Here is a 43,569-nt window from a genome sequence, read left to right as displayed (position 1 = left end):
GCTGATCTGCCACGGCACCAGGATCCTGCCGACCGACCGGGACGTCCCGGTGGCTCCGGTGGCGTAGCTGTGGATAGCCGGTCAGTCCGACCGAACGGCAGAACCGGACGACGGTGGCCTCGGACGTCTCGGCGGCGGCGGCGAGATCGGTGATGGTGCGGCGGGCGGCCTCGGCCGGATCGCTGAGGATGAACCGCGCCACCCGCAGTTGTGCCGGGGACAGCGACGGAAGCAGACCACTGATCTGGACGATCAGGCCGCGAGGCGCATGACCTGCGGAAATCTTCGCAATCTTCCCCACCTGCGAAAGTTACTCACGCCCCTGGAGGAGCGTCAACCACGCGGCGGGAACAGCCGGGCGGATACGGCCGAACCGGTGGGCGCGCCTCGCCGTCAGGCGATCCGGGCCGACCATTCCCGCAACACCTTCGCCTCGTCGGCGGGTTCCAGCCCGCCCCGCCGTACGTCATCCGGGTGGGTCCGCAGCCACTCCAGGGTCCTGGCCGCGGTTTCCGCGATCGCCCGGGTACGCAGTCCGGCGGCGAGTGAGGCGGTCACGTCCCTACTCAGGAATCCCGCGTATTCGGGCAGCGGCAGCCAGAGCGGCAGGGCCCGCTCACCCGACCATTCCCGGACGTCCCGCTCGACCAGGAAATCCTGCTCGACCCAGGTCAGCTCCGGGTCGGGGCGGCCCACTCCGGCGGCCACCTCGGCCAGGAACCTGGCCCGGGGCAGCGGCGCACCCATGCCGTCGAAGATGCCGGTCAGCCCGGTCTCGGCGGCGTACAGGAGCCACTGGGCGAGGTCCTCGACGTCGACGAGCTGGACCACCTCGTCCGGCGCGCCGGGGGCCAGCACCTCGCCGCCCCGGTCCAGCCGGGCGACCCAGTACGGGAAGCGGTCGCTCGGGTCCTCCGGCCCGACGATCAGGCCGGCCCGGCAGACGAACGACCGCGCCGCTCCGATCGTGTCGAGCACCGCCTGCTCGCAGGAGACCTTGCACGGTCCGTAGTACTCGGCGTGCTCGCCCACCGGGTTGTCCACCTCGACCGGGGCGGGCGCCACGATCTCCGCCGTCGCGGCCCGCTGACCGGGGGTGCTGTTGTCGGCGTAGACCGAGCAGGTGGAGACGTACGACCAGTGGCCCACCCGGTCGGCGAGCGCGGCGACCGCGTGCCGGGCGTGGCTCGGACGCCGGGTCACGTCGACCACCGCGTCGAACCGCTCACCGTCCAGAGCGGACAGCCCGGCCGGGTCGTCGCGGTCGGCCCGGACGAACCGGACGCCGGGCACCGGCTCACCCGAGACACCTCGGGCGGCGCAGGTGACGTCGTGTCCGGCCGCCGCCGCGAGTCGGGCCACCGCGCGGCCGAGGAACATGGTGCCACCGAGTACGAGTAGACGCATGCGACCGATCCTGCTGCCCGGCGGGCGGGTACGGCCACCCCGTCTGCCGACAGCAGAAGGCTTACGCCGACAGCGCAGCCACCCGACGGCGGCCGACCAGGCCGGTCAGCCGCCGGGACGGGTGGCCACGGGCGTCAGGCGCCGGGACGGGCGGCCCGGCTCAGCACGGCGGGTGGTGGCAGCGGCGGTGACGGTGGCGGTTCGGGCAGCCGGACCGGCGGCGCCGGTGGCGGTTCCGGCGACAGCCACGGCCGCAGGTACACCGCGATCTGGGCGGTGACCTCGTCCGGCGACCGGTTCGCGTCGATCACCACGAAGGTGCCGTACTCGGGTAGGGACCGGTACGCGGCGTCGGCCGCGATCAGGTACTCCATGCTCTCGTGGTCGGTGCCCCGCAACTCGATCCGCCGGTACGCCTCGACCGGGTCGACCACGAGCAGGAAGGTGACCTCGGGCTCGGGGAAGATGCGGTAACCGAGCCGGGCCAGCCGTGCCGCGCGCGGGGTTCCGTGGTGCACCCGGATGCTGGCGTACTGGTCGAAGGAGTAGCGGTCCATGACCGCGAGCCGGCGGCGGACGGCGGACCGGACCAGCGCGCGGGCGATGGCCAGCCACCGGAGTATCGACTCGGCGAGCAGCAGTCCGCTGTCACCGAGCAGTCGGCGGGCGTCGCGGCGGCCGAGCCGGTGGGCGGCCCGGCCGAACCACCGCCGGCCACCGGCGTTGCGTGAGTAGGTGGTCCGTACTCCGGCGCGCTCGAGTGCGGCGGCGAGTCGGTGCGCCTGGGTCGTCTTGCCCGAACCATCGATGCCGACAAGTGCGACGACGCGGAGTCGCCCCCTGCCGACCGTTTCAACGTGCCGATCCTGCGCAGATGGGGCCACGCTCAGCAACGGTACCGGGCGCTCGCACCCCTCGATGATTTTCGTGATCGTTTGAGGTGAATTTCCGGAAAATCGCCGTCGGGTTTAGGCGACAATGAGGCAATTGGCAGCGGAGTGGATTCCCGGCCGAAATCCCACCCGAGGTGTGAACGCGCAGGGTGCCGGGTACCGACAAATCTGCACCCAACCGACCAGATGCCCGCCATCGACCACCACGGGAGACGATATGGATCACCGCGGGGACGAGGGTCTGCTGCACACCCTCAAGCGGGTCGCCGCCGTCCTCAAACAGTCCGAGATTCCCTTCGCGCTGGGCGGAAGCTTCGCCGTGTACGCACACGGCGGCCACTCCAGCGACCATGACGTCGACTTCCTGCTTCGTGAGCAGGACGCCGAACGCGCCCTCGAAGCCCTGGTGGCAGAGGGTTTCGTCGCCGAACGCCCGCCGGAGGACTGGCTGGTCAAGGTGTACGACGACGGCCGGCTCGTCGACCTGATCCACCGCCCGATCGAAACCCCGGTCACCGACGAGACGCTGCTCGACACCGTGGTCCGCCCGGTCGACGCGATCCACATGCCGGTGCTCACCGCCACCCGGCTGATGGTGCACAAGCTGCTCAGCTTCTCCCAGCACTACTGCGACTTCGCCCGCGGACTGCCGCTGGCCCGTTCCCTGCGTGAACAGATCGACTGGGACCGGGTCCGTGCGGAGACGGGGCACTCGCCGTACGCGGAGGCGTTCCTGATCCTGCTGCACCGGCTGGACGTCGTACCGGACGCGACCGCCGAGGCGGACGCCCGGACCGAGGCCGCTCGGGTGGAGTCCGGCCGGACCGAGGCCGCTCGGACGGAAGCCGAACGGACCGAGAAGGAGGTGCTGGCATGACCGAACCCGACCGGGTCGCCGTCGAGCGATCCGACGACTATCTGGAAGCGGCCGTACAGCGACTGTTGACCGAGAACACCGACATCGCCGAACAGGGCATCACCGTGGACCGCCGCGACGGTTCGCTGGTGCTGTACGGCGAGGTCGAGAGCCAGCAACGCCGGGCCGAGATCCTGCGCCGGGTGGCCGACGCGTACCCCGACCTGCCGTTGAAGGTCGACATCGGACTGATTCGCACCCAGGCCCCGACCGAGGTGGAGGAGCTGCCGTGAGGGAGACGACATGGTGATCCGGATCGCCGCCGTGGGCGACGTACACCTCGACGAGGACGTGGTCGGCCGGTTCCGCCCGGCCCTCGACCAGATCAGCGAATACGCCGACGTGCTGTTGCTCGCCGGGGACCTGACCCGGCACGGTTCGGAGTCCGAGGCGCGCTGCGTGGCCACCGAGTTCGGCGGCCTGGACGTGCCGGTGGTGTCCGTGCTGGGCAACCACGACCACCACTGTGACCAGGTCCCGGCCGTGGTCCGGGTGCTGGAGGACGCGGGCATCACCGTGCTGGAGGGGACCGGCGTGGTGCTGAGGTGCGGGGAGCATCGGCTCGGCATCGCCGGGGCCAAGGGCTTCGGCGGCGGGTTCGCCGGCCGGTGCGCCAGCGAGTTCGGCGAGCCCGAGATGAAGGCGTTCATCCGTACCACCACCACGGTCGCGGACCGGCTCGGCACCGCCCTGCGGGAGCTGGACGCCGACGTACGGGTGGCGCTGACCCACTACGCCCCGGTGCCGGACACCCTCGCCGGTGAGCCGCTGGAGATCTACCCGTTCCTCGGCTCGTACCTGCTCGGCGAGGCCATCGACTCGGCGCCGACGGCGCTGGCCATCCACGGCCACGCCCACCACGGCACCGAGCGCGGCACCACCCCCGGAGGGGTACGCGTACGCAACGTGGCACACCCGGTGATCAAGCAGGCCTACAGTGTGTTCCACCTCGCAGAGCAGTCGGAACGGGAGAAGGTTTCCGCGGAATTCGGGTCGGGTACTGACCGGTCATGGACCTGATTCTTTGGATTCTCGCAGTCGTACTGGTCGTCTCGGGCGTGCTCGCACTGTTCCGGCGGCAGCTCCTCTGGGGCATCGTCCTCATCATCATCGGGCTGCTGGTGGGCCCGGGCGGGGTCAGCATCTTCAATTAACCGCCTGATCCACCATCCCCTATCCCCTATCCCCCGTCCCTTCTCCCGTTCCACCCTCCCTCCTCGTTCCATCCCCTCGGAACCTCGGTTCCCTCCGACCCGCCGGGGTCGTCGTACCGGGTCTTCGTCCTCCCCGACGGAAGGCCCGGAGCGACGGCCCCGGCGTCTTGCGTGCTTCCCCCCGGCGGCGGTCGCCCGGGCCGTCCGCCCATTGAGCCCGAGCAATGGGTGAATGTTCATATTTGTCGATTCCCGGATGTTTCAAGATCCACTATGTGGGACGGGGCCGATCGCCCGGCCTCGTGTGGGAGCGAGCCCAGGTCAACGATCAGGTTTCCGAATCGTTACGGGCTCGTGCCGCTCCAGGGGTGGACGGCCCCTCCTGCAAGCGCTTACATGTGGGGACGCCCATCGGGGCCGGCGCGGATCCCCCGGGGGTCTCCCCATGCGCCGGCGAAGGAAGGAGGACGGCATGGCGGTCTTCACCAGACCACGCCAGGCCCTCGTGATCGCCAGCGCGCTGGCGCTGACCTTCAGCGCCACCGCCTGCTCTTCAAGCGACAGCGACAGCAACAGCAACGCGGACTCCCCGGAGTGCGCCGCCTACGAGGCATACCAGGGCAGCGACGGCGAGCAGGTCAGCATCTACGCGTCCATCCGGGACGCGGAGGCCGACATCCTGCAGGACTCGTGGAAGCAGTTCGAGGACTGCACCGGGATCGAGATCGACTACGAGGGCAGCGGCGAGTTCGAGGCCCAGTTGCAGGTACGGGTGGACGGCGGCAACGCCCCCGACATCACCTTCATCCCGCAGCCCGGCCTGCTCAACCGCTTCGCCGAGGCCGGCAAGCTCAAGCCCGCCTCGGCCGAGACCAAGGCGATGGCCGAGAAGAACTACCCGGCGGACTGGCTGAAGTACTCCACGGTCAAGGGCACCTTCTACGGGGCGCCGCTCGGCTCCAACGTGAAGTCCTTCGTCTGGTACTCGCCGAAGACGTTCAAGGAGAAGGGCTGGACGGTCCCGACCACCTGGGCCGAACTGCTCACCCTGAGCGACAAGATCGCCGCCACCGGTGAGAAGCCGTGGTGTGCCGGGATCGAGTCCGGTGACGCCACCGGGTGGCCGGCGACCGACTGGATCGAAGACCTGATGCTGCGTACGGTCACCCCCGAGGTCTACGACCAGTGGACGACCCACGGCATCCCGTTCAACGACCCGCAGGTCGTCTCCGCGCTCAACGAAGCCGGCAAGATCCTGAAGAACCCGAAGTACGTCAACGGCGGGTACGGCGACGTCAAGAGCATCGCGGCCACCTCCTTCCAGGAGGCCGGACTGCCGATCCTGCAGGGCAAGTGCGCCCTGCACCGGCAGGCGTCGTTCTACGCCAACAACTGGCCGCAGGGCACCCGGGTGGCCGAGGACGGCGACGTCTACGCCTTCTACTTCCCGGCCGTCGACCCGGCCAAGGGCAAGCCGGTGCTGGGTGGCGGCGAGTTCTCCGTCGCCTTCGCCGACCGTCCCGAGGTGCAGAAGGTGCAGACCTACCTCGCCTCGCCGGAGTACGCCAACGCCCGGGCCAAGCTCGGCAACAACGTCTCCGCCAACAAGGGCCTGGACATCAACAACGTCCCGAACCCGATCGACAAGCTCTCCGTACAGATCCTCCAGGACCCGAACACCGTCTTCCGGTTCGACGGCTCGGACCTGATGCCGGCCGCCGTCGGCGCGGGCACGTTCTGGAAGGGCATGATCGAGTGGATCAACGGTAAGGACACCGCCGCAACGCTCTCGCAGATCGAGAGCACCTGGCCGAAATGAGCTCCACCGGTGGTCCGGCCCGATGACGTCGGGCCGGGCCACCGGTCCGTAGACGGCCCCGGGGAGGGCGGATGAACTTCGACTTCGCGGACGAGACACCGAAGCTCGTCATGCTGTTGTACGGGCTGGTGGCCTTCGTCGTCGTGGTCGGCGGCCTGCTGCTCCTGCTCGATGTCGTACCCAACTGGTTCGCCCGCCGGCGCGAGGCCCGGCTGGTCGCGGTCTCCGCCGGTGGCGGTGCCGTGGCCGGCGGCGGTGGCCCGGCCCCCCGGGTACGCCGACCCAAACGCGCCGAAGGACTCTTCGGCCTCTTCTTCCTGCTACCGACCGTGCTGCTGCTCCTCATCGGCCTGGTCATCCCGGCCATCCGTACGCTGGTGCTGTCCTTCATGGACGGCGGCAGCGACACCTGGGTCGGCCTGCAGAACTACGGCTGGCTGTTCAGCCAGGACGAGATCATCCGGGTGCTGGTCAACACCCTGATCTGGGTGATCCTGGTCCCGCTGCTGGCCACCACCACCGGCCTGCTCTACGCCGTGATGGTGGACAAGGCCCGGTTCGAGGCGGTCGCCAAGTCACTGATCTTCCTGCCGATGGCGATCTCGTTCGTCGGCGCCGGCATCATCTGGCGCTTCGTCTACGCCTACCGGGGCGAGGGCGAAACCCAGATCGGCCTGCTCAACCAGATAGTGGTGTGGCTCGGCGGAGTTCCCCGGCAGTGGTTGCAGGAACCGCCGCTGAACACCCTCCTGCTGATCGTGATCCTGATCTGGATCCAGGCCGGCTTCGCCATGGTGGTGCTCTCCGCGGCGATCAAGGCGATCCCCGGCGACATCGTCGAGGCGGCCCGGCTGGACGGGGTCACCCCGTGGCAGATGTTCTGGCAGGTCACCCTGCCCAGCATCCGGCCGGCGCTGATCGTGGTCGTGGTGACCATCTCGATCGGGACGCTCAAGGTCTTCGACATCGTCCGGACCGCGACGAACGGCAACTTCGACACCAACGTGATCGCCAGCGAGATGTACAACCAGGCGTTCCGCTACGGCGAGACCGGACAGGGCTCCGCCCTCGCGGTCTTCCTCTTCGTCCTGGTGATCCCGATCGTGATCTACCAGATCCGCAACCTGCGCAAGCAGCGGGAGGTATGACATGACCACCGCCGTTCCCGTACGCGTCGACACCGCCATCGGCACGGACCGTCCGGCCACCGTCGGCGGCCGGGTGCGCAAGCGGCTCAACAGCCGGACCGCGACCGTGGTCTCCATCGTCATCGCGGTGGTCTGGACGCTGCCCACCTTCGGTCTGTTCATCTCCTCGTTCCGTCCCGAGGACGCGATCAAGACCACCGGCTGGTGGACCTTCTTCAGCAACCCGCAGCTCACCCTGGAGAACTACCAGCAGGTGCTGTTCGGCCGGTCGTCCTCGTCGGGGCAGCTCGCCAGCTACTTCACCAACTCGATCGTGATCACGATCCCGTCGGTGCTGTTCCCGCTGGCCTTCGCGGCGCTGGCCGCGTACGCCCTGGCCTGGATCAACTTCAAGGGCCGGGACTGGATCTACATCGGCATCTTCGCGTTGCAGATCGTGCCGTTGCAGATGGCGCTGGTGCCGCTGCTCAGCTTCTTCTCCCAGGGCGTCAACGTCGGCGGCATCACGCTCATGCCCGCCTGGGACCTCGCCGACGAGCAGCGGTTCATCCAGGTCTGGTTCGCGCACACCTGCTTCGCCCTGCCGCTGGCCGTCTTCCTGCTGCACAACTTCGTCTCGCAGCTCCCCCGGGACCTGATGGAGGCGGCCCGGGTCGACGGCGCCACCCACCCGAAGATCTTCCGGACGATCGTGCTCCCGCTGATCACCCCGGCGCTGGCCGCGTTCGGCATCTTCCAGTTCCTCTGGGTCTGGAACGACCTCCTGGTCGCGCTGATCTTCGCCGGGGGCGGGGACGAGACCGCGCCGATGACCGTACGGCTGGCCGAGATGGCCGGGACCCGGGGCGGCGAGTGGCAACGGCTCACCTCGGGCGCGTTCATCTCGATCGTCGTACCACTGATCGTCTTCCTCTCCCTCCAGCGATATTTCGTACGTGGCCTGCTCGCCGGCAGCGTCAAGGGCTGAGGCCGGAGGCGCCCGACGATGGTGGGGGCCGCGACCGGCGGCCTGATTGAGCGGAGCACGTAACACCGTGACCAAGATCGACGACGTCGCACGGCTGGCGCGGGTGTCCACCGCCACGGTCTCCCGCGCCCTGCGCGGGCTGCCGACGGTGTCGGAGTCCACCCGCGCCCGCGTGCTGGCCGCCGCCGAACAACTCGGCTACACCGCCTCGCCCAGCGCCTCCCGGCTGGCCGGTGGCCGGACCGGCTCGATCGCGGTGGTGGTCCCCCAGGTCACCCGCTGGTTCTTCGGCACCGTGGTCGACGCCGCCGAGGAGACGCTGCGCGAAGCCGGGTACGACCTCCTGCTCTACAACCTCGGTGACCGCGAGCAGAACCGCCGGCGTCTGTTCCAGACCACCAAACTGCAGAAACGGGTCGACGCGTTGATGCTGGTCGCCACCCCGCTGGGCGCCGCCGACCTGGCCGTCATCGCCCAGTTGCGCATGCCCGGCGTCACGGTCAGCTCCGGCGCCGCCGTACCCGGATGGCCCAGCGTCCGGATCGACGACGTCAGCGCGGCGCGGACCGCGACCGCCCACCTGGTCTCGCTCGGCCACCGGCGGATCGCCCACCTGGCCGGGGACGCCTCCGCGGAACTCTCCTTCACCACCCACCTCGACCGGCGGCGGGGTTACCACGAGGCGCTGCACGCCGCCGGCCTGGTCCCCGACCCGCGACTCGACGTCGAGGACGAGTTCACCGTGGACGGCGGCAGCCGGGCCACCACCGAACTGCTCAACCGGGGCGAGACGCCGACCGCGATCTTCGCGGCCTGCGACGAGATGGCGATGGGCGCGATGTCCACCCTCCGCTCGGCCGGGCTCCGGGTGCCACAGGACGTGAGCGTGATCGGCCTCGACGACCACGACCTCGCCGCCGTCGTCGGGCTGACCACGGTCGCCCAACCCGCCGCCACCCACGGCCGGCTCGCCGCCGGGCTGCTCCTCGCCCCGCTCGAAGGCCGCCCCCGGCCGACCGAGACGGCCTCGGTCATCCTGCCCACCGCCCTGGTCGTCCGCGAGTCCACCGGCCCACCACGGACCGAGTGAGGCTGCTGCGGCCGCGCGTCCACGGGGCGGATCGAAGAGTCGTCCCGGCCGGCCCGCGGGCGAACCGGGCGCAACACCGGCAGACTGGACCCAGCAGCACCCGCACCACCACCGGACCACGCCGGCCACCGGCCGGCTGCCCGAGTTCCACCGTGCCCGACACCCATGGGAGTACGCCCTGAACAGCCAGCAGACTCCGCCGTCGACCACCGAGTCGTCGCCGACCGCGCCGGTCGACACCGACCAGCCGGAACCCACCCAGTGGTGGCGGGAGGCGGTCATCTACCAGATCTACCCGCGCTCGTTCGCCGACCTCGACGGCGACGGCATCGGTGACCTGCCCGGCATCACCGCCCGCCTCGACCACCTGGTCGAACTCGGCGCCGACGCGGTCTGGCTCTCCCCGTTCTACCCGTCGCCGCAGGCCGACGCGGGTTACGACGTGGCCGACTACCGCGGCGTCGACCCGCTGTTCGGCGGCCTCCCGGACGCCGACGCCCTGATCGGGAAGGCGCACTCGCTCGGCCTGCGGGTGATCGTCGACCTGGTGCCGAACCACACCTCGTCCGCCCACCCCTGGTTCGGCGCGGCCCTGGCCGCCGCCCCCGGCAGCGCGGAGCGCCAGCGCTACATCTTCCGGGACGGCCGGGGTACGTCCGGCGACGAGCCACCGAACGACTGGCAGAGCGTCTTCGGCGGACCTGCCTGGACCCGTACCAAGGACGCCGACGGTCAGCCCGGCCAGTGGTACCTGCACCTGTTCGACCCCGGCCAGCCCGACCTGAACTGGGACCGACCCGAGGTACGCGCCGAGTTCCTCGACATCCTGCGGTTCTGGCTCGACCGGGGCGTCGACGGCTTCCGGGTCGACGTCGCCCACGGGCTGATCAAGCAGGCCGATCTCGCCGACTGGAGCTACCCGCTCGAACCGCTCTCCGGTGAGGGCACCGACCGTCCCCGCCCACCGATGTGGGACCAGGACGGGGTGCACGACATCTACCGGGACTGGCGGCAGGTGCTGGACAGCTACCCGGGTGAGCGGATCCTGGTCGCCGAGGCGTGGGTGCAGCCCGCGGAGCGGCTGGCCGCGTACGTCCGCCCGGACGAGATGCACCAGGCGTTCAACTTCGAGTACCTGGAGGCGGCCTGGACCGCGCCCGCCCAGTACGCGGTCATCACCCGCTCACTGGAGGCCAGTGCGGCGGTCGGCGCCCCCACCACCTGGGTGCTCTCCAACCACGACGTGATCCGGCACGCGACCCGGCTCGGGCTCCCGGTCGGCCAGACCCGGCCGAACGGGATCGGCGCCGACGACCCGCAGCCGGACGCCGTACTCGGGTTGCGTCGGGCCCGTGCGGCGACCCTGCTGATGCTGGCCCTGCCCGGCTCGGCGTACCTGTTCCAGGGTGAGGAACTGGGCCTGCCCGAGCACACCACGATGCCGGACGAGGCCCGCCAGGACCCGACCTGGGAGCGCAGCGGACACGCCCACAAGGGTCGGGACGGGTGCCGGGTGCCGATCCCGTGGGAGTCCGACGCCCCGTCGTACGGCTTCGGCCCGACCGACCGGAGCTGGCTGCCGCAGCCGGCCCTATACGCCGAGTACGCCCTCGACCTGCAACGCGGCGTGGCCGGGTCGACGTACGAGCTGTACCGGACCGCCCTGCGCCTGCGCCGCGAGCTTGCCCTCGGCCGTGGCACCGTCTACTGGCTCACCAGCCCCGACGACGTCATCCACTTCCAAAACGGCAACCTCTCGGTCCTCACCAACTTCGGCCCCGACCCGGTCCCCCTCCCCGAGGGAGCCACCATCCTCCAGTCCAGCGAACCCCTCGACCCCGACAACCACGTCCCCACCGACGTAACCGTCTGGTTCCAAGCCTGACACTCCTCTCCGCGCGTTGATCTTGCAGTTGTGGTTGCTCGGATAAGCCCCGAATCGGGATGAGCTGGGCGCCACAACTGCAAGATCGGCGCGGTCAGGGGTGGGGGTCGGGGTCGTGGGCGCGGGTTTGGAGGAGAGCGTGGACGTTCTTGATGTCGCGCGGGGAGGTGCGGGAGGCGAGCCAGTACATGATTCCGGTGGGGATGAAGAAGAGCTGGAAGGCGGCCAGGCCGACGGCGAAGTTCAGCGGGGGCGGGAAGGCCGCCCGCAGCCCCTGGAAGGCGATCCCGACCAGGCCGTTGCCGGCGGCCCGGCCGACCCCGTTGACCAGGTTGCCGAGGCTGTAGACGGTGCCCCGGTGCTCCGGCGGGTTCACGTCGGCGATCAGCGCGAACCAGTTCGGCGAGTTCGCCGAGGTCAGGGCGAGCGCGAGCAGCGCGGTGAGCAGGCTGAAGCCGACCGTCGGTTCGGTGAACACACTGCCCACCACGGAGCTGATGACCGTACCGGCGCCGGCGCCGTCGGGGACGTCGATCCGGATCGGCACGAAGAACAGGACCAGGTAGAACGGCACGGCCGCGAGAATGCCGACGGCCGCGACCAACGCCCGGCCTCTGGGCGTACGCCGTTGCAGCGCGTCGCCGACGAGTCCACCGACGATGGAGAGCACCCCGCCGAGCTGGAACAGGGTGGCGAAAACACTCCCGATGATGATCGCCGTCGAGCTGGAGAAACCCTGGTCCTCGGCCCGTTCCTGGAACAGGACCGGCAGCCAGACCAGTGAGCCGAAGGCCGCCTGCGCGGTCAGCCCCTGGAGGATCAGCCACCGGTTGGTCCGGCGGTTCAGGATCCTCGGCAGGTCGGCCCGGCTGATCCGGTAGTCGTACTCGTGCCCGGTGGCGATCGCCCCGGCGAGTTCCGGCTCGCTCTGCCCCCGCTGGATGTCGTACGTGAACAGGTACAAAACCGTGGCGACCAGCCCGGCAACGCTCAGCACCAGGAACGGCAGCCGCCAGTCGGTCGAGCCGAGGATGCCGCCGAGCAGGGTCCCGGCGAGGGTGCCGATGCCCTGCGAAAGTCCCCAGAAGCTCATCACCAGTCCCCGGCGGCGGGGCGAGATGAGGTCGGTGACCACCGAGAACCCGACCGAGCCGACGGCGCCGAGACCGATCGCGGCCACCGCCTGGGCGAGGAAGAACGCGGGGTAGCCCCCGGCGGCGCCGAGGAAGTCCGGGTAGTTGCCGGCGGCGGCACTGCCGGCCGTACCGACCGCCCACAGCAGGGTGCCGATCATCAGCAGCGGTTTGCGGTTGGTCCGGTCACCGAAGTACGCCCAGCCGACCGCCGCTATCGCGCTGACCAGGAAACTGATCGCGGTGACCAGCCCGATCGCCGAGGTGTTGACGCCGAGGGTGGAGCTGATCGGCGCGTACAGCGGTGGCACCAGGCCGATGGCGACATTGTCCAGTGAGGCGAGCACGACAAAAACCAGCACGCTGTAGAACCGGTGTCCGGCGCCACCGCCCCGGGCCACCCTGCCCCCACCACCGGTCTTGGTCATCTCCGACACCCGAACAGCATGCGGCAACGACCCCGGATAGGACCGCATCCGGGCCCGGTGGGGAATCGCGGGGCGGATTTGGGCAGCTCTGGGGAGTCATGGGTTCACGTTGAGTCGTCCCCATCTCTAGGCTTGATGGCTGGCCAGAGCAGCTCGATCCAGGGATTGGACGGCAGATGGACGTATCGGTTCAGGCATTCGTCGTACGGGAGATCCGGCTCGCACGGATGTTGGCGGAGCAGACGCAAGAACAGTTCGCCAAGCGGTGCAGCTTTTCGCCGTCCCACGTCAGCGCGGTGGAAAACGGCACCCGCCCGCCGACGATCGAGTTCATCCGCGCGGTCGACCGGGGCCTCAGGAACGGCGGTCTGTTCGAACGGCTGTGGAAGGAACTGGGCGGGCTGGACGTCGTCCCGACGTGGGTCCGCGAGCGGGCGGAGATGGAGCGTGAGTCGACCATGTTGCGCTGGTACGAACACTCCTGGGTGCCCGGCCTGTTGCAGACCGAGGCGTATGTCCGCGCGGTGTACGCCTGCAACGACCGGATCAGCCCGGAGGAGGCGGAACGGCGGATCACGGACCGGATGGAACGGCAACGGATCCTGGATGGCGAAAACCTGTCCCTGCTGGTCGCCGCGTTGGACGAGTCGGTGCTACACCGGCCGGTCGGCGGGCCGAAAGTAATGCATGAGCAGGTGCTGCACCTGGCGAAACTGGCCGCTGAGCATCCCCGAGTCCGGCTGCACGTGGTCCCGTCGAGCGCGGGCGCCTACTCCGGACTCGACGGACAGTTCGTCATGGCCCGCCTGGCCAGCGGCGAGGAGGTCGCCTACCTCGACAACCAGCTACAGGGCCAGGTGGCGACCCGCAAGCTGGAAATAGCAGAGGTGCGCGATGCCTGGGAGGCGATACTTGGTGAGGCGCTGACGCCCCAGCAGTCGATCGACAAGCTCATGGAGGTCGCGGAGACATGGAACTGACCGGCGCGCAGTGGCGCACCAGCACCCGCAGCGGCTCCAACCAGGGCACCTGTGTGGAGGTGGCGGACAACCTGCCCGGCCGGGTGCTGGTACGGGACACAAAGGACCGCGACGGCGGCACCCTCACCTTCACTCCCGCCACCTGGCGCACCTTCGTATCCGGCCTCCGCCACCCCTGACCCGTACCACCGGGCAAGATCCGAAATCTTGGAATCGCGACGTCGCAGGCGCGATGATTCCGTACCAAGATCTCAGATCTTTTTGATTGAAGATCCCTGTCGGGAAAGCAGCAGCCGTCCCCTGTCCGGCGTTGTCATCGGCATGAGGGATAGGCATCCAGATGAACGCTGAGCTCGAACGGGAGTTCACCGACTTCGTCGAGACACGCTCACACTCGCTGTTCCGCACCGCGCTCGCCCTCACCGGGCACCGCCAACAGGCCGAGGACCTGCTCCAGACGGTCCTGGCCAGGGGAGCACGGCACTGGGAGCGGATCCACTCCGGCAATCCCGAGGCGTACCTGCGCACCGCGCTGTACCGCCAACAGACAAGCTGGTGGCGCAGCCTGCGGCGGGGTCGTGAGGTGAGCACCGAGCAGGTACCGGAGATCTGGGTGGCGCGGGACGACACCGCCACCGTCGACCTCAACCTCGCGCTCCGGCAGGCACTGGCCCGACTTGCCCCGAAACACCGGGCGGTACTGGTGCTGCGTTACTTCGAGGACCGGCCGGACAGCGAGATCGCGGAGGTCCTGGGCTGCACCGAATCCACCGTACGCAGCCAGGCGGCTCGCGCCCTCGGCCGGCTCCGCGTCCTCTGCCCGGAACTCGACATCCTCGGCCCGAAGGAGAGGACAACCCCATGAACCCGCACCTCACCGGAGCGCTCCGGAAAGCGTTCGACGAACTGGCCGAGACCGCACCGCCACCGGCCGGGCTGGCCCGTACCGCGCTGGCCAGCGCCCGACGGCAACGGATCGCCCGACGGATCGGTGGCGGCGGGGTCGCCGCCGCCATGTGCGCCGCACTGGTCGGTCTGGTCGCCACGATCGCTCCGACGGGTACGACCGACGGCACCGACCAGGTTGCCGACAACGGACTGAAACCGCTCGTGGTGACCGCGTACAGCGGCATCCGGGATCTGAAGATCAAGGATGGGAGCCCGCATTTCCTCTACTCGCTCCTGCTGAACCCGGCCACGGGGAGGTACGAACGGGTACCGTACCGCTACGCCATGCCGTCGCCGGATGGTGAGCGTGTGCTGGTCGGAACCGGTGACAACGGACCTTCCTATCCGACCCGCGTCGGGGTGCTGGACCGGTCCAGTGGAGACGTACGGTGGATCGACGCCAGCGGTATCCCCAGCTTTCCGGGCTACGCCCACGACGGCCGGTGGTCGCCCGACGGGCGGCAGATCCTCTTCACCCACCAGCCCCGCCAGGGCAGTCCCTCCGGCTTCGTACTGGTGGATCCGGAGACGCTCGGCACCACGTTCGTCCCGCTGCCCGACCTGGCTGCCCAGCAGGACCAGACGCTCGGTCTGGCCTGGACACCGGACAGCAAGGGGCTGGCGCTGACGCTCACCAAGCCGGGGGGAGACAGGGAGGTGACCGGGGTCCGCTTCTACGACCTGACCGGTAGGGCGTTGCGTACCGTTCCGGCCGGCGCACCGGTCACCGGCGGCTCCTTCTCGCCGGCCGGCGGGCAGATGGCCCTCGTACCCACGTCCTCTACCGGGCCGACAACCTCCGTCACCGTCGCCGATCCGACCACGGGTACGGTTCTCGACCAGTTCAGCCTGTCCACCCGCGCCGCCAACCTCGTCGGCTGGGCGGACGAGGCACACCTGCTGATCATCGCCTACCTCGACGGCGACGAGTCCCCTCAACTGCTGGTGGTCGACCTGACCGGTCGGATTTCCCACTCGGTCCCGATCCCGTTCGCCCCGGTCAGCGAGATCTTCGTCGGCCCCTCCGCCGGCCTCCCCCCCACCGCCACACCCATCACCTTCTGACCCCCGCCCCCCGGCAACGAGCGTCGTTGATCATGAAGTTAGCGCGCCCAGCAGAGATCAAACCTGCGCTAACTTCATGATCAACGCGAAAGGGCCGGGGGCGGGGCGTGGTTAGGCGGGGCGGTTGGTGAAGAGGTCGCGGGCGGTGGTGTATTGGTCGCGGATGTGGGGGGCGGGAGGGGCGTCGTACTGCTCGGTGGTGGTGGCGGCCCAGGGGGGTGGGGCTTCGCCGCCTAGGGCTACCCAGGCGGCTTGGCGGGCGGCGCCGTCGGCTACGTACTCGCCGGGGGCGGGGACCAGGACCGGGCAGCCGAACACCTCGGGAGCGATCCGGCGGACCGCCTCGGAGCGGGCACCGCCGCCGACCAGGATCACCCGGTTGACCGTGGCACCCTGGGCGACCATCGCGTCCAGGCCGTCGGCGAGGCCGCAGAGCAGGCCCTCGACCGCCGCCCGCGCCAGGTGGGCGGGGGTGGACGTACGCAGGGTCAGGCCGTGCACCGCGCCGGTTGCCAGGGGCCGGTTGGGGGTCCGCTCCCCCTCCAGGTACGGCACCATGACCAGCCCGTCCGCACCCGAGGGCGCCGAGAGGGCCAGCCGGGCCAGTTCGTCGAGGTCGACGCCGAGCATCTTCGCCGCCGCGTCCAGCACCCGCGCCGCGTTGAGCGTGGCGACCAGGGGCAGGAAACGGCCGGTGGCGTCGGCGAAACCGGCCACCGCGCCGGAGCTGTCCTGCGACGGTGTCTCGGCCACGCTGAACACGGTGCCCGAGGTGCCGATGGAGACGATCACGTCACCGGGCAGCGCGCCGACGCCGAGCGCCGCGGCGGCGTTGTCGCCGGTGCCGGGGCCGAGCGGGGCGCCGTTGGGCAGTTCGCCGGCCCGACCGGTCGGGCCGAGCACGACCGGCAACACCGGTCGTCGGCCGAACGCCTGCTCCAGCAGGTCGAGCCGGTAATCGCCGGTGCGCGGCGACCAGTATCCGGTGCCGCTCGCGTCGCCCCGGTCGGTACGCAGGGCGTCCAGCCCGGTGGCACCGGCCAGCCGCCAGGTGAGCCAGTCGTGCGGCAGGCAGACCGCCGCCGTACGTTCCGCCGATGCCGGCTCGTTCCGGGCCAGCCAGCGGAGCTTGGTCACGGTGAAGCTGGCCACCGGTACGCTGCCGACCGCCTCGGCCCAGGCGTGCCGACCGGCCACCAGGGCACCCACCCGGTCGCCACCGGAGCCGCCGTCACCGGCGCCGCCGAGTTCCTCGATCAGGTCGACCGCCGCACCGGCCGACCGGGTGTCGTTCCAGAGCAGGGCGGGGCGGACGACCCCGCCCTGCTCGTCGAGACAGACCATGCCGTGCTGCTGGCCGGCGACCGAGGCGGCAGCCACGTCCGCCAGGCCGCCGGCCTGCGCCACGGCATCCTGCAACGCATCCCACCACGCCTGCGGATCCACCTCGGTGCCGGCCGGATGGGCGGCCCGTCCGGAGCGGACGAGTTCGCCGGTCTCCGCGTCGCGGATCATCACCTTGCACGACTGGGTCGACGAGTCGACCCCGGCGACGAGCGCCATGTCCGGCCTCCGTGGCTGGCTGAGGGTTGGTGGGTGGTCTAGCGGGCAGGGGTACGGAAACGAAGGGGCGTACGGATCAACGAGCGCCGAGCAGGTGCTCGACCGCGAGCTGGTTCAGGTGCACGAAACCGAACCCGCGCGACGACACCTCGGCCACGTCGAGATCCTCGAACGCGGTCCGGTCGGCGATCAGGTCGGCGTACGTCTCGCCGGCACCGACGGTCGGGGTGGACAGCTCGGCGACCTTGCTGGCGGCGAGGGCGGCCTGCACCTCCGGGTCGGCCCGGAACGCCGCCGCCCGCTCCTTGAGCAGGAGGTAGGTGCGCATGTTGGCGGCGGCCGACGCCCAGACCCCGTCGAAGTTCTCGGTCCGGGACGGCTTGTAGTCGAAGTGCCTCGGCCCCTCGTACGCCGGGGCGCCCTGCGGGCCACCGAACTCGAGCAGGTCGACCAGGGCGAACGAGTTCATCAGGTCACCGTGACCGAAGACCAGGTCCTGGTCGTACTTGATGCCGCGCTGGCCGTTGAGGTCGAGGTGGAACAGCTTGCCGGCCCAGAGCGCCTGCGCGATGCCGTGCGCGTAGTTGAGGCCGGCCATCTGCTCGTGCCCGGTCTCCGGGTTGAGGCCGACCAGCTCCGGGTGCTCCAGCTCGTTGATGAAGGCCAGGGCGTGGCCGACGGTCGGGAGCAGGATGTCGCCCCGGGGCTCGTTCGGCTTCGGCTCGATCGCGAACTTGATGTCGTAGCCCTTGTCGATCACGTACTGGGAGAGCAGGTTGACCGCCTCGCGGTAGCGGTCCAGGGCCGCCCGGATGTCCTTGGCGACGTCGTACTCCGAGCCCTCCCGGCCGCCCCACATGACGAAGGTCTTGGCACCCAGCTCGGCGGCGAGGTCGACGTTGCGCAGGACCTTGCGCAGGGCGAACCGGCGTACGTCGCGGTCGTTGCTGGTGAACCCGCCGTCCTTGAAGATCGGGTGGGTGAACAGGTTGGTGGTGACCATCGGCACCACCAGGCCGGTCTCGTCCAGCGCCTTGCGGAAGCGGCTGATGTGGTGCTCGCGCTTGGCGTCGTCGGAGCCGAACGGGATCAGGTCGTCGTCGTGGAAGGTGATGCCGTACGCACCGAGCTCGGAGAGCTTGTGCACGGCCTCCACTGCATCCAGCGGGGCGCGGGTGGCGTCACCGAACGGGTCGCGGGCCTCCCAGCCCACGGTCCAGAGTCCGAACGAGAACTTGTCGGCGCGAGTGGGTTGGGCAGCCATCGATGACCTCCACGTAACATACTTGATTTGTTTACCCGTTGAATTATTTGACCGGCCTGTGGCATTGTCAAGACGTGACGCAACCCGGCAACGGCCAGGTGGGTACGGCGGGCACGGCCGTACGCCAGGCGAGCCTGCGTGAGCACAACCTGGCCCTGCTGCTGCGGCACATCGCCGACGCACCCCGTCCACCCTCGCGCGCCGACCTCGCCACCGCCACCGGACTCACCCGGGCCACCGTCTCCGCCCTGGTCGACGACCTGATCGGCGGGCACCTGCTGACCGAGGTCGACCCGGCTCCCCGTACCGGTGCCGGCCGACCCGCCTCCGGCCTGGTGCTGGCCACCGACGGGCCGGCCGGACTCGGCCTGGAGATCAACGTCGACTACCTGGCCGCCTGCGTGGTCGACCTGACCGGAGCCGTCCGGCACCGGGCGGTCCGCCGGGTCGACCTGCGCCCGATTTCGCCCGCCGAGGTGCTCAACGACCTCGGTGACCTCGCCGCCACCGCCCGCGCCGAGGCCGCTCGCCAGCGCCTGACCCTCGCCGGGACCGCGCTGGCCGTACCCGGGCTGGTCACCGAGTCCGGCGTGGTACGGCTGGCGCCGAACCTGGGTTGGCGTGACGTCGACCTGGTCGGCGGGCTCAACACGCACCCGGCGCTGGCCGGTCACCGGCTGTCCGTACCCGGTCAACCGGGCGCGGTCATCCCGGCGCCGACCCGGCCGGCGGCCCGGATCCCCGGTCCCGCCACCGGGCGTCGGCGGGCCGGCGACGGTGGCTGGTTGACCATCGACAACGAGGCGAACCTGGCCGCTCTCGGCGAACTGCACGCGGGACCACCCGGCCCGGCGACCTTCCTGTACGTCTCCGGCGAGATCGGCATCGGGGCCGGGATCGTGCTGCACGGCACCCTGTTCCGGGGAGCCAGGGGCTGGAGCGGTGAACTCGGCCACCTGCCGGTCCACCCGACCGGCCGTCCCTGCCGCTGCGGCTCCCGTGGCTGCCTGGAGCAGTACGCCGGCCAGGAGGCGATCCTGACCGGTGCCGGGCTCGCCGGCCGGGGTCTGCCCGCCGACGCGGCAATCGCCCGGCTGGCCGAGCTGGCCGGCACCGGTGACCCGGCGGCGCTCGCCGCGCTGACCGAGGCGGCCACCGCGCTCGGTGTGGCCATCGCCGGGGTGATCAACCTGCTGGATCTGGACACCGTCGTGCTCGGCGGGATCTACGCCCCACTGGCGCAGTGGCTCCGCCCACCCCTGGAGATCGAGATCCGCACCCGGGTCCTCACCGCCGCCTGGTCCCCCGTCTCCATACGCCCGTCCCTCCTCACCCGCGACGCCGCCGTCCTAGGCGCCGCCGGCTCCATAGTCCGCACCGTCCTCGCCAACCCCGCCCCCTGGCTGACCCCGTAAAGCCCGTTGATCATGAAGTTAGCGACGTCCAACGAGCCGGATCGCGTCGCTAACTTCATGATCAACGGGAGGATCGGGGGTGGGGGTGGGGGTGGGTGGGGAGAGTTAGTAGGCGCCTCGGCTGTTTATTACGGCGCCGAAGGTTTTCCAGAGGATGGTTAGGTCTGCTGCCAGGGACCAGTTTTCTACGTAGTAGAGGTCTAGGCGGATGCCGTCTTCCCAGGTTAGGTCGGAGCGGCCGCTGACCTGCCAGAGGCCGGTCATGCCGGGCTTGACCAGCAGGCGGCGGGCCACGTCGCCGTCGTAGCGGGCCACCTCGGAGGGGAGCGGCGGGCGCGGGCCCACGAGGCTCATGTGACCGAAGAGGACGTTCGCGAGCTGCGGCAACTCGTCCAGCGACCACTTGCGCAGGAACTTGCCCACCCGGGTCACCCGGGGGTCGTCGCGCATCTTGAACATCAGGCCGTCGGTCTCGTTCCGGGCAGTCAACTCGGCCAGCAGGGCATCCGCGTTGGTCACCATGGTGCGGAACTTGTAGACGCCGAACTCCCGGCCACCCTGGCCGACCCGGATCTGCCGAAAGATCACCGGCCCCCGGCTGTCCAGCTTGATCGCCAGCGCCAGCACGGCCAGGATCGGCAGGGCCACGGTGAGCGCCGCGAAGGCCGCCGCCCGGTCCACGAAACCCTTCACAACCTTGCGGGCGCCCCGGAACTCGGGTGCCTCCACGTGGATCAGCGGCAGCCCGGCCACGGGTGTGGTGTGGATGCGCGGGCCGGCCACGTCGGTCAGCGCCGGTGCCAGGACCAGGTCGATCCCGGTCCCCTCGAGCTGCCAGCCGAGGCGACGCAGCCGGGTGGCGGTGAGTTCGCTGGACGCGGTCACCGCGACCGTGTCGGCACCGACCGCGATCGCGGCGTCCGCGACCCCGCGCAACGACCCGACCACCGGTACGTCACCCAACCGCTGCGGCACCGGAGCCAGCAGGGCGTCCGGGATGCAGGCACCGACCACCTGGTAACCGGCGTGCGGCTCCCGACGCAGCGTGTGCACAAGCTCCAGGACGTGCGGGGTGTCACCGACCACCAGCACCTGCCGGGCCCACCCGAGCCCACGGGCGCGGGCCCGGTGCAGTCGTTTGCGGGCGGCGAACCGGGCGACCACCAGGCCGACCGTGCCGACCGCGAAGGAGATGCCGAGGAAACCCCGGGACACGCCAACGTCGGCGATGTAGCCGGCGATCGCGATCCCGCCGGCCAGCCTCAGGCTCGCCGCGGTGACCCGCCGGTACTCGTCCGCGCCGTACCCCAGCACCCGGTCGTCGTACGCGCGCATGCCGCGTAGCGAGAGCAACCAGATCAGCACCAGCGCGGGGGCGATGATCAGGTACGAGATGTCGGAGCCCCGTGGATCGTCCCCCCCCGAACCGGCCGAAGTATCCGACCAGTACGGCGACCCCGAGGGTGATGGTGTCGAAGACGAGGGTGGTTCGGAGGTAAGCCCGATGCCTTGACCTGGTCGTGACAGCGGACGCCCCCGGCGGCAGTTCCGGAGGCAGAGTCTCGGAGCTAAGCAGTGTTGCCGACGTCACCCGGCCCTCCCCAGCACTTACGGAGAATCCCGGTTCAACCGCCGATCCTCCCCATCGGACCGACGGTGCCGGGACACCTCGAACATCTTCACCTACGGATCCGATTACGGAGAGCTTCGGACAGATTACTGTCACTTCCCGTGGGGCCGGGCACCCGCCGGGCGTACCCTAACCCCCGAAGCGCGCGATCCGCGTCGGTGAATCGTCCGATGTCCGGCCGTACGGTGGATGTTTCGCCGGATGGCCGGCCGGTGTTCAGCCGGCCGGCCATGGGGGTTCAGGTCAGCGGGGCGCCGGCCGCAGCGCGATCGCCTGCAGGAAGATGTCGCCGATCTTCGCCGGGTCCTCGGTCACGAAGACGCCGCCACCGGTCACCTTGGTGATCGCGTCCAGCTCCCCGCGGTTGACCCCGTTGCCGATACCGATGATCACGACCTGGATCGGTCGTTCCGGGTCGGCCGCCGCCTTCAGGTCGGCCAGCAGCTTCGCCTGGGTGATGCCGTTGTCGTCCTCGTTCTTGCCGTCGGTCAGCATCACCACCGAGTTGACCCGGCCCGGCTCCCACCCGTCCTGGACCGCCTTGTACGCCGCGAGCACGGTGTCGTAGAGCCCGGTGTCGCCGAGCTTCTTCGGCTGGATGCCCGCGAGTGCCGACTTGAGCTGTCCACGCTGGCTGGTCAGCGGACCGATCGGCACCAGTTCCCGGTAGTCCCGGGCACCGACCAGCTCGGTGGAGAAGATCCACAGCCCGACCGCCCACGACTCGTCGAAGAGGTCGAGACCGCCCTGCGCGGCGGCCAGGGTGACCTGCGCGCGGGTGGCGTTGTTGGCGGTCGGCACCACCTCGAGCATCGAGCCGGACACGTCGATGACGGCGAGCATCCGGGACGGCAGGGTGATCGCGGTCCAGGTGGAGAGGGCGCGGGTGACGGCGGCGGGATCGGGTCCGCCGGCTGCCGTACCGCCCTCGGCCGGTGAACCGGTGGCCACCGGCGTACCGGCCGGGCTGGGGGCGCCCTGCGGTGCGCTGAACCCCTCACCCCAGGTGCCGTCCGGTCCGCGCAGGTTCTGCTTGGCGAGCCGGTCCTTGAAGCTGGCCTCGGTGAGCACCTTGAACAGGCCCTCGGCCGCGGCGACCCGCGCCGGTTCGATGCCGGGCATGACCGCGAACGGGTAGTCCAGCGACAGCGGCGTCGGTTCCACGTAGACCGCGGCGAGCGGGATCGGCGGCTGCTTCGCGTTGTACTCCATCACGTCCTCCTCCGACAGCGCGGCGGCGCTGAGTGCGGAGGCGATCGTCGCCGGGTCGGTGGCCCGGGGGAACTTGGCGAGCAGGTCCTGCCGCACCGCGGACCGGCCGGCGGCCAGCGCCCGCAGCGCCGAGGTGGTGGCCTGCTGGGCCTGCGCACCACCGGCCGCGCCGGCGGCGGCACCGAGCGCGAGCAGCCCGGACAGGCCGGCGGCGTCGCGGGTCGGCTCGACGATCCCGGTACGGAGTTTGGTGCCGGTGGTGACCTGCTTGAGCAGGTCGGTCCAGGTGATCTTCTTCTCCGGCCAGCCCGCCGAGGCGGCCACCGGTTGCGGCATCGCGACCACCACCGGGCTGCGGCCGATCGGCGCGTTGTTGGTCGGCGCGAAACCGGCCGCCTCCTTGCTCAACCGCAGCAGCCAGGTGCTGGAGTCCGGAATCCACACGTCCGGTGCGACCGCGGTGCCGGGCGCCTGGCCCACACCGGACAGCGACACCCCGTGCTTCCCGGCGAGGATGGCGGCCACGTCGGCCGGGTCGCTGGCGGTTACCGCGACCTCGACGCAGACCCCCTCGGCCGCGGCACCGTTCTCCGCCCACTGGGCGGCGGCGGCCTCGACGGCCGGTTCGATCTCCGGAGCGGCGTCGACGTTCAGACGCAGTTGTCCCGTGCAAGCCGGCTCGGCCAACTGCCGATAGCCGAACCACGCTCCCACCACGACAAGGACAAGCGCCATCGCCGCTGCGATGGCGCCTGCTCCACGAATACTGTTACGCATGCGATGGCGGCCCGACACGGTGACCATCTTGCGTAACGACTCCGCATAATGCCACCTACGTTCGGTCGAAAGTTACGCAGGAGATACGGATCGCACCCCGAATTTCACACTGCGTAGCTGATTGACGTCAAACTGTCGGGTAATCCGCCCAGCGGGTGAGCTTTCGTGCTCATGCTTTCCAACCGGAGCATGTCGCGCATTTGACAGGTGTGACCGATTAGCATTTATCCCGGTAAAAATTATCACCATCACCGGGACCGCTCACCGGTCCGCGACGGCCGCCGAGGGCAGCGGTCCGAGCACACAGGTGGGGCTCGACACCGCGACCGAGCCGGCCGGTTCGGGGATCCCGGCGGCCGGGTCGACCACGAACACACTCACCACGTCGGCCCGTTCGTCGGCGACATAGAGGTGGGTACCGATCAATGCGAAATGCCTCGGCCAGGTGCCACCGGTGGCCACCTCGGTGACGTATCTCGGGATCTCGTCGTCGAGCGCGAACACCGAGATCGTGCCCACTCCCCGGTTCGCGAGGTAGAGAAAACGGCCGTCCGGTCGTACCGCGATCTCGGAGGGCTGGACGAGCCCGTGCCTGGCGCTCGCCGCGACCCGCCCGCGCTCGCGCAGCGTGCCGTCACCCTCCACGCTGTACGCCGTCACCGTGGCGTCCAGTTCGCCGGCCAGGTAACACCGCCGCCCGTCGGGATGGCGGGCCAGATGCCGGGGACCGGTGCCGGGGCGGGTCCGGGTGAACGGCTCACGCGGCAGCAGGCGCCCGTCGAGCGTGTCCAGGTCGTACCGGTAGAGGGTGTCGGTGCCCAGGTCCACCGCGAGCAGCGACCCGCCGTCCGGGGCCGGCGAGACCATGTGGGCGTGCGGACCCTCCTGCCGGTCCGGGTCGACACCATGTCCGTCGTGCACCCGCAGGTCGGTCCGCTCACCCGGCACCCCCGCCAGGTCCAACGGGTGTACGGACACACTGCCGCTGCCGTAGTTGGCCGCGAACAGGTGGCTGCCGTCGGGTGCGACCGCCAGGTGACAGGGGCTGTCCCCACCGGTGGACCAGGTGCCGAGCGGGCGCAGGGAGGCGTCGCCGTCGACGGCCCAGGCGCTGACCGTCCCCTCGGCCCGCTCGTTCACCGCGTACAGCACCGGTCGGGTCGGGTGTCGGGCCAGGAAGGACGGCGATTCGGTCGGGGCGACCGTGCCGAGCGTTTCGAGCGCCCCGGTCACCGGATCCCGTCGCGCCGCGACGACCCCGGTCCCGCGCCCGTCCGCCTCCGCGGTGTAACACCCGAGGTAGACAAGCTCGCCGCCGTCAGTCATCGCATCGCTCCGTCCGCCGCCGTGCCCGGTTGCCGTTGCCGTTGCCGTTGCACCCGCTTGATCCAACCAGAGCACGGCCGGTTCCGCCCGGTGGGACGAATCGCTTGTCCTGGGTTTCCGTGGAACCGGGCCGGTTTTCGTGGAACGGGGGCCCTTCCTATCGGAGTGGCCGATCCTATAGGATCTTCGATCGTGGTGGAGGTATTGCGGCCCGCGCGACGGACAACACTCGCCGACGACGTCTACGAGTCGGTGCGTACGTTGGTGATGGACCATGCGGTGGCGCCCGGCGAACGGATCAACATCGACGCCCTGGCCCGACAGTTGCAGGTCTCCCCCACCCCGGTCCGGGAGGCGCTCGCCCGGCTCGAATCCGACGGGCTGGTCCGCAAGCGCGCCCTCGCCGGATACACCGCCACCCCGCTGCTCACCCGCGCCGAGTTCGACGAACTGGTCGAGATGCGACTCCTCCTCGAACCGGTCGCCACCGAACGGGCCGCCCACCGGATCGCCGGACTCCCCGGACCCGCCGAGGCACTCGCCGCCCTCCGGGGCGCGGCCGAACTCCCCGGCCCGGCACCGGGCACCGAGGGCTTCGCCGCCATCGCCGAGTTCACCAACCAGGACGCCCGGTTCCACCACCTCGTCGCCGAGCAGGCCGGCAACCGGCTCCTGCACGACGCGATCGTCCGGCTCCGGTCCCACCTGCACCTGTTCCGGCTCTACTTCCCCGCCACCCACCACGGGATCAGCGCCCGCGAACACCACCGGATCGTGGACGCGGTCACCGCCGCGGACGCCGACGCGGCCGGTGCCGCCATGCGCGCCCACCTGCTCGCCGCCCGCGACCGGCACCTGCCCTTCTTCGAGACGGCCTGACGTGTCGCGCCCAGCCGTGCCGCCGCAACCAGCCAACCCCTGGCGACCAGCCAACCCATGGCGACCAGCCAACCCGCCGTACGTGGCGGACCGGACCGACCTGCCGCGAAAGGAGAATCCGTGCGCATCGCGCTCTTCGTGACCTGCGTCAACGACCTGGTGTTCCCCGGCACCGGGAAGGCGGTGGTGACGATCCTGGAACGGCTCGGCCACACCGTCGAGTTCCCCCTCGAACAGAGCTGCTGCGGCCAGATGCACGCCAACAGCGGCTACCGGGCCGAGGCGATGCCGCTGGTCCGTCGGTTCGTCGACACCTTCGAGGCGTACGACGCCGTGGTGGCCCCGTCCGGCTCGTGCGTGGCGATGGTGCGTGAGTCGTACCCCCGGCTGGCCGCCTCCGAGCCGGCGCTCGCCGAGCGGGTCGCACACCTCGCACCACGGACGTACGAACTCTCCGAACTGCTGGTCGACGTGCTCGGCGTGACCGACCTCGGTGCCTCGTTCCCGCACCGGGTCACGTACCACCCGACCTGTCACGGCCTGCGCATGCTGCGCCTCGGCGACCGGCCGCTGCAACTGCTCCGCGCCGTACGCGACATCGACCTGGTCGAGTTGCCGGGCGCACAGGAGTGCTGCGGCTTCGGCGGCACCTTCGCGGTCAAGAACGCCGGGGTCTCCGGCGCGATGCTGGCCGACAAGTGCGACGCGGTCTGCTCGACCGGCGCCCGGTACGTCGCCGCGGCCGACAACTCCTGCCTGGCGCACATCGGCGGGGGCCTGTCCCGCCGGACCGGCCAACCCGACGGCGACGGCGGCACCGGTCCCGAGGTACGGGCCATCCACTACGCGGAGATCCTGGCCGGCACCGCGGACGTGCTCGCCGGCACGGCGGAGGGCACCAGGTGACCGGCACCGGGAACATCGTTGCGCGGCTGCCGTTTCCGGTCGCCGCGCGGACCAAGCTCGCCGACCCGCAGTTGCGGGCCAACCTGCGCCGGGCCACCCACACCATCCGCGACAAACGGCTGCGGATGGTCGGCGAGGTGCCCGACTGGGAGGCGCTCCGGGTCTCCGGCGCGGCGATCAAGGACGACGTGCTGGCCCGGCTCCCCGAACTGCTCGACCGGTTCGAGGCCGCCGCCACCGCGGCCGGGGCGACCGTGCACTGGGCCCGCGACGCGGCCGAGGCCTGCGCCGTCGTCACCCGGCTGGTCCAGCAGACCGGCACCCGCGAGGTGGTCAAGGTCAAGTCGATGGCCACCCAGGAGATCGGGCTGAACGAGGCGCTCGAAGCGGTCGGCATCGACGCCGTGGAGACCGACCTGGCCGAGCTGATCGTGCAGCTCGCCGACGACCAGCCGTCACACATCCTGGTCCCGGCGATCCACTACAACCGGCACCAGATCCGCGACATCTTCGCCGAGCGGATGCCCGGGGTGGACGTATCGTCGCTCACCGACGAACCGGCCGCACTCGCCGAGGCCGCCCGCCGGCACCTGCGCGCCAAGTTCCTCTCCGCCAGGGTCGCCGTCTCCGGCGCCAACTTCGCCATCGCCGACACCGGGACCCTGGTGGTGGTCGAGTCCGAGGGCAACGGGCGGATGTGCCTCACCCTCCCGGAGACGCTGATCTCCGTGGTCGGGATCGAGAAGCTGCTGCCCACCTTCGACGACCTGGAGGTGTTCCTGCAACTGCTGCCCCGCTCCTCGACCGGTGAGCGGATGAACCCGTACACCTCGATGTGGACCGGGGTCACCGAGGGCGACGGGCCGCAGCAGGTGCACATCGTGCTGGTGGACAACGGGCGTACCGACGTCCGAGCCGACCCGGTCGGGCGACAGGCGTTGCGCTGCATCCGCTGCTCGGCCTGCCTGAACGTCTGCCCGGTCTACGAACGGGTCGGCGGGCACGCTTACGGGTCGGTCTACCCGGGCCCGATCGGCGCGATCCTGTCACCGCAGATGACCGGGCCGGACGCGGGCGCGAACCGGACCCTCCCGTACGCCTCGACGCTCTGCGGCGCCTGCTTCGACGCCTGCCCGGTCCGGATCGACATCCCCGAGGTGCTGGTGCACCTGCGCCAGCAGGGTGTCGACGCGAAACGGGGCCGACCGTCGGCGGAACGGACCGCGATGCGGGCGATGTCCTGGGTGATGCGGGACCGTCGCCGGTACACCGCCGCCCTGCGCGCCGCCCGGCGCGGTTCCGCCCCGCTGCGCCGGGGTGGCCGGCAGACCTCGGTCCGGCATCTGCCCTGGCCGCTGTCCGGCTGGACCTCCACCCGGGACGCACCGCTGCCGGCGGCGGAGACCTTCCGCGAATGGTGGGCCGGCCGTGGCCGGAACTAGAACACATGGAGGGGCTGTCATGAGCGCGCGGGACGAGATCATGGCCCGGCTCCGGGCGGTCGCGCCGATCGCCCCGGTCACCGTGCCCCGGCAGTACGTCGTCCACCCGGAGCCGGCCGACGCCCAGCCGGGTGCCCCCGGCACCGACGGTCGCACCGATCCGGCGCTGGTCGAGTTGCTGGTGGACCGCCTGGTCGACTACAAGGCGACGGTCACCCACTGCGCCCCCGACGGGATCGCGGAGGCGCTGGGCGGGCTGCTGGCGGGCGTACCGGCGGTGGCCGTGGCGGCGGGGCTGCCGGCCGGCTGGCTGTCCGCGTACCCGGGGACGGTCGTGCGCGACGGCGAGCCGAGGCCCCTGACGGTGACCGACCTGGACGCGCCGGGGCTCGCCGTGGTGACCGGGTGCGCGGTGGCGATCGCCCAGACCGGCACCCTGATCCTCGACACCGGCGCCGACCAGGGACGACGGCTGCTCACCCTGGTCCCCGACCATCACGTCTGCGTGGTGCGGGCCGACCAGGTCGTCGGCGGGGTGCCGCAGGCGCTGCACCGGCTCACCGACCCGACCCGGCCGCTGACCCTGGTCTCCGGGCCGTCGGCGACCAGCGACATCGAACTGAACCGGGTCGAGGGGGTGCACGGTCCGCGCCGGCTGGACGTGCTGATCGTGGCCGCCTGACCGGCGGCGACGATCAGTTCGCCGAGACCGGTACGCCGCGCCGCGCGGCGACGTGCTCGACCAGGCTGACCAGTACGCCCTTGCCGGACTGGCGGCTGCGGGCGTCGCAGAGGACAACCGGGACGTCCGGGTCGAGATCGAGTGCGACCCGGACCGAGGACGGGCTGAACTGCTGCGCCCCCTCGAAGCAGTTCACCCCGACCACGAACGGCGTACCCCGCCGCTCGAAGTAGTCCACCGACGGGAAACAGTCGGCGAGCCGGCGGGTGTCGGCCAGCACCACCGCGCCGAGGGCGCCGAACGCCAACTCGTCCCAGAGGAACCAGAACCGGTCCTGACCGGGGGTGCCGAAGAGGTAGACCTGCAGGTCCTCGTTGATCGAGATCCGGCCGAAGTCCATCGCCACCGTGGTGGTCGTCTTGCTCTCCACACCGACCAGGTCGTCGGTGCCCACCCCGGCGTCGGTGAGGATCTCCTCGGTCTGCAACGGCTTGATCTCGCTCACCGCACCGACCAGGGTGGTCTTGCCGGCCCCGAAGCCACCGGCGATCAGGATCTTCAACGCGAGCGGGATCCGCTGGGCGGAGCCGTCCCGGTCAGAGCGCACGGAGTCCATTGACCACCGCCTTGAGGATGTCGTCTTCGGGGAAACTGGGCGCCGACGAGGGCTCGTACATCGCGATCAGGTCGGCCGTGAGCAGGTCGGCGAGGAGGATCCGGACCACACCGAGCGGCAGGTCGAGGTAGGAGGCGACCTCGGCGACCGAGATCGGCTCCTGGCTCAGCCGGAGGATCTGCCGATGCTCCGGCTGGAGGGCCTCGGCCCGGCTGTCACCGCTGGGCACGGCCGCGACCACGAACGCGACCAGGTCGAAGCCGCCGATCGCCGGCCGGACCCGACCCCCCGTCATCATGTACGGGCGGACCACCGGCCCGGCGTCGGAATCCAGCCAGTCGTGGTGTGGTCCGGGCTGGTCATCCTGCATCGGCGGTCACCCCAGCACCACGGCTCGGTGAACTCAGGTATTCGCCGACCCGGGTCACCAGCATCGCCATCTCGTACGCGATCAGCCCGATGTCGGAGTCTGCGCCACAGAGCACGGCCAGGCAGGCACCCTGACCGGCGGCGGTGACGAAGAGGAACGCCGACTCCATCTCGACCACTGTCTGCCGTACCGGGCCGGCGACGAACTGCCGGCTGGCCCCCTTGGCCAGGCTCTGGAAGCCGGCGGCCATGGCGGACATGTGCTCGGCGTCCTCCTGCGACAGCCCTCGGGACGCGGCCATCAGCAACCCGTCCGCGGAGAGCACCACGGCCTGTTCCGCCGTCGGTACGCGCTCCACCAGGTCGTCGAGGAGCCAGGCGAGATCGGCCGGCCTCGTCGGGTGCACCACTACGCGTCCCTTCCAGAATCGGTGGAGCCCGGGTCGGCGACCGGGGCATCGGCTGAGCTGGCCGGCGGGGCGGTGACCGGCCCGTCGTTCCCCGGGGTGAACGGAGCCGGAGCCTCGTTCGGCGCGGGGGTGGGCGGTTTGAGGGTCGCCAGTTGGACCGTGGGCGAGTCGGTCGGACCCGCCGCGTCCCGGCGGCCACGCGCGGTACCGGCCTGCATCGCCGACATCATCGCCCGGACCTCCTCCGGGGAGCGGGCGGCCGTCTTCGTCCGCCGGTCCGTCGCGCCCTCGCTGCGGGCGGCCGGCTCGTCGGGCAGGGTCGGCTCACGCAACTGCGGCGCCAGGCTGGTCTGCCGGATCCGGCGGGGCAGCCCGTCCTCACCCACCGGAGCCGTGGAGGCGTCGGCCGGCGGCGGCGGGAGGGTCTCGGCGGGCGTACCGAGCGGCACGGCGGCGGGCGCCGCGAACGGTCCGCCCGTCCGGTCCGGAGTGTCCCGGTCGGCCGTGCTCGGCACCGCGGTCAACCGTCCGAGGGTCCGGGCCCGGCGCTCCGGTGCCCCCGAGCCGGCCCGTTGGGCGGAACCGGCCCGGCCGGTCAGTCCGCTCCGGGTACCCGGGCCACCGCTGCGGCCGGCCAGCGCCCCGGAGAGGGTCGCCGACACCGCGCCGGGCGCCGGGCCGGAACCCGGCTCCACCAGCTCACCGGACTCGACGGTGTCGATCGCCTTGACCGGCTCGGTCGGTCGTCCGGGCAGGGCGAGCGGGCCGTTGCCGGGTGCCACCAGCTCACCGGGGATCAACACCACGGCGGTGACCCCGCCGTACGGGGACGGGCGGAGTTGCACCCTGACCCCGTGCCGGGCACCGAGCTGGGCGACCACGAACAGGCCCAGCCGGGCGCTGTTCACCGGGTCGAACTCGGGTGGCTCGGCCAACCGCTGGTTCGCCAGCTCCAGCGCCTCCGGGGTCATGCCCAGGCCCCGGTCCTCGACCTCGACGGCGTACCCGTTCGGGACGAGTTGACCGGTGACCCGTACCCGGGTGTGCGGGGGCGAGAACGAGGTGGCGTTCTCGATCAGCTCGGCCAGCAGGTGGATCACGTCACCGACCGCCGGTCCGACCGTCGACGCGGGCTGTACGGCGGCCACGTCGACCCGGGCGTAGTCCTCGACCTCGGAGATCGCCCCGCGCATCACGTCGACCATGGCGACCGGGTTGCGCCAACCCCGACCGGGTGCGGCACCGGCGAGGATGACCAGGTCCTCGGCGTGCCGTCGCATCCGGGTGGCCATGTGGTCGATCCGGAACAGGTCCTCCAGCTCCTCCGGCTCGGTGACCCGCCGCTCCATCTTGTCGAGCAGGGCGAGCTGGCGGTGCAGCAGCGTCTGGCTGCGCCGGGCGATGTTGAGGAACACCTCGTTCATCCCGCGCCGCAGTCCCGCCTCGTCCACCGCGGAACGTACGGCGGTGCGCTGGACCTCGCTGAACGCGTTTCCGACCTGGCCGATTTCGTCGCGGCCGTACTCCAGGTCCGGGGACTCGCGGGCGACGTCGACCTCCTCGCCCCGGCGCAACCGCCCGACGACGTCGGGCAGCCGGTTGCCGGCGAGGTCCAGTGCGGCCGTACGCAGGCCGGTCAGCCGGCCGATCAGGGAGCGGCCGACCCGGATCGCGATGAACATGGAGAGGATGACCGCGGCCAGCCCGAGCAGGCCGGCGAGGCCGAGCCGGACCAGCACCTGGACCGCGACCGGCTTGGCCCGGTCGGTGAGCGTGTCCGCGGCGGCCAGTTCGAAGTCGTGCAACTGCCGCTGGACGTTGTCGTAGCTGGTCCGCCACGCCTCGGCGCTGACCGGCACCGCGGCACCGGTCCGGCCCTTGGCGACCACGTCGGCCATCATCGCCCGGACCCGGATGAAGTCGTCACCGTCGACCAGCCGCTGGTACGCGGCCCGGTCGCCGTCCGGCAGGTTCGCCACCGACTCCTCGTAGAGGAACCGCTGGGTGCCGATCGCCTGCACCACCTGCGGGTACTCCCCCTCGGCGAACCGGCCGGCGACAAACGCCCCGGCGAGTACGGCGTCGACCTGGTCGAGTACCTCGCGGGCGCGGCCGAGGGCGATCACGTTGAGGGACTCCACGTTGACGCCGTCCACGCCGAGTGCGGCGGTCGAGTCGAAGACGCGGTAGGTCAGCGAGACGGTGCTGCTGTAGAGGCCGAACGCCCCGGCCCGGTCCATGTCCTTGCGGTCGATGAAACCCCGGCCGGAGGGGAGTGCGTCCAGGGCCACGAAGAGCTGGTCGACGCGGTTGCGGAGGGTGTCGCCGGAGTCGAGCAGACCGCTGCCGTAGGTGAGGCGCCGCATCTCGGCCACCGACCGGTCGGTCTTCGCCCGCTGCTCGTTCAGGGCGGCGAGGTCACCACCGGCGAGGTAGCGGATGGAGAGCCGGCGTTCGGTCTGTAGCTCACCGACCACGACGGTGCCCGGGTGGCCGATCTTGTCGAGCAGGGACTGCGCGGAGAGCAGCCGGGTGGCGGGCTCGACGGTGAGCAGGGTGGCGAAGATCCACAGCGCCAACAGCGCGGCGATCGGTACGGCGACCAACGCGATGATCTTTGAGCGGATCGTCCAGTTACGGCTATTCATCGGACCTCGCCCGGGGGTGGCAGGAGGGAAAACCGGGCCCGGCCGGTCCGTGTCCTCCCGAGAGGGTCACGGAATTCGAGCGTGCGCCTCCGGCAGGATACGTAATCGGAGACGTATGCACTACCGGACGTTCCGGGTGGGCTTCCCGACCACTGTCCAAAGTCGACCGAAATCGGTACTGTGCCCGATCGGTCTACCACCCTGATGCCATTGTCACTGTCACGCCGCCGCTATTGCCGGACAAGCGTGAGCCATCGGCGTACGGGGTGGGCCGGCGATCGGCACACCCGGTCATTCCATCGCCCCGCAGAGCGACCACGTACGGGATGAGCAGGAAAAACGGGATGCCCCGGAGAATGCGTCCGGGGCATCCCGCAAGTACTCGGTGTTACTCGGGCCGTACCGGGACCGCTCATGGCGGGGCCGGCATCGAGCAATCGGATCAGGAGTCGGCGGTGAGGCCGAGTCCCTCGGCCACCCGGCGACCAAACGCCGCGTCCGCCTGGTCGAAGTGCCAGACCATTTTCTCCTGGATGTGCTTGTCGCACTGGCCCAGCAGGTTGACGAAGTTCTTCACCAGGTCGTCGCGCTCCCACTCCGGCATGGTCCGGAACCGCTCACCGGCCTGGGCGTAGTTGTTCTGCCGCTCGATCGGTGCGCGCAGCACCTGACCCGACACGTGTGGCCGGTACTCGCGGTAGGAGTCGTCGGCCTCCCGGAGACCGGCGACCGACGACGGCTCGAAGTTGATGTGCGGGTTCCCGCCCCGGTTGTCCACCCCGTACGACATCTGGCCGCCGCCCTGGTTGGTGCTCACCCGTACGTCCTCGCGCGGCGCGTTCACCGGGAGTTGGAGGTAGTTGGGGCCGACCCGGTAGCGCTGGGTGTCGGAGTAGGAGAAGGTCCGGCCGACGAGCATCTTGTCGTCGCTGAAGTCCAGCCCGTCGACCAGCACACCGGTGCCGAACGCGATCTGCTCGTTCTCGTTGTGGTGGTCGGTGACGTTGCGGTTGAGCGTCATCACGCCGACAGGACGCAGCGGGAAGATGTCCTCCGGCCAGGTCTTGGTGTCGTCGAGCGGGTCGAAGTCCAGCTCCGGGTGCTCGTCGTCGCTCATGATCTGGACGTTGAGCTCCCACTGCGGGTACTCGCCGCGCTCGATCGCCTCGTAGAGGTCCTTCGAGGCGTGGCCGAGTTCGGTGGCCTGGATCGCGGCGGCCTGCTCCTCGGTCAGCGACTCGATGCCCTGCCGCGACTTCCAGTGGTACTTGACCAGCACACCCTCACCGGCGGCGTTGACCATCCGGTACGTGTTCACCCCGAAGCCGTCCTGGGTCCGGTAGTTGGCCGGGATGCCGCGCGGGCTGAACAGCCAGGTCAGCATGTGCATCGACTCGGGGGTGTTCGACATGAAGTCGAAGATCCGGTTCGGTTCCTGGCGGAAGGTCACCGGGTCCGGCTTGAGCGAGTGAATCACGTCCGGGAACTTGATCGCGTCCCGGATGAAGAAGACCGGGAGGTTGTTGCCGACCAGGTCCCAGTTGCCGTCCTCGGTGCGGAACTTGACCGCGAACCCGCGCGGGTCGCGGGTCGCCTCGGACGAGTCCCGGCCGCCGATGACGGTGGAGAAGCGGACCGAGACCGGTGTCTTCGTGCCCTCGGTCTGGAAGAGCTTGGCCCGGGTGTACGTCGACGCCGGCTCGGCACCGATCCTGCCGTACGCCTCGAACTCACCGTGCGCGACGAAGCCGCGGGCGTGCACCACCCGCTCCGGGATCCGCTCCCGGTCGAAGTGGCTGATCTTCTCGAGGAAGTGGTAGTTCTCCAGGGTCGCCGGGCCGCGTGACCCGACGGTGCGCTGCTGCTGGTTGTTGTGCACGGGGTGACCCTGGCGGGTCGTGAGCGTTGCCTTCTCGGCCTGGAGATCGCTCATGGTTCTCCTCCTGACGATCCCTGGGAGCCCGGACAGCGGCCCCAGAAAGTGATCTCGGTTCAAACCGGCGAACCGGCCTGGTAGCGGTCAACCCACCCAGATGGCGCAAACCACTTGAGCCGACCGGCACCACACCACCAAAGCGCGTTTTTTGGAATGAGTCAAGTTAACAACCAGGGTTGGCGGGGCTCCCAGCGAGGTGCCGCGAATCACCCCCAATATCAGACAGAGCGCCACGAACGGCACGACTCGCCTGAGGATCGAACGAAAATATCCCGACCGGGGATTGGCGATCACCTCGCAGCGGGAATAGCAGAGGGCGAAGGAGGATCCCATGTCACCCACGCAGGTCATCGTCATTGTCGTGGCCGCCGTACTCGTCGTGGTCATCGCCGCGTCGATCTGGGCGGTCACCCGCCGGGCCGCGCTCCGACGCCAGTTCGGCCCGGAGTACGACCAGGCCGTCGCCGAACGGGAGAGCCGCGGCGAGGCCGAGCGGGAACTGCGCGAACGTACCCGCCGGCACGCCGAGCTGACCCTCACCCCGCTCTCCGAGGAGTCCCGCCAGCGGTACGCCACCACCTGGGCGGACATCCAGGCCAACTTCGTCGACGCGCCCAACGACTCGGTCGGCGCGGCCGACGAACTGGTCACCCGCCTGATCGCCGAGCGCGGCTACCCGACCGGGGACTACGACGAGCAGCTCGCCACCCTCTCCGTCGAGCACGCCCGGACCCTGTCCCACTACCGCGACGCCCACGAGATCCGCCTGCGCGACCAGCGCGGCGAAGCCGACACGGAGGACCTGCGTCAGGCCCTGGTGCACTACCGGGCCCTCTTCGCCGACCTGCTCGGCACCGACCCCGTAACCGACTCGGTACGCACCGACGAGCCGGTCACCCGGCCCGACGCCACCGAATCGGACCCCCAGCCCCAGCAGCCTCAGCACACCCCAGAGCCCGCCCCGCGGCAGTCGCCGCAGGACGCGCCAAGCCGGTGAGGAGTACATCCCCATGCGTCAGCACGACCAGCAGAACCAGGACGACCAGCAGACCGCCCGCACCCCCGTACAGGTGGACGACCGGGACTGGCCCGACGACCCGGACCGGACCGACGACGCCGACCGGATGAACGGCCGGGACCGGACCGACGACCCCGAGCGGGTCGACGATCTCGACCGGGCCGACGATCCGGACCGGACCGAGTACCACGAGCCGGCACCGCTGCCGACCACCTTCGGCGCCCCGACGGTCGGTGGCGCGGTCGCCGCGTCGGCGCTGGCCAGCGGAAACCGGACCGACGAGTTCGACGCCCGGGTGGACGAGACCGTCGGCCCCGACAACGGGCAGACCGACGGCGAGGCGTTCGACGTCCAGACTCCCGAACCGGGTACGGCCGCGACCACTCCGAGTACCGCAGCTTCGAGTGCCACGGTCGACGGGGACGGGTCCGGGCCGCTGCTCGACCAGGAGACCACCGCCGGGCTTCGGGACCGCTGGCGCGACGTGCAGTTGCGCTTCGTGGACGACCCGCAGGCCGCCCTCGGCGAGGCACGCGATCTGGTCGGCGAGGCCGTCGAGTCCCTCACCTCCGCACTCGCCGCGCAGCGCGACAGGCTCGACGGCGGCCACGACGGCGGTGCCGGCGCGGACGACGCCGGTGAGACCGAACGGATCCGGCTCAGCATCCGCCGCTACCGCGACTTCCTCGACCGGGTGCTCGACCGCTGACTCCCGCTCACCCGACCGGGTACGGGTCGGCATGGCGCCGACGATCCCGGGTAGCCGAGTCCGATGGGAACGACGCCGCTACCGGACAGGAGGGCAGCAACATGACGGAGCGCGATCCGGGCCTGGACCGGCCGCTGGAGGAGTCCCCGGAGATGGCCTCGGCCGCCGACGACGAGAGCACCCTGCCCCAGCTCAGAACGGGTGGCGGGCGGGATTCGAACACGCCTGAGTTCATCGGGCCGGACGACGTACCGGGTGACTTTCCGCCCAGCGAGGAGCTGATCGGCGACTCACAGGGCGGCGGTTACCCCGGTTCGGACCAGACGCGTACCGGGGCCGAACAGCCCTGGGAACCGGAGGACCTGGTGGCCGCGTGGGGTGCCGACCCCACCCCGGCCAACCTCGAACGAGCCCGCCGGATGTTGGCGGAACAGGGCGCGGCCGCGATCGAGAAGACCGTTCCCTGACCCCGTACGCATGGATCCCTGGCCCGACCGTGACGGTCGGACCAGGGATCCCGCGGTGGTGCGGCGTGCCTACCCGAGCGCCTACGACAGCGGCGGGTACGCGTTCTGCATGAGCTGCTGGAACTGGGCCGAGAACCATTGTCCCGAGAGCGGGGCGTTGGCCAGGGCGCCACTCATGTTGTTGCCGTTACGGGCGTTGCCGCCGTACGTCGGGTCGCACATCCGGTCGAAGCCCTTGCCCTCGTCGTTCGGGATCTCCCGGCTGGCGCCGTCGGACTCACCCGGGGGCTTGATCCAGACGTAGGCGTCGATGCCGGTGGCCGGTGCGGCCCGGGGGCGCTCGCCGATACCGGCACCGCTCTGGTTGCACCAGTTGCCGGTGTGGATCCGCCGGTCGAGCCGGCCACCGTCGACGAAGGTGTCCACGCTGGTCTGCGGGCCGGGGCCGGTCGGGCGGGCCGAGCCACCCCAACCGTTACGACTGGTGTCGATCAGCATGCCGACGTTGGAGTTGAACCCGGCGCTGATGAGCTGGGTACGGAACCCCTGTGCGAACGACTGCTCGTCCACGTAGCGGTTCCAGTCGACCCACTTGGACTGCCGCACCGACGTACCGCCGACGGTGCTGTTGATGTTGAAGTACGGCTCGGTCAGAGCGCCGTAGTTGGCGGTGTTCACGATGAAGCCGTGCACGTTGCTCACCGTGCTGCCGGAGGCCCGAGCGGCCTCGGCGAACAGGGTCGCGGACGGGCCGAAGTTGTCGTCCCAGCCGATCCAGCCGTGGTGGCCGGCGTCGATGTAGTTGTACGTGTTCGGCAGCGCGCCCAGCTTCGCCAGGGCGTACCCGACGCCGTTGACGTAGTTGCCGTTCGCCTTCATGACGTCGCACGCCGGGACGGCGGTGGGCCGGCTACCCGTGTTGGTGACCAGGTTCGGCAGCGAGTCGATCTCGATGATGTTGATGATCCGGAGGTTGCGGTACTTGGCGTCACCCATGATCGCGGCGATCGGGTCGATGTACGCCGTCTTGTACCGGTCCAGCTCTGTCGGCCCCAACTCACCGGCGGACGCCAACGCCGAACAGTCCCGGCCGGGCAGGTTGTAGATGACGACCTGGATGTAGCCGGCACCCTGCGCCACCGCGGTGTCGAGGTGCGCGCGCAGACCACGGGCGGAGGCGGAGCCGTTGATCGCCGCGATCCGGTCCATCCAGACGCCGGTCGGGTTGTTCGAGATCCGGCTGCCGCCCGGCTCGGCGTCGGCCTTGGCCTTCCAGTCCGGATTCACATAACCCGTGGCACCCACGTACGGGTTGTCCACCCGAGGTCCACCCGGCGGAGGCGTGGTCGTGGGAGGCGGGGTCGTGGTGGGCGGCGGGGTGGTGGTGGGCGGAGTCGTCGGCGGAGTCGTCGGCGGTGTTGTCGGCGGTGTTGTCGGCGGAGTTGTGGGGTTACCGCCGTTGCACACGGTGCCGTTGATGGTGAACGAGGTCGGGGCGGGGTTGCTGCCGCTCCAGGCGCCGTTGAAGCCGATGCCGGTCGATGCTCCGGTGGCCAGCGAGCCGTTCCACGACATGCTCTGCGCGGTCACCTGGCTCCCGGACTGGGTCCAGGTGGCCGACCAGCCCTGCTGCACCCGCTGGCTGCTGTTGGGGAAGGTGAAGCCGAGCGTCCACCCGTTCAGCGGGTCGCCGATGTTGCGGATGGTCAGGTTGGCGCTGAAGCCGCCCTGCCACTGGCTGGTGGTGTACGTGACGCTGCACTGGGTGGCCGCGTGGGCCACGGTGACCGGAAGGGTGACGAGACCGGCGGCCACCAACGTGCTCGCGGCCGCCAGCACCACTGCTTTGCGTCGGCCGGACAATCTACTCCGTAAATTCATGCGACTGATCTCCTTGGGCCAGCCGGTCCGCGATGGCGGGGCCCGGCGCGCGGCGGCCTCGCGGACGTGAACCGGTGGGGTGGTCCACAAGGCGCCATGGGGACTTCGATTGCCCGGCCCGGACGGGCAGCAAAGAACGGTGGTGGTGCCGGCCGTAGCTCCCGGCCGGGTCGACGTCGTCCGGAGACCGGATGCCCTCGACGTCCACTGCGCGGTATGGCTCCCCTGCACAGTGGATGAATTCTTGCATGGGAGCGCTTCCACCACAACACCCCAACGACAACCACCGATCCCTTTCCCTGCGCGTATCCCTCCCAGCCTGCCGGAAACTCGTCATTGGCACCCGGTTGGGCTCCCCCGGCCCGATTGATCAGCAGACGGCACGTACCGCAACCAAGGGCCGGATAGCACAGGGCATAGCCCGTACGGGGGCGATAGAACAAAAGGCGCATTAATCCGATCAAAGCTCACAAACCAGTTAGCCTCGGTCATGGTTCGGCTGCCGTCGGGCCAAGGCGAGCAGGGGAAGGAGTGACGGAGTTATGTCCACGAAATTTCTCGGCAAGGTTGTCGCCGGAGCCGCCCTCGGTGGCGCCTGCATGCTTGTCGGTACGCCCGGGATCGCCTCGGCGGCTGCCCCTCCCACCACCGAGCCGGGCCAGGTGTCGGCGAAGCCGCAGTGGGCGAAGCCCGGCGAGGAAGTCACCCTCGTCGAGGTCTGTACGGAGGCGCAGGAGAGTCCCTGGATCTGGTCCGAGGTGACCGGGAAACTGGAACTGGAGCCGCAGACCGCTCCGGAGATGGCCGCTCCCGAGAAGCCGCAGGCACCGGGGATTCCGGCCGCACCGGGCGACACCCCGCCCGCACCCGAGGAGGCCCCGCCCGCCGCCGACCTGGGACCGGTCGAGGAGTACGCACCCCAGGCGGTGGAGCCGACCGCCGAGCCGATCGCCGAGCCGGACGTCCATGCCGACAGCCACGCGAACGACCATGCCGACGGCCACGCCGACGCGGACGGGCCGGCAGCGGCCGAGGAGCCGGCCGACGGCGAGCAGAGCGGTGCCCACACCTACTGGGCCACCACCGAGATCCCGGGCGACGCCACGCCCGGGCACTACAAGCTCAAGGGCTCCTGCGGATTCGGAACCCTGGTGGTCGTACCGACCGGCTGGGTCGAGGGCGGCGACGGTGGGGCGGGCGGCAACGGTCTCGCGACCGGCGGAGCAGCGATGCTGGGCGCGGCGGCGATCGGCGGAATCGTCCTGATGCGGCGACGTCGGACCGATGGCTCGGTCGTCTGAAGGGTCGAGCGGACGGGCCGGCGGCCGACACGTCGCCGCCCGGCGTACCGCCGGCTACGCCCTCGTCGCCGTACTCTCGCTGGGTGGCGCCAGTCTTCTCGGCGCCGCCCAGGACCAGACCGCGGAACTGCCGCCCCAGCCCGCGGCGGAAGCCGCCCCCGGGTACGTCAACTCGCCGGTCGACCCAGACCTGTCCCCGCCCGCACCGACCCCGTCGGCGAGCCGGTCGGCCGGGATGGCCCGCTCCGAACCGGTCCGGGTCACCGTGCCGAAGATCGGCGTTGACGCCGAGCTGATGTCGCTGGGAGTCGACAAGGCCGGGATGATCGAGGTGCCGCCGCTGGCCAAGGCCGAACTCGCCGGCTGGTACCGGCTCGGTCCCAGCCCCGGCGAGATCGGCAACGCGGTGATCGTCGGGCACGTCGACTCCCACGAAACCGGACCCGCGGTCTTCTTCGATCTGGGCGCATTGAAGGCCGGGGACAGGATCCAGGTCCCCCGCAAGGACGGGAGTGTCGCCGAGTTCACCGTCGACGGCGTCAAGTCGTACCCGAAGACCGCCTTTCCCACCGACCTGGTCTACGGACCGTCGGACCGGGCGGGACTGCGCCTGGTCACCTGCGGTGGCAGGTTCGACCGGAAGAAACGCAGCTACCCGGACAACATCATCGTGTTCGCCTCAGCCACCGGCACCCCGTCGCGGTAGCGCCGGAGCCAACAGCAAACGACGCGTTTCCTCCGATCCTGGTCGGGGTCCCCGCAGGGATCCGACCAGGATCAACTTTCTTCGTCCACTGTTCATCCGCGAGATCGTTACCGCTCGTCTGCCCGTGCGAACTTCCATGGTCGGGACCCGAGCAGCAACGGAGACTTGATGCCTGCCAGAAAGATATATACGGCGCTCACCGTCGCGGCCGTCGCCGCCAGCACCCTCAGCGGCGCCGGAGCGGCCACCGCGCACCAGAAGTCGGACCGGCAACCGCTGTCGTTCGACCGGACCGCCACGTACCCGGTCTTCCAGAACCGGCCCGAGGGCGAGGACCCGACCACCCCGACCGTCGCCGAGATCTCGGCGGTCAGCGAGGACGGCCGGACGCTGATCTACACCGACGCGCTGGCCCGGCGGATCGGCTTCCTCGACCTGACCAACCCGGACAAGCCCCGTGGCCTGGGCACCCTCGCCCTGGACCAGCTCGGCGACGCCGAAGACGAGCCGACCTCGGTCGCCGTGGTCGGCCAGTACGTCCTGGTCGTGGTCAACACCAGCCCCAGCTTCACCGCACCGTCCGGCCGGTTGGACGTCATCGCGCTGCGCACCCGCCAGCGGGTGGCGAGCTTCGACCTCGGCGGCCAGCCCGACTCCATCGCGATCAGCAAGGACAAGCGGTACGCCGCCATCGCGATCGAGAACGAGCGGGACGAGGAGGTGGCCCCGCCCGGCGGCGAGGAGGGTGACCTGCCGCAGGCCCCGGCCGGTTTCCTCCAGATCGTCGACCTGACCGGCAACAACCCGACCCGGTGGAAGACCCGGCCGGTGGCGTTCACCGCCGCCGACGGCCAGGCACTGCCCGCGTTCGTCGGTGCCGGCTTCGCCGCACCGACCGACCCCGAGCCGGAGTACGTTTCCATCAACGGTGACAACGAGGTCGCGGTCACCCTCCAGGAGAACAACGGCGTCGCCATCGTCGACCTGCCGACCGGTCGGATCATCCGCGTGTTCAGCGCGGGTACCGCCTCGGTGAGCGGCATTGACACGGTCGAGGACGGCGCGATCGACCTGACCGGCTCGATCACCGACGTCCCGCGCGAGCCCGACGCCGTGGCCTGGATCGACGACCACTACCTCGCCACCGCGAACGAGGGCGACTGGCGCGGCGGCACCCGTGGGTGGACCGTCTTCGACGGCCGTACCGGGCGGGTGGCCTGGGACGCGGGCAACACCTTCGAGCGGCTCGCCGTCACGTACGGGCTGCACAACGAGGACCGGGCCGAGAACAAGGGCACCGAGCCCGAGGGCGTGGCGATCGCCGAGTACAACGGCACCCGGTACGCCTTCGTCGGCTCGGAGCGGAGCAACTTCGTCGCCGTCTACGACATCAGCCGGCCGACCAAGCCGGTCTTCCAGCAGGTGCTGCCGGCCACCAACGGACCGGAGGGGCTGCTCCCGATTCCGGGACGCAACCTGCTCGCGATCTCCAGCGAGGAGGACGACGCCGAGGTCGGCGTACGGGCCTCGGTGACCGTGTACCAGCTCGGCAAGGGCAAGCCCGCCTTCCCGACCATCGTCTCCGCCGACAAGGCGAAGGCCCCGATCGGCTGGGGTGCGCTCGGCGCGCTGTCGGCCGTACCCGGCAAGTCGCACCTGCTCTACAGCGTCACCGACGCCGCGTACACCCCGACCCGGATCCTCACCGTCGACCCGACCCGTACGCCGGCGGTCATCACCACCGCGCTGACCGTGTCGGACGCCGCGGGGCAGCCGGTCGGCTACGACGCGGAGGGCATCTACGCCCGCCCGCAGGGCGGGTTCTGGCTCGCCGTCGAGGGCACCACCGGTGCCGGCAACAAGCTGGTCCGGCTCGACCGCAAGGGCGTGACCCAGCAGGTGGTGGAGCTGCCGGCCGAGGTTGCCGCCGGCCTGGCCAAGCAGGGCTTCGAGGGCGTCACCGCGACCACCGACTCGCGCGGTCGTGAGGTGGTCTGGGCCGCCCTGCAACGGGAGGTCGCCACCGACCCGGCGGGCACCGTCCGGCTGGGCCGGTACGACGTGTCGGCGGGCACCTGGAGCTGGTTCGGCTACCGTCTGGCCAGCACCAGCACGCCCGGTGACTGGATCGGCCTCTCCGAGATCACCGTGGTCGGCGACAAGCTCGCGGTGATCGAGCGGGACAAGCTCAACGGACCGGCCGCCCGGATCAAGCGGATCTACACCGTGGACCTGCCGCGCACCGCCGCGGCGCCGGGTCCGCTGCGGGTCCTGCCCAAGACCCTGGCGTACGACGTGCTGCCCGACCTGCGGGCGACGAACGGCTGGACCCAGGAGAAGCTCGAGGGTATGACCGTCGCCGGTGACGGTCAGGTCTACGCGATCACCGACAACGACGCGGTCCAGGACGCCACCGGTGAGACGGTGTTCCTGCACCTCGGTACGAGCAAGCGGGTCTTCGGCCAGCGATAGGTCCCCACTCGACAGACGCCGATGGCCGGGTCCCCAAACTTCGGGGACCCGGCCATCGGCTTGTTGCTTACTTGGTCCAGACGTCCTGCACGATGTGCGCGGCCTGG

36 protein-coding genes and 3 pseudogenes are annotated in these 43,569 nt (G+C 70.4%); 24 read left to right on the top strand and 15 right to left on the bottom strand.

The window, feature by feature from the left end; genetic code table 11:
• The 3 genes and pseudogenes from ACWEFB_RS35715 to ACWEFB_RS35705 form a co-directional block, all read right to left on the bottom strand.
• A pseudogene (locus tag ACWEFB_RS35715) lies at positions 1 to 301 on the bottom strand (hypothetical protein); the annotation flags it as partial.
• Between the two features lie 92 nt (positions 302 to 393).
• Entirely contained in the window at positions 394 to 1,407 is a 1,014-nt protein-coding gene (locus ACWEFB_RS35710) for an NAD-dependent epimerase/dehydratase family protein (protein ID WP_452292656.1), read from the bottom strand.
• Positions 1,408 to 1,541: 134 nt separating this feature from the next.
• Complete coding sequence (locus ACWEFB_RS35705) at positions 1,542 to 2,291, bottom strand: dTMP kinase (RefSeq protein WP_452292654.1); 750 nt, start codon at positions 2,289 to 2,291, stop codon at positions 1,542 to 1,544.
• A 226-nt stretch (positions 2,292 to 2,517) separates the two neighbouring features.
• On the opposite strand from ACWEFB_RS35705, the pseudogene ACWEFB_RS35700 reads away from it, so the two are divergent.
• The 9 genes and pseudogenes from ACWEFB_RS35700 to ACWEFB_RS35660 form a co-directional block, all read left to right on the top strand.
• Positions 2,518 to 3,075: pseudogene (locus tag ACWEFB_RS35700) on the top strand (nucleotidyltransferase family protein); the annotation flags it as partial.
• A 98-nt stretch (positions 3,076 to 3,173) separates the two neighbouring features.
• Positions 3,174 to 3,449, top strand: coding sequence for a hypothetical protein (locus ACWEFB_RS35695; RefSeq protein WP_326556022.1), 276 nt, complete (start codon positions 3,174 to 3,176; stop codon positions 3,447 to 3,449).
• Positions 3,450 to 3,459: 10 nt separating this feature from the next.
• Entirely contained in the window at positions 3,460 to 4,236 is a 777-nt protein-coding gene (locus tag ACWEFB_RS35690) for a metallophosphoesterase family protein (RefSeq protein ID WP_452292651.1), read from the top strand.
• Positions 4,227 to 4,370: a GPGG-motif small membrane protein gene (locus tag ACWEFB_RS35685; RefSeq protein ID WP_170208550.1), complete on the top strand. Its 144-nt coding sequence runs from the start codon at positions 4,227 to 4,229 to the stop codon at positions 4,368 to 4,370. The genes ACWEFB_RS35690 and ACWEFB_RS35685 overlap by 10 nt, the downstream gene beginning before the upstream one ends.
• A 472-nt stretch (positions 4,371 to 4,842) precedes the next feature.
• Positions 4,843 to 6,189, top strand: a complete 1,347-nt coding sequence (locus ACWEFB_RS35680) for an ABC transporter substrate-binding protein (protein WP_326556020.1) — start codon at positions 4,843 to 4,845, stop codon at positions 6,187 to 6,189.
• A 71-nt stretch (positions 6,190 to 6,260) separates the two neighbouring features.
• Positions 6,261 to 7,337, top strand: coding sequence for a carbohydrate ABC transporter permease (locus ACWEFB_RS35675; RefSeq protein ID WP_326556019.1), 1,077 nt, complete (start codon positions 6,261 to 6,263; stop codon positions 7,335 to 7,337).
• A 1-nt stretch (position 7,338) separates the two neighbouring features.
• Positions 7,339 to 8,304, top strand: a complete 966-nt coding sequence (locus ACWEFB_RS35670; protein ID WP_326556018.1) for a carbohydrate ABC transporter permease — start codon at positions 7,339 to 7,341, stop codon at positions 8,302 to 8,304.
• A gap of 67 nt (positions 8,305 to 8,371) precedes the next feature.
• On the top strand, positions 8,372 to 9,394 hold the full coding sequence (locus ACWEFB_RS35665) for a LacI family DNA-binding transcriptional regulator (protein ID WP_452292647.1): 1,023 nt from the start codon (positions 8,372 to 8,374) through the stop codon (positions 9,392 to 9,394).
• A 280-nt stretch (positions 9,395 to 9,674) separates the two neighbouring features.
• Entirely contained in the window at positions 9,675 to 11,279 is a 1,605-nt protein-coding gene (locus ACWEFB_RS35660) for a glycoside hydrolase family 13 protein (RefSeq protein ID WP_452292660.1), read from the top strand.
• A 94-nt stretch (positions 11,280 to 11,373) separates the two neighbouring features.
• Here ACWEFB_RS35660 and ACWEFB_RS35655 read toward each other — a convergent pair whose 3' ends face one another.
• Entirely contained in the window at positions 11,374 to 12,840 is a 1,467-nt protein-coding gene (locus tag ACWEFB_RS35655) for an MFS transporter (protein ID WP_452292658.1), read from the bottom strand.
• A gap of 176 nt (positions 12,841 to 13,016) precedes the next feature.
• Between ACWEFB_RS35655 and ACWEFB_RS35650 the strand changes: the two genes are divergently transcribed.
• The 4 genes from ACWEFB_RS35650 (at position 13,017) to ACWEFB_RS35635 (ending at position 15,833) form a co-directional block, all read left to right on the top strand.
• Entirely contained in the window at positions 13,017 to 13,820 is an 804-nt protein-coding gene (locus ACWEFB_RS35650; RefSeq protein WP_452292645.1) for a helix-turn-helix domain-containing protein, read from the top strand.
• Positions 13,811 to 13,999, top strand: a complete 189-nt coding sequence (locus ACWEFB_RS35645; protein ID WP_452292643.1) for a DUF397 domain-containing protein — start codon at positions 13,811 to 13,813, stop codon at positions 13,997 to 13,999. Before ACWEFB_RS35650 ends, ACWEFB_RS35645 begins: the two co-directional genes overlap by 10 nt.
• 161 nt (positions 14,000 to 14,160) lie before the next feature.
• A complete protein-coding gene (locus ACWEFB_RS35640) occupies positions 14,161 to 14,685 on the top strand; it encodes a SigE family RNA polymerase sigma factor (RefSeq protein ID WP_452292641.1) in 525 nt (174 codons plus the stop codon).
• Complete coding sequence (locus tag ACWEFB_RS35635; protein WP_452292639.1) at positions 14,682 to 15,833, top strand: hypothetical protein; 1,152 nt, start codon at positions 14,682 to 14,684, stop codon at positions 15,831 to 15,833. The genes ACWEFB_RS35640 and ACWEFB_RS35635 overlap by 4 nt, the downstream gene beginning before the upstream one ends.
• Positions 15,834 to 15,944: 111 nt before the next feature.
• On the opposite strand, the gene xylB is transcribed toward ACWEFB_RS35635, so the two are convergent.
• Both xylB and xylA read right to left on the bottom strand, forming a co-directional pair.
• Positions 15,945 to 17,396, bottom strand: a complete 1,452-nt coding sequence (xylB, locus tag ACWEFB_RS35630) for a xylulokinase (RefSeq protein WP_452292637.1) — start codon at positions 17,394 to 17,396, stop codon at positions 15,945 to 15,947.
• 76 nt (positions 17,397 to 17,472) lie between these two features.
• Positions 17,473 to 18,660: a xylose isomerase gene (xylA, locus tag ACWEFB_RS35625; RefSeq protein WP_452292635.1), complete on the bottom strand. Its 1,188-nt coding sequence runs from the start codon at positions 18,658 to 18,660 to the stop codon at positions 17,473 to 17,475.
• A 74-nt stretch (positions 18,661 to 18,734) separates the two neighbouring features.
• Here xylA and ACWEFB_RS35620 point away from each other — a divergent pair, with 74 nt between their 5' ends.
• On the top strand, positions 18,735 to 20,075 hold the full coding sequence (locus tag ACWEFB_RS35620) for an ROK family protein (RefSeq protein WP_452292633.1): 1,341 nt from the start codon (positions 18,735 to 18,737) through the stop codon (positions 20,073 to 20,075).
• Between the two features lie 105 nt (positions 20,076 to 20,180).
• On the opposite strand, the pseudogene ACWEFB_RS35615 reads toward ACWEFB_RS35620, so the two are convergent.
• The 3 genes and pseudogenes from ACWEFB_RS35615 to ACWEFB_RS35605 all read right to left on the bottom strand — a co-directional run bounded on the left by ACWEFB_RS35615 (position 20,181) and on the right by ACWEFB_RS35605 (position 25,020).
• Positions 20,181 to 21,666: pseudogene (locus ACWEFB_RS35615) on the bottom strand (sugar transferase).
• 282 nt (positions 21,667 to 21,948) lie between these two features.
• Positions 21,949 to 23,652: a VWA domain-containing protein gene (locus tag ACWEFB_RS35610; RefSeq protein WP_452292631.1), complete on the bottom strand. Its 1,704-nt coding sequence runs from the start codon at positions 23,650 to 23,652 to the stop codon at positions 21,949 to 21,951.
• A 303-nt stretch (positions 23,653 to 23,955) separates the two neighbouring features.
• The gene (locus ACWEFB_RS35605; RefSeq protein ID WP_452292629.1) at positions 23,956 to 25,020 is read right to left on the bottom strand and encodes a lactonase family protein; all 1,065 of its coding nucleotides are present in this window, start codon (positions 25,018 to 25,020) and stop codon (positions 23,956 to 23,958) included.
• Positions 25,021 to 25,212: 192 nt separating this feature from the next.
• Here ACWEFB_RS35605 and ACWEFB_RS35600 point away from each other — a divergent pair, with 192 nt between their 5' ends.
• From ACWEFB_RS35600 to ACWEFB_RS35585, 4 genes are all read left to right on the top strand, one after another.
• Positions 25,213 to 25,899 (top strand): GntR family transcriptional regulator, encoded by a 687-nt coding sequence (locus tag ACWEFB_RS35600; RefSeq protein ID WP_452292627.1) that lies wholly within the window; start codon positions 25,213 to 25,215, stop codon positions 25,897 to 25,899.
• Between the two features lie 120 nt (positions 25,900 to 26,019).
• Complete coding sequence (locus ACWEFB_RS35595) at positions 26,020 to 26,805, top strand: (Fe-S)-binding protein (protein ID WP_452292625.1); 786 nt, start codon at positions 26,020 to 26,022, stop codon at positions 26,803 to 26,805.
• A complete protein-coding gene (locus ACWEFB_RS35590) occupies positions 26,802 to 28,247 on the top strand; it encodes a LutB/LldF family L-lactate oxidation iron-sulfur protein (protein WP_452292623.1) in 1,446 nt (481 codons plus the stop codon). The genes ACWEFB_RS35595 and ACWEFB_RS35590 overlap by 4 nt, the downstream gene beginning before the upstream one ends.
• A gap of 19 nt (positions 28,248 to 28,266) precedes the next feature.
• Positions 28,267 to 28,929 carry a LutC/YkgG family protein gene (locus tag ACWEFB_RS35585; protein ID WP_452292621.1) on the top strand — a complete coding sequence of 221 codons (663 nt, stop codon included), beginning with the start codon at positions 28,267 to 28,269 and terminating at the stop codon, positions 28,927 to 28,929.
• Positions 28,930 to 28,942: 13 nt separating this feature from the next.
• Here ACWEFB_RS35585 and ACWEFB_RS35580 read toward each other — a convergent pair whose 3' ends face one another.
• The 5 genes from ACWEFB_RS35580 to ACWEFB_RS35560 form a co-directional block, all read right to left on the bottom strand.
• The gene (locus ACWEFB_RS35580) at positions 28,943 to 29,545 is read right to left on the bottom strand and encodes a GTP-binding protein (protein ID WP_326562931.1); all 603 of its coding nucleotides are present in this window, start codon (positions 29,543 to 29,545) and stop codon (positions 28,943 to 28,945) included.
• Positions 29,526 to 29,915 carry a DUF742 domain-containing protein gene (locus tag ACWEFB_RS35575; RefSeq protein WP_452292619.1) on the bottom strand — a complete coding sequence of 130 codons (390 nt, stop codon included), beginning with the start codon at positions 29,913 to 29,915 and terminating at the stop codon, positions 29,526 to 29,528. Before ACWEFB_RS35575 ends, ACWEFB_RS35580 begins: the two co-directional genes overlap by 20 nt.
• Entirely contained in the window at positions 29,905 to 30,324 is a 420-nt protein-coding gene (locus tag ACWEFB_RS35570; protein WP_452292617.1) for a roadblock/LC7 domain-containing protein, read from the bottom strand. Before ACWEFB_RS35570 ends, ACWEFB_RS35575 begins: the two co-directional genes overlap by 11 nt.
• Positions 30,324 to 32,972, bottom strand: a complete 2,649-nt coding sequence (locus ACWEFB_RS35565; protein ID WP_452292615.1) for a nitrate- and nitrite sensing domain-containing protein — start codon at positions 32,970 to 32,972, stop codon at positions 30,324 to 30,326. The genes ACWEFB_RS35570 and ACWEFB_RS35565 overlap by 1 nt, the downstream gene beginning before the upstream one ends.
• 442 nt (positions 32,973 to 33,414) lie before the next feature.
• Entirely contained in the window at positions 33,415 to 34,905 is a 1,491-nt protein-coding gene (locus ACWEFB_RS35560) for a catalase (RefSeq protein WP_452292613.1), read from the bottom strand.
• 334 nt (positions 34,906 to 35,239) lie between these two features.
• On the opposite strand from ACWEFB_RS35560, the gene ACWEFB_RS35555 reads away from it, so the two are divergent.
• The 3 genes from ACWEFB_RS35555 (at position 35,240) to ACWEFB_RS35545 (ending at position 37,102) form a co-directional block, all read left to right on the top strand.
• The gene (locus ACWEFB_RS35555) at positions 35,240 to 35,905 is read left to right on the top strand and encodes a hypothetical protein (RefSeq protein WP_452292611.1); all 666 of its coding nucleotides are present in this window, start codon (positions 35,240 to 35,242) and stop codon (positions 35,903 to 35,905) included.
• 13 nt (positions 35,906 to 35,918) lie between these two features.
• A complete protein-coding gene (locus ACWEFB_RS35550) occupies positions 35,919 to 36,635 on the top strand; it encodes a hypothetical protein (RefSeq protein WP_452292609.1) in 717 nt (238 codons plus the stop codon).
• Positions 36,636 to 36,736: 101 nt separating this feature from the next.
• Entirely contained in the window at positions 36,737 to 37,102 is a 366-nt protein-coding gene (locus ACWEFB_RS35545) for a hypothetical protein (protein WP_452292607.1), read from the top strand.
• Positions 37,103 to 37,183: 81 nt separating this feature from the next.
• Here ACWEFB_RS35545 and ACWEFB_RS35540 read toward each other — a convergent pair whose 3' ends face one another.
• Positions 37,184 to 38,983 (bottom strand): glycoside hydrolase family 6 protein, encoded by a 1,800-nt coding sequence (locus ACWEFB_RS35540; protein ID WP_452292605.1) that lies wholly within the window; start codon positions 38,981 to 38,983, stop codon positions 37,184 to 37,186.
• A 542-nt stretch (positions 38,984 to 39,525) separates the two neighbouring features.
• Here ACWEFB_RS35540 and ACWEFB_RS35535 point away from each other — a divergent pair.
• The 3 genes from ACWEFB_RS35535 (at position 39,526) to ACWEFB_RS35525 (ending at position 43,462) form a co-directional block, all read left to right on the top strand.
• On the top strand, positions 39,526 to 40,284 hold the full coding sequence (locus tag ACWEFB_RS35535) for a hypothetical protein (protein ID WP_452292603.1): 759 nt from the start codon (positions 39,526 to 39,528) through the stop codon (positions 40,282 to 40,284).
• Positions 40,268 to 40,990 (top strand): class F sortase, encoded by a 723-nt coding sequence (locus ACWEFB_RS35530; protein WP_452292601.1) that lies wholly within the window; start codon positions 40,268 to 40,270, stop codon positions 40,988 to 40,990. The genes ACWEFB_RS35535 and ACWEFB_RS35530 overlap by 17 nt, the downstream gene beginning before the upstream one ends.
• A 168-nt stretch (positions 40,991 to 41,158) precedes the next feature.
• Positions 41,159 to 43,462: an esterase-like activity of phytase family protein gene (locus tag ACWEFB_RS35525; RefSeq protein WP_452292599.1), complete on the top strand. Its 2,304-nt coding sequence runs from the start codon at positions 41,159 to 41,161 to the stop codon at positions 43,460 to 43,462.
• The last annotated feature ends 107 nt before the right edge of the window (positions 43,463 to 43,569 follow it).

It is taken from the genome of Micromonospora sp. NPDC004704, assembly GCF_053601675.1.
The sequence above is the reverse complement of the archived record's forward strand: the minus strand, read 5'-3'. Positions and strand labels throughout refer to the sequence as shown.

Bases quoted from the DNA above. Each gene is read 5' to 3' on its own strand.
- ACWEFB_RS35635 (WP_452292639.1), top strand. From the start codon at position 14,682: ATGAACCCGCACCTCACCGGAGCGCTCCGGAAAGCGTTCGACGAACTG.
- ACWEFB_RS35685 (WP_170208550.1), top strand. From the start codon at position 4,227: ATGGACCTGATTCTTTGGATTCTCGCAGTCGTACTGGTCGTCTCGGGC.
- ACWEFB_RS35610 (WP_452292631.1), bottom strand. From the start codon at position 23,652: ATGGCGCTTGTCCTTGTCGTGGTGGGAGCGTGGTTCGGCTATCGGCAG.
- ACWEFB_RS35575 (WP_452292619.1), bottom strand. From the start codon at position 29,915: ATGCAGGATGACCAGCCCGGACCACACCACGACTGGCTGGATTCCGAC.
- ACWEFB_RS35710 (WP_452292656.1), bottom strand. From the start codon at position 1,407: ATGCGTCTACTCGTACTCGGTGGCACCATGTTCCTCGGCCGCGCGGTG.
- ACWEFB_RS35560 (WP_452292613.1), bottom strand. From the start codon at position 34,905: ATGAGCGATCTCCAGGCCGAGAAGGCAACGCTCACGACCCGCCAGGGT.
- ACWEFB_RS35680 (WP_326556020.1), top strand. From the start codon at position 4,843: ATGGCGGTCTTCACCAGACCACGCCAGGCCCTCGTGATCGCCAGCGCG.
- ACWEFB_RS35530 (WP_452292601.1), top strand. From the start codon at position 40,268: ATGGCTCGGTCGTCTGAAGGGTCGAGCGGACGGGCCGGCGGCCGACAC.
- ACWEFB_RS35690 (WP_452292651.1), top strand. From the start codon at position 3,460: ATGGTGATCCGGATCGCCGCCGTGGGCGACGTACACCTCGACGAGGAC.
- ACWEFB_RS35655 (WP_452292658.1), bottom strand. From the start codon at position 12,840: ATGACCAAGACCGGTGGTGGGGGCAGGGTGGCCCGGGGCGGTGGCGCC.
- ACWEFB_RS35650 (WP_452292645.1), top strand. From the start codon at position 13,017: ATGGACGTATCGGTTCAGGCATTCGTCGTACGGGAGATCCGGCTCGCA.
- ACWEFB_RS35535 (WP_452292603.1), top strand. From the start codon at position 39,526: ATGTCCACGAAATTTCTCGGCAAGGTTGTCGCCGGAGCCGCCCTCGGT.
- ACWEFB_RS35565 (WP_452292615.1), bottom strand. From the start codon at position 32,972: ATGAATAGCCGTAACTGGACGATCCGCTCAAAGATCATCGCGTTGGTC.
- ACWEFB_RS35645 (WP_452292643.1), top strand. From the start codon at position 13,811: ATGGAACTGACCGGCGCGCAGTGGCGCACCAGCACCCGCAGCGGCTCC.
- ACWEFB_RS35550 (WP_452292609.1), top strand. From the start codon at position 35,919: ATGCGTCAGCACGACCAGCAGAACCAGGACGACCAGCAGACCGCCCGC.
- ACWEFB_RS35585 (WP_452292621.1), top strand. From the start codon at position 28,267: ATGAGCGCGCGGGACGAGATCATGGCCCGGCTCCGGGCGGTCGCGCCG.
- xylB (WP_452292637.1), bottom strand. From the start codon at position 17,396: ATGGCGCTCGTCGCCGGGGTCGACTCGTCGACCCAGTCGTGCAAGGTG.
- ACWEFB_RS35605 (WP_452292629.1), bottom strand. From the start codon at position 25,020: ATGACTGACGGCGGCGAGCTTGTCTACCTCGGGTGTTACACCGCGGAG.
- ACWEFB_RS35525 (WP_452292599.1), top strand. From the start codon at position 41,159: ATGCCTGCCAGAAAGATATATACGGCGCTCACCGTCGCGGCCGTCGCC.
- ACWEFB_RS35675 (WP_326556019.1), top strand. From the start codon at position 6,261: ATGAACTTCGACTTCGCGGACGAGACACCGAAGCTCGTCATGCTGTTG.
- xylA (WP_452292635.1), bottom strand. From the start codon at position 18,660: ATGGCTGCCCAACCCACTCGCGCCGACAAGTTCTCGTTCGGACTCTGG.
- ACWEFB_RS35670 (WP_326556018.1), top strand. From the start codon at position 7,339: ATGACCACCGCCGTTCCCGTACGCGTCGACACCGCCATCGGCACGGAC.
- ACWEFB_RS35555 (WP_452292611.1), top strand. From the start codon at position 35,240: ATGTCACCCACGCAGGTCATCGTCATTGTCGTGGCCGCCGTACTCGTC.
- ACWEFB_RS35640 (WP_452292641.1), top strand. From the start codon at position 14,161: ATGAACGCTGAGCTCGAACGGGAGTTCACCGACTTCGTCGAGACACGC.
- ACWEFB_RS35695 (WP_326556022.1), top strand. From the start codon at position 3,174: ATGACCGAACCCGACCGGGTCGCCGTCGAGCGATCCGACGACTATCTG.
- ACWEFB_RS35540 (WP_452292605.1), bottom strand. From the start codon at position 38,983: ATGAATTTACGGAGTAGATTGTCCGGCCGACGCAAAGCAGTGGTGCTG.
- ACWEFB_RS35545 (WP_452292607.1), top strand. From the start codon at position 36,737: ATGACGGAGCGCGATCCGGGCCTGGACCGGCCGCTGGAGGAGTCCCCG.
- ACWEFB_RS35580 (WP_326562931.1), bottom strand. From the start codon at position 29,545: ATGGACTCCGTGCGCTCTGACCGGGACGGCTCCGCCCAGCGGATCCCG.